The following is a 46,041-nucleotide window of genomic DNA, read 5'->3' on the forward strand; positions in this document are numbered from 1 at the left end:
TTCGACCAACTTGGCCTACCCCGACTCTCATGACCTCAACTTCTCGAACCGCCCGGTGCGGACCCGCATGCCGGGTGGTGTGGGAGGGGCTCGGTCAGGCATACTGACCGCCCCTATCCCTATGCCCGCCCGAACCGATGCAAGGGCGGGTGTCGGCGGCTGCTCTAGCGTCCCACCAACCGCCGGTACGCCTCGCGCGTTTGCGGCGACACCGCTTGCAGGACTTGGGCGTGGGTGGTGTGGTGGCGGGCGCGCAGGCGGGCGTTGGCCACGGTGCGCGAGCGGCAGAACCAGTGGCAGGTGTGTTGCAGCAGCAACATCTCGGCGCTGAGCATGTAGGCTTTGTCGCGCGCAGACCGCGCGGCCTGGTTGGTGACGACGGTGTCGATGCCGGCAGCGTGCAGGGCCAGGGCGCGGCGCAGGTCGAAGGTGGCGCGCGGAAACAGCTTGTGCGCGTGCGGCAGCGCGATGGGCAGGGTGCTGACCAGGGCATCGTCAGGCCATACCGACTCGACGTCGGCGGCGAGCTGGCGCACCTGGTCGCGCAGTTCGGTTTCGGCGCTGGCCAGCATGTTCCAGATTTGCTCGCGCCGGCTGGGGTCGTCCTCGTCCAAGGCGCGCAGGTAGCCGTCCAACAGGGTTTCCATCAGGCGTTCGATGCGGTACGGCTGCAGGTAGCGGCCCAGCAGTTGGATGCGCCGCTGCTGTTCACGAACTTTGGCGATTTGCAGGCCGGCGCCCAGCGCCAGCGCGAGAAAGAGCAGTTCCATGGTACCCAAGGTGGGGATGGCGGTCACGCCGGGTCATCGGGTAAGCGTTGGGGCTGCACGGCCTGCCCCCACAGCAGCGCGATCACGCGCTGGGTTTGTGCCAAGTCGCCGCTGGTCCAAAAGGCGACGTCACCCGGGGCGGGGCCCGGCGCCGCCAGGCCCGCCTGCGCGAGCCGGCGCGCCAGCTCGCGCGCGACGGCGGGGGCGGGATCGAGCACGATGACGCTGGGGCCGGCCACGCGTTCGATGACCGGGCGCAAAAACGGGTAGTGCGTGCAGCCCAGCACGAGCACGTCGGCCCCCACGGCCAACAGCGGTCGCACCTGCTGCGCGACGGCGGCTTCGGTCTCGGGGCCGTCGAGTTCACCGCGCTCGACGCGTTCCACCCAGCCCGGGCAGGCCTGCGGCAGCACGCGCACGCCGGCGGCGTGCGCTGCGATCAGGCGGGCCAATCCTGGGCTGGCCACCGTGTTGCGCGTGGCCAGCACGCCGACGATGCCGCTGCGGGTCAGGGCCACCGCGGGTTTGACGGCGGGCTCGATGGCGACGATGGGCCAATCCGGGTGGCGCTCGCGCAGGGCCTGGATCGACAGGCCGGTGACCGTGTTGCAGGCGACGACCACCGCCTTGCAGCCGGCGCGCCGCAACTGCGCCAGAATGTGCTCGGCGCGCGCCTGCACGTAGGCGGGCGGTTTGTCGCCGTAGGGGGCGTGGCCCGAATCGGCGACGTAAATAAGCCGCTCAGCGGGGAGCTGGCAGCGGATTTCGAGCAGCACCGACAGGCCGCCCACCCCGGAGTCGAACACGCCCACGGGGGCGCAGGCGGCCAGCGGTGGCACCAGGGCGGTCGTCATGCCGCGCGGGGGGCGGGGCTCAGGGGGCGATGGCGGCCTTAACCGCGGCAGACACCTGGGCCATGTCGGCGCGGCCGCTGAGCTCGGCCTTGGCCGCGGCCATGAGTTTGCCCATGTCGGCCGGCGTGGGCGCGCGTCCCCATTCGCTGGCCAGGCGGGCCACGATGGCCTGCACCGCTTCGTTGACCGCCTGCGCGTCGAGGCGGGCGGGCAGGTAGGCCTCGAGGACGGCGGCTTCGGCACGTTCCTTGTCGGCCAAGTCGGTGCGGCCGGCCTGCTCGTAGGCGGCGATGGCGTCGCGCCGTTGTTTGAGCAGTTTGTCCACCACCGCGATCACGCCCGCATCGTCCAGGGTGATGCGCTCGTCCACTTCGCGCTGTTTGATGGCGGCCAACAACAGCCGGATGGCCCCGAGGCGGGCGCTGTCCTTGGCGCGCATGGCGGCCTTCATGTCGTCGGTGATGCGGTCCTTGAGTGCCATGGGAACTTTCTGCGGTGAGAGGGTGGATCGAGAAACGACAAAGCCCGCCAGAGCGTCCTCGGGCGGGCTGTTGGTGTCACCGGCGCGCGGGCGGTAACGTCATCGGGGTGCGGGGCCCTGGGGCACCCCGATGCGCTGACGGCGCTCAGTACAGGCGCTGCGGCAACTGCTGCGAGCGCACCCGCTTGAGGTGGCGCTTGATGGCAGCAGCCTTCTTGCGCTTGCGCTCGGCGGTGGGTTTTTCGTAGAACTCGCGGGCACGCAGCTCGTTGAGCAGGCCCAGCTTTTCGATCGTGCGCTTGAAGCGGCGCAGGGCGACGTCGAACGGTTCGTTGTCTTTAACGCGGATGGTGGTCATTGGCCAATGGTTTCCGAAAATGCACCAGGTGCCGCACGCGGGGAAGATCAGACCCATCGCCGGCGCGCCTGGCAGGGGTTCCCCATCGTCAAGGTGATCACGGCAGACGGGGCTTTGCCAGCAAAGACCGCCATTATAAGCGTTTCACACGGCGTGCGTGTGTGTCATGATGCGGCCTGACCACGGCAGAGGAGGAGCCCTTATGTTTGCTTCGGCGGAAATCGGTCACCGCATCGACCGCGCCACCTACAAGGCGGAGGTGCCCGCGCTGCGCGCCGCGCTGCTGGAGGCGCAGTATGCGCTGCTCAAGAGCGCCGACCGCGCCATCGTGATCCTGATCAACGGCGTCGATGGCGCCGGGCGCAGCGAGACAGTCAACACGCTCAACGCCTGGATGGATCCGCGGCACATCCGCACCGAGGCGTTTGACGCCATGACCGACGAAGACCGGCGCCGGCCGGAGCTGTGGCGCTTTTGGCAGGTGCTGCCGCCCAAGGGGCATATCGGGATTTTGTTCGGGTCGTGGTACACCGACCCGATCCTGGCGCGCGTCGAGGGGCGCGACAGCCGCGACCATTTTGCACACCGCTTGGAGCGCATTCGGCAGTTCGAGCGCATGCTCACCGCCGAAGGGGTGGTGCTGGTCAAGTTCTGGTTTCACCTGTCCTACCGCGCGGCCAAGGCGCGCCTGAAGGCGCTGTCCAGCGACCCGCGCACGGCCTGGCGCATCGGCCCGCGCGAAAAGGCGCATCTGAAGCGCTACGATGATTTCATCGAGGCCAGCGACGAGGCGCTGCGCAAGACCAGCTTGGGCGAGGCGCCCTGGATCGTGATCGAAGGCAGCGATGAGGCCTACCGGAACCTGACGGCCGGACGGCATCTGCTGTCGGTGTTGCGGCACAGCAAGGCGAGCGTGCCACCGCCCAGCCCGGTGCCCGCCAGCGCCCTCCACACCGGTTTGGCCGATGACCTAACCGTGCTGCGCGCGCTCGACTACAGCCGGCAGCTGTCGCGCGAACGCTACGACCGGCTGCTGGAGCGCTGGCAGGGCCGGCTCAACCTGCTCAGCCGTGATCCGCGCATGCGCCAGCGCGCGCTGGTGGTGGTGTTCGAGGGGATGGACGCGGCAGGCAAGGGCAGCACCATCCGGCGCCTGACGGGGGCCTGGGACGCGCGCTACTACCGGGTGGTGCCGGTGGCCGCCCCCAACGAGAACGAGCGCGCGCAGCCGTATCTGTGGCGTTTTTGGCGCTACATCCCCCCGCATGGGCGCGCGGTGATCTTCGATCGCTCGTGGTACGGGCGGGTGCTGGTGGAACGCGTCGAGGGCTTTTGCACCGAGTCGGACTGGATGCGCGCTTACGGCGAGATCAATGCCTACGAGGAGGAGCTGGCCGAGGCGGGCGTGATCATCGTCAAGTTCTGGCTGGCCATCACGCCTGAGGAGCAGCTTCGGCGCTTTCGCGAGCGCGAGACGACACCGCACAAGCAGTTCAAGATCACCCCCGAGGATTGGCGCAACCGGGAAAAGTGGCCCGCCTACGAGCGCGCGGTGCAGGACATGGTGGATCGCACCTCGACCCGGGTGGCGCCATGGCACATCGTGGCGTCGGACGACAAGCTGTGGTCACGCATCGAGGTGCTGCGCACGCTGTGCCGACGCATCGAGCAGGTGCTGCGGCGGGGGTAGCGCGGCGGCCCGCTACAGCGGCGCCAAGCCGTGGCGGGCGCGGGCGCGCGCGCAGGCGTCGCTGCCGGCTTCGAACTCCCGGCACGGGGCCGGGCGCCACTCGTAGATGCCGCAGGCTACCTGGCGGCCGATGGCGCCGGTGAGCGCCGCGCAGCGTGGTGGCCAGTGGTCGGTGCCGCGCATGCGCACGGTTGCGCCCGCGACGTCCACCACCAGCCCATCGGGCACGGTGCCGCCGCAGGCTTGGGTTTCGTACACGGAAAAATCGACACGGAAGGCGGCGCAGCACGCGCCGCAGCGCTGGCACTCGTTCATCCTCGGGGTGTCAGCCCATACGGCCCAGCAGCAGGTATTCCATCAACGCTTTTTGCACATGCATGCGGTTTGGCCGCTGCGCTCGAAACCGCATGGGTCATAGTCTGCCCAGCAGCAGGTATTCCATCAACGCTTTTTGCACATGCATGCGGTTTGGCCGCTGCGCTCGAAACCGCATGGGTCATAGTCTGCCCAGCAGCAGGTATTCCATCAACGCTTTTTGCACATGCATGCGGTTTGGCCGCTGCGCTCGAAACCGCATGGGTCATAGTCTGCCCAGCAGCAGGTATTCCATCAACGCTTTTTGCACATGCATGCGGTTTGGCCGCTGCGCTCGAAACCGCATGGATCATAGTCTGCCCAGCAGCAGGTATTCCATCAACGCTTTTTGCACATGCATGCGGTTTTCGGCTTCGTCCCAGACGACGGACTGGGGGCCGTCGATGACCTCGGCGGTGACTTCCTCGCCGCGGTGCGCGGGCAAGCAGTGCATGAACAGGGCGTCGGGCTTGGCCTGGGCCATCATCGCGGGCGTCACGCACCAGGCGGCAAACGCCTGTTTGCGCGCTTCGTTTTCGGCTTCGTAGCCCATGCTGGTCCAGACGTCGGTGGTGACCAGGTCCGCGCCGCGGCAGGCATCCATCGGGTCGTCGAACACGCGCCAGAAGTCGGCGCGCGGCACACCGGCGACGGCGGGATCGACCTCGTAGCCGCGCGGGGTGCTGATGTGCAGGCGAAACCCCAGCAACTGCGCCGCCTGCAGCCAGGTGTTGGCCATGTTGTTGCCGTCGCCCACCCAGGCCACGGTGATGCCGCGCAGGGCACCGACGTCGAGCGTGCCGTCGGCACGCCGGCCGCGGTATTCCAGCCACGTAAACAGGTCGGCCAGGATCTGGCAGGGGTGAAATTCGTTGGTCAGACCGTTGATGACCGGCACGCGCGAGTGCGCGGCAAAACGCTCGATTTTGCTTTGCTCGAAGGTGCGGATCATCACCAGGTCCACCATGCGGCTGATGACGCGCGCGGTGTCTTCGATGGGCTCGCTGCGCCCGAGTTGGCTGTCGCCGGTGGTCAGGTGCACCACCGAGCCGCCCATCTGGTACATGCCGGCCTCGAAGCTGACGCGCGTGCGCGTGCTGGCCTTCTCGAAAATCATGGCCAGGGTGCGGTCGGGGTCGGCAAACGGCTGGTATTTTTCGACTGCCTTGAACTTGCGCTTGATGAAGTCGGCGCGCTGGAACAGGTAGGCGTATTCCTCGGCGCTGAGGTCCTTGAATTGCAGGTAGTGTTTCATGCGTGGGTCTCGTCCAGGAAGGCCCGCACCTGCGGCACCAGTTTGGCGATGATTTCGTCGGCTTCGGCGCGCGACAGGATCAGCGGCGGCACCAGTCGGATGACGCGCTCGGCCGTCACCGACAGCAACAAACCGGCCCGTGCGCAGCGCAGCACCAGGTCGCCGCAGGGGCGGTCGAGCTCGATGCCGATCATGAGGCCCTTGCCGCGCACCTCGCGCACGCCGGGCAGGCCATGCAGCTCGGCCCACAGCTGGGTCAGCAGGTGCTCGCCTTGGGTGGCGGCGTTGGCCAGCAGGCCCTCGTCTTCCATGATGCGGATGGTCTCCAGCCCGGCGCGCATGGCCAAGGGGTTGCCGCCAAAGGTGGTGCCGTGATTGCCCGGCTGGAACAGGCGCGCGGCGCGGGGGCCGGCCACGACCGCGCCCACGGGCACGCCCGAGCCCAGCCCTTTGGCCAGCGGCATGACGTCGGGGCGGATGTTGGCCCACTGGTGGGCAAACCACTTGCCGGTGCGGCCCATGCCGCACTGCACCTCGTCGATCATGAGCAGCCAGTCGTGCGCGTCGCACAGGGCGCGCACGCCGGCGATGTAGTCGGCATCCAGCGGGTGCACGCCGCCTTCGCCCTGGATGGCCTCGAAAAAGACCGCCACCACGTTGGGGTTGCCGGCGGTGGCGCGGCGCAGCGCCTCCAGGTCGTTGATGGGCACGCGGATGAAGCCGTCCACCAGAGGCTCAAAGCCTGCCTGCACCTTGGGGTTACCTGTCGCGGACAGGGTGGCGATGGAGCGGCCGTGGAAGGCGCGCTCGTAGACGACGATTTCCGGGCGGGCGATGCCCTTGTCGTGGCCGAACTTGCGTGCGAGCTTGAGGGCGGCCTCGTTGGCTTCTAGCCCGCTGGAGCAGAAAAAAACGTTGTCCAGTCCGCTGCGCTCGCACAGGGCCGCGGCCAAGGGCTCGGTCCAGGGGTGGTGGTAGTAGTTGCTGACGTGGATCAGGCGGCCCACCTGTTCCTGCAACGCTTTGACCAGGCGCGGGTGGGCGTGACCCAGCGTGTTGACCGCGATGCCCGCCAGCGCGTCGAGGTATTCGCGCCCATCGACGTCCCAGACACGGCAGCCGCGGCCGTGGGACAGCATGATCGGCACGCGCGCGTAGGTTGGCATCACGTGCGGCTCGGTGGGAGGGGTGGCGGATGGGTGGCTCATGGCGTTGCGTTCGTGGGTGCCCGGGCCGGGCGGCAATGGGTGGATTCTAGGGCCACGCCGGGCCGTGCTCGCGCGCGCGGTCAGGGGTGAAGTCTTATATAAGATATAATACTGCCGCGTGCGCTGGGCGATCCCCAGCGTCACCGTCGCCCCGTTTGCCGGGGTGGTTGCCCCCCATCACGCCGCCGTGCGCCCACCGGCCGCGGCCCATTCATTCGTGCGATGGTCACGCCCAACGCCCAAGAAATCTTCATTCAGGGAGTCACGCACAGTGGCCGCACGTTTCGTCCCAGCGACTGGGCGGAGCGGCTGGCGGGCGTGATGCGGCCTTTCCATCCCCAGGCGGCGCAAGGGCACGGCGCGCACCTGGGCTACTCCCCTTGGGTCATCCCGACCGTGGTCAACGGTATCAAGTGCGTCGTCGTCAACCGCGCGTTGCGCGACTACGACGAGCGGGCGTGGAACTTCGTGCTGGGGTTTGCGCGCGACAACGACCTCGTCGTCACCGAAGCCTGTTTGCTGCCCGATCCGCCGCGCTCGTGACCGCTCCCCGCGTGTGGGCGTCAACGCGCCGCTGCGGTGCAACGGCGTGGCCACCGGCTGGGTGGGTCCATGGCGGTGCCGCACGTAAAAACGCCGCCGGGGCGGGTGCCGCGGCGGCGTGGGGGTGGCTTTGCTGGCAGCGCACCCGTTCCAAGGCAGACGGTCGCTGGCTGGCGGCCAGCAACGTCCGGGCGGGGGAGGTGTCCGTCAGGCGGACGCGGCGGCCAGAGCCTTGACCTTGGCCGACAGGCGGCTCTTGTCGCGGGCCGCCTTGTTCTTGTGGAAGATGCCCTTGTCCGCGATCGAGTCGACGATCGACTGCATTTGGGCAAAGAGTTCGGTGGCCTTGGCCTTGTCGCCGGCGGCAACGGCCTTTTCCACTTTCTTGATGGCGGTGCGGTAGCGCGAGCGCAGCGAGCTGTTGTGCGCGTTGAGCTTGACGTCTTGGCGCGCGCGCTTGCGGCCAGAGGCCAGGCGCGGCGACTTCTTGGATTTGGTTGCCATGGTGTGTCGAATTCCTAAAAGCGGTTGGTGGATGTTGCCAGCAAAGCCGTGCATTATAAAACGGCCGCTGTCTGTGTGGTAGAGGCAACAGTGGCGGGGGCGTGGTGCGTTTCGTTTGATGGAACGCAAGCGGGCTTGGGCATGATCGGGCATACTCGCGCCGGTTTGGCTTCCGTTGTGCCTTTCTTGCGTGCCGTTATGTCTGTCACCGAAACCGTTTCCGCGCCCGAGGCGTCGCAACCCATCCCGCCGGGGCAGCCGCTGCCCCACCGCAAGGTCATCCGCAGCTGGATCACGCCGCTGGGTGAGCGGCGCACCGCCATCGCCATCGCCCTGCTGGTGCTCGATGGGGCCATTTTTGCCGCGCTGATCGCCGGCACCATCGCCTTCGAGGCGTGGTGGGCCAAGCTGCTGTGCGCCCTGGCGGCGGGCTTTACGATCGGGCGGCTGTTCATCATCGGTCACGACGCCTGCCACCAAAGCTACATGCCGCACCGGGGCCTGAACAAGGTGCTGGGCCGCATCGCGATGATCCCCTCGCTGACCCCCTACAGCTTGTGGGAGGTGGGGCACAACGTGGTGCACCACGGCTACACCAACCTCAAAGGGGTGGACTTCGTGTGGGCGCCGCTGACCAAGGCGGAGTTCGACGCGCTCCCGCCGGGGCGGCGCCTGCTCGAGCGCATCTACCGCAGCGGCTGGGGGCCGGCGCTGTACTACTTCATCGAGATGTGGTGGTTGCGCATGTTCTTCCCGCGCAAGACCTACATGGGCACGCGCCGGCCCGAGTTCTTCTGGGACGGCGTGTTTGTGCTGGCGGTGGGGCTGTTGTGGATCGGCGGCATGGTGGCGGCGGCGCTGGCCACCGGGCAGTCGGTGTGGCTGCAGGTGCTCATGGGCTTTGTCGTGCCGTTCGTGTTCTGGAACGCGATGATCGGCTTCGTGGTGTACGTGCACCACACCCACCCGGCCGTGCAGTGGCACGATGACAAGGTGGCTTGGGCCAAGGCCGCGCCGTTCGTCTCCACCACCGTGCATCTGGAGTTTCCGTTCAAGATCGGCGCGCTGATGCACCACATCATGGAGCACACCGCCCACCACGTGGACATGAGCGTGCCGCTGTACAAGCTCAAGCAGGCGCAAAAGAAGCTGGAGGACATGCTGCCCGGGCGCATCATCATCCAGCGCTTTAGCTGGCGCTGGTACTTCGACACCGCGCGCCGCTGCAAGCTCTACGATTTCACGCGTCGCTGTTGGACCGATTTCCAGGGCCGCCCGACCAGCGATCCGGCGCCGTCGTACGCCTGACGGCTGCGCTGCCGTGGCCTTGGTGCCGGGCGCACGAGGGGCGGATGCAGGGGCCGATGGGCCCCTGCGTCGTTTGTGGGTGGCGTCTTTCGTGCTGCGGTGCGACAATAGCGCCACATGAGTCAAGCTTTTTCCGAACTGAATCTGGCCGAACCGCTGGCCCGGGCCGTGGCCGAGATGGGCTACGAGACGATGACGCCCATCCAGGCGCAGGCCATCCCGGTCGTGCTGCAAGGGCGCGACGTGATGGGCGCGGCGCAGACCGGCACCGGCAAGACGGCGGCGTTTTCGCTGCCGTTGTTGCAGCGCCTGCTGCGCCACGCCAACACCTCCACGTCGCCCGCGCGCCACCCCGTGCGCGCGCTGGTGCTGCTGCCCACGCGCGAACTGGCCGACCAGGTCGCGCAGCAGATCAAGCTCTACGCCAAGTACACGCCGCTGCGCAGCGCGGTCGTCTTTGGCGGCATGGACATGAAGCCGCAGGTCGAAGAGCTGCGCAAGGGCGTCGAGGTCCTGGTGGCCACGCCCGGGCGCCTGCTGGACCACATCGAGGCCAAGACCGCGGTGCTCAACCAGGTCGAGTACGTGGTGCTCGACGAGGCGGACCGCATGCTCGACATCGGCTTTTTGCCCGACCTGCAGCGCATCCTGTCCTACCTGCCCAAGCAGCGCACGACGCTGCTGTTTTCCGCCACCTTTTCGCCCGAGATCAAGCGGCTGGCGGCCAGCTATTTGCAAGATCCCGTGGTCATCGAGGTGGCGCGGGCCAACACCACCGCGTCCACGGTGGAGCAGCGCTTCTTCCGCGTGGAGGAGGACGACAAGCGCCAGGCCCTCAAGCAGCTGGTGCGCGCGCACGGTGTGACGCAGGCCTTCGTGTTCGTCAACAGCAAACTGGGCTGCGCGCGGCTGGCCCGCGCGCTGGAGCGCGATGGCTTTCGCGTGGCGGCGCTGCATGGCGACAAAAGCCAGGATGAGCGCCTCAAGGCGCTCGACGCGTTCAAGCAGGGGCAGGTCGATTTGCTGGTCTGCACCGATGTGGCCGCGCGCGGGCTGGACATCAAGGACGTGCCGGCGGTGTTCAACGTGGACATTCCGTTCAACGCCGAGGACTACGTGCACCGCATCGGCCGCACCGGGCGGGCTGGCGCGTCCGGGCTGGCCATTTCCTTCGTCAGCGGGCGCGACGCGCGTTCCCTGGCGGAGATCGAAAAGCTGATCGGCCGCAAAGCCGAGGTCGAGCCGTTGGAGATCGAAGACGAGCGCGCACCGCGCGCGCGCCCCGGGCGCATCAACGATGGGCAGCGGCTGTGGCAAAGCGGTGCAGGCGCTGAGGCAGCGGCTGCACCGGCCGCGCCCGTTGCGCGCGCGCCACGGGCGCCACGCGGCAGCGGCGCGGACCGGCGCGCGGCAGACCCGCTCTACGACCGGCCGTACGAACCGGCGTTGCCGCCGGAGGCGACACCCGAGTGGGAAAAGGCTGCCAAGGCGCCCGCGCCCAAGGGCCTGTCCGCCTACATTCGCCCGCGGCGCAAGGTGGCGGCGTTGCTGCGCGCGCCACTGCCGGCGCTCAAAGCCCCCGAAGCGGCGCCCGAGCCTGCGGACACGGCAGCCGGATGACCTCCACGCGCCGGGCATCGGTCACGGGCGCATCGGGCAGGCACGCCGCGCTGAGCTGCCCGCCCCAGATGCAACCCGTGTCGAGCGCGAGCAGGTCGGCGCGGCGCAGCGGGCCCAGCGTCGACCAGTGACCAAAGGCCACTGGCGTGCCCGCCGTTTGACGCTGGGGCACGTCGAACCACGGCACGTAGCCCGGCGGGTCGTCGGCGGCGCTGTCTTTGGTGGCAAATTCCATCACCCCTTCCGGCGTGCAAAACCGCAGCCGCGTCAGCGCATTGACGATCACGCGCAGCCGCGCCGGCCCCTGCAGGTCCGCGCGCCAGGCGTTGGGGTCGTTGCCGTACATCTGCTGCAGCCAGGCGTGGCGCTGCGGGCTGCGCAGGACGTGCTGCACTTCGGCCGCCAGCGCCAGCGTCTGCTCCACGCTCCAGGCGGGCAGCACGCCAGCGTGCACGAGCAGCCAGCCGCGCTCGTGCAGCGCCAGCGGCCGCTGCGCCAGCCAATCGAGCAGCGCGTCGCGGTCGGGGGCGTTCAGGATCTCGTCGAGGGTGTCGCTGCGGTGCGGGGGGCGCACGCCGGCCGCCACGGCCAGCAGGTGCAGGTCGTGGTTGCCCAGCAGGGTGTCGCCCGCGCCGTCGAAGCGCATGACACGGCGCAGCGCCGCCAGCGACGCCGGCCCCCGGTTGACCAGGTCGCCCAGCACGATGAAGCGGTCGCGGCTGGGGGAAAACCCCAGCTCGGCCAACAGCCGTTGCAGGGCCTCGTCACACCCTTGCACATCGCCAATCAGGTACAGTGCCATTGCACAACATTATGGACGTGCTGCTCATCCTGCTGCTGACGCTGCTCAGCGGCCTGTTTTCGATGACCGAGATCGCCGTCGTCTCCAGCCGCCGCGTGCGCCTGGAGGCGATGGCCAGCGACGGCGACCACGGCGCGCGGGCCGCGCTGTGGCTGCAGGACAACCCGACGCTGTTTTTTTCCACCATCCAAATGGGCAACACCACGGTGGCCCTGCTCAACGGCATCGTGGGCGAGGGCGCCTTTGGTGACGGGTTGGCCGCTGCCCTGCAGGGCGTGGGGCTGCCCGCGGGGTGGGCGCACGCGTTAGCGACCACGGCGGTGGTCGTGGCGGTGACCTATGTCACGATCGTGATCGGCGAGCTGGTGGCCAAACGCATCGGCCAGACAGCCCCGGAGGCGATCGCGCGCTGGATGGCGCGGCCGCTGCTGGCGCTGGCCAAGGTGGCCAAGCCGGCGGTGGCGCTGCTGGCATTGTCCACCAACGCTTTGTTGCGCTTGCTGGGCATCCCGCCGCTGCCGCGGCACGAGGTGACGGTGGAGGAAATCCAGGCCCAGCTCGCCCACGGGGTGCGTTCGGGCGTGATCGAGCGCGGCGAACACCGCATGGTGGGCAACGTCTTGGCGCTGGACGACCGGCAGCTCGGCAGCCTGATGGTGCCGCGCGCCGAGATCGTCTGGCTCGATGCCGAACGCCCCTTGGGCGAGGTGTTGATCAACGCCCGGCACGGCGGGCATTCCTGGTACCCGGTCTGCCGCGGAGGGCTGGACGATGTGCTCGGGGTGATCCACCTGTCGCGCCTGATCGCGCTCGACGAAAAGGGGGGGCGGGAACACGATTGGGTGCGCGACGTGCAACCGGCGGTGTTCGTGCCCGAAACGCTGTCCGGGTTGGACCTGCTCGAGCAATTTCGTGCGCGCGCGATGCGCATGGTGTTCGTGGTCGACGAATACGGCGAGGTGCAGGGCTTGCTGACACCGCTGGACCTGCTGGAGGCGATCACGGGTGAGCTCTCGTCCGACGAGCCGCACGACGCCTGGGCCACGCCGCAGCCGGACGGATCGTGGCTGCTGGATGGCAGCATGCCGGCGCATGAACTCAAGAGCCGGCTCGACATCGGGGCCCTGCCCGACGAGGAGCGCGACCTGTATGGCACGCTGGCCGGGTTGATGCAGACGGTGGCCGGACGCCTGCTCAAGCCGGGGGATGCGGTGGCGGTGGAGGGGTGGCGCCTGACCGTGCTGTCGATGCAGGGGCGGCGGATCGACCGCGTGCGCGCCGAGCGGCTGCAGGCACCGGATGCGCCGCCGGTGCCACCGCCGGATCCCGATGCGCAAACAGCCAGTCTTTGAAGGCTGCCGCCGCCGGTGAGAGCCGCTTGCCGCGCGGGTAGACGATGTGCCACTGGCGCAACAGCGGAAAACCCTGCACGTCCAGTTGCACCAGCTCGCCCAGCGCCAGTTCCGCGCCCACCGTGTGCGCGGACAGCACCGCCAGGCCCAGCCCGCCCGCCACGGTCTGTTTGATGGCCTCGTTGCTGCCCACCTCGAGCCGGGCGCGCAGCGGCACGCCCAGGGCGTCGAAAAAACGCTGCATCGTGGCGCGGGTGCCGCTGCCCGGCTCGCGCAGGATGAAGGGTTCGCCCGCCAGGCGGCGCGGGTCGATGGCGCGCTCGCGTGCCAGGGGGTGGCCGGGCGGGGCCACCAGCACCAGCGGGTTGTCGGCAAACGGCTCGCACACCACGTCCCAGTCGTCGGGCGGCTGGCCCAGGATGTAGAGGTCGTCCTGATTGGCGGCCAGCCGCTGCAGCAGGGCGCCGCGGTTGCCCACCACCATGGCCACCTCGATGCCGGGGTGGGCGGCGGCAAAGCTGCCCAGCAGCTTGGGCACGACGTATTTCACCGTGGTCAGGATGGCCAGGCGCACGCTGCCTTTTTCGATCCCGCGCAGCGCAGCCACGTCTTCGGCCAGGCGCCGCAGCCGTTCATCGACGTCGGCGGCGGCCTGCGCCAGCGCCTGGCCGGCGGCGGTCAGGTAGATACGGCGGCCAATCTGCTCCACCAACGGCTGGCCCACGGTGTCGGCCAGTTGCTTGACCTGCAGCGACAAGGTGGGCGGTGCGAGGTGCAGCGCTTCGGCCGCGCGCGCGAAGCTGCCGTGCTGCGCCACGGCCAGAAAGATGCGCAGTTGGTGCAGGGTGAGGTGGCGCGGGTTCAAGAGTTTATTCCAATAAAACAAAACCGTTTGAATATTTTACTTTTCATAAATAGAGCGTCCGCCTACGATCCACCCCAGCCCCCAACCACGGGTTTGCAGTAACCGCCCCGAGACTTCCGAGGAGTGAGCATGGCCGTCAAAACCTACAACGCCGGCGTCAAAGAGTACCGCCAGACGTACTGGATGCCCGATTACACCCCGCTGGACACCGACCTGTTGGCGGTGTTCAAGATCGTGCCACAGCCTGGCGTGGATCGCGAAGAGGCGGCCGCCGCGGTGGCCGCCGAATCGTCCACCGGGACCTGGACCACGGTGTGGACCGACTTGTTGACCGACCTGGACTACTACAAAGGCCGCGCCTACCGCATCGAAGACGTGCCCGGCGACGACACGGCGTTTTATGCCTTCATCGCCTACCCGATCGATTTGTTCGAGGAAGGCTCGGTGGTCAACGTGTTCACCTCGCTGGTGGGCAACGTGTTTGGCTTCAAGGCCGTGCGCTCGCTGCGGCTGGAAGACGTGCGCTTCCCGATCGCCTACGTCAAAACCTGCGGCGGCCCGCCCAACGGCATTCAGGTCGAGCGCGATTTGATGAACAAATACGGCCGTCCGCTGCTGGGCTGCACCATCAAACCCAAGCTGGGCTTGTCGGCCAAGAACTATGGCCGCGCGGTGTACGAGGCGCTGCGCGGCGGGCTGGACTTCACCAAGGATGATGAAAACGTCAACAGCCAGCCCTTCATGCGCTGGAAGCAGCGTTTCGACTTTGTGATGGAGGCCATCCTCAAGGCCGAGGCCGAGACCGGCGAGCGCAAGGGGCACTACCTCAACGTCACCGCCCCCACGCCGGAGGAGATGTACAAGCGCGCCGAGTACGCCAAATCGATCGGCGCGCCCATCATCATGCACGACTACCTCACCGGTGGCTTTTGCGCCCACACCGGTCTGGCCAACTGGTGCCGCGAAAACGGCATGCTGCTGCACGTGCACCGCGCGATGCATGCGGTCATCGACCGCAACCCCTACCACGGCATCCACTTCCGCGTCCTGACCAAGGTGCTGCGCCTCATGGGCGGTGACCACCTGCACACCGGCACCGTGGTGGGCAAGCTCGAGGGCGATCGCCAGGCCACCCTGGGTTGGGTGGACCTGCTGCGCGAGTCGTTCGTGCCGGAGGACCGAAGCCGCGGCATCTTTTTCGACCAGGACTGGGGCTCGATGCCCGGCGCGTTTGCCGTGGCCTCGGGCGGCATCCACGTGTGGCACATGCCGGCGCTGCTGGCGATCTTTGGTGACGACGCCGTGTTTCAGTTCGGCGGCGGCACACTCGGCCACCCCTGGGGCAACGCCGCGGGCGCGCACGCCAACCGCGTGGCGCTGGAGGCCTGTGTGCAGGCGCGCAACGAAGGGCGCCAGGTCGAGAAGGAAGGCAAGGAAATCCTGACAGCGGCGGCGCAGCACTCGCCCGAACTCAAGATCGCGATGGAGACCTGGAAGGAAATCAAGTTCGAGTTCGACGTCGTCGACAAGCTCGACGTGCAGCACAAGTGACCGTCGCCCCGCGAACCGACCGCAGTCAGGAGATCCATCATGCAAGCCTACAAGCAGTCCCTCAAGCACGAAACCTTTTCCTACCTGCCGCAGATGACGCCGGAGCAGGTGCGCCGTCAAATCGCCTACGCCTTGGCGCAGGGCTGGAACCCGGCGGTGGAGCACACCGAACGTGGCACACCGGCCAAGCAGAGCTACTGGTACATGTGGAAGCTGCCGCTGTTTGGTGAGCAGTCGGTCGATACCGTGCTGGCCGAGATCGAGGCCTGCCACCGCGAATTTCCGAACCACATGGTGCGCTTCGTGGCTTACGACAACTACGCGCAAAGCCAGGGTTTGACGTTCGTCGTCTACCGCTGATGCGTTTGCGGGCGCGGGCTCTGCAAGGGGCCGCAGCCCATCCAGTGATCGACCGTTCGCTTCAGAAGGAGTCCCCCATGGACGGGACCGTGGTAAAGGCTGCCCTTTCGGGGCGTGAGTTGGCGCGGCAGCGGCGCCAAGCGCTGGCCCAACAGGGGCGTGGCGCACTGGCCAATCTGCGCAGTACGGTGGCGCGCGTGCGCAGCCCGCAGGCCGACGCTGCGCCTGCGGCGGCGACGGCGGGTTGCGGCTGCGGCTGCGGCTGCGGCGGCACCGGTGGTTGCCAGCGTCCACCGGCCGAAGACGGCGTGGCGCGCATGCTGGCGGCGGCACAGGCCGAGGCTGCCGCACCCGCCAGCGCGGCCGCGTTGGCCCGCAGCGGCGAGGCGCCACGTGTGGCCCCCCCCACCGGGCGCGCCTTGGCCCAGGCACGCCGTGCGGCCATGGCGCGCGACGGCAAAGGCGGGTTGGCGCGCGTGGCGCAGGCCGCGCGCTTGGCCACCACCATGCCCGACCGCGACTGGCGCGAGGCGTTGCAAAAGGGGGCTACCGGCCGTCAGCTGGCCATGCAGCGCCGCATGCTGTTGGCGCTCAGCGGTCGCGCTGCGCTGGCGGCTTCGACCCACCCGGCCAGCAGCGCGCGGCCTTCGGGCCGCGTGCGGCCCTCGGCTGCGCTGCGCGATGCCGCGCACACCGAGTCCGGGCACACCCTGTCGGGCCAGCGTGTCAGCGGCACCCAGGTAGAGCGCAGCGCCAAGGTCACAGGGATGGAGGCCGGCACCTGTCGTCAGGTGACGGGGACGGAATACATTGGTCAGGAGCAGTTTGAGGCCTGGTGCGCCGCCAAACCGCAGCCCGCACCACCCAAGGTCGTGGTCACGCACACCGAGCGTGGGCGCAGCGTCACCGGCAGCCACGCCGGGCTCAACAGCAAGGTCACCGGCAACGAAACCGGCGCCTGCCGCGGCATCACCGGCACGCGCTATTTGGCGGCGGAAGACGTGGCCCTGTGCGAGCAGGTGGCGCCACGCGCGCCGCACAAGGTGAGCGTGATGTCGTCGCGCGGCGACAACCCCGTCACCGGCACACCGGTGGCGCGCAGCCCCAAGGTTACGGGCAACGAAGCGGGCGCCCAGCGCCCGATTTCGGGCACGCAATATGCGTTGTCCAGCGGTGGAGAAGCCGGCTTGCGCGCCGGTACCGCCTCGCGCCGGGCCTGCGCCCCGGTGCACGCGGCGCAGGCCGAAGCGCCGAGCGCCGACGGCGCGGCGGTGGCGCTCGCGGCGCAGGCCAGCGCGGCACCGGCTGAGCGCATGCCCGCGGGTTTTGCCTTGGCCACCGTCAGCGGTGACAGCCCGGGCGCGGGTGGTGGCCGCATCACGGGTGACGAGCGCGGCGCGTGTGAGCCCGTGACCGGCACGCCCTACCTTGGGCCCGACAATTTGAGCGGCGGCTGCACGCTCAGCGGCCGTTGGCTCACGCGCTATCCGGAACTGGCCGCCACCGAGGCCCCGCCGGCGCCGCGCGACTTCAGCGTGCAGCCGCCCGCGCGCCAGGCGTGGGAGCGGCGCCAGCGCATCACCGGCAGTGCGGGCGCGGACGAGACGTCGCAGCGCGTGACCGGCCCGGGCATGAAAGCGCAGGGGTTGATCACCGGCACGCCCGAGTTTCGCCACGGGCCGGCTGCAACCGGCGTACCCTGGCTCGGGGCGGCCGCCAGCGCCCCGGCGCTGGCGCCGGCCGAGCGTGTAACCGGAGAGGGCGCGGCCCCGCGCTCGGTGCGCATCACCGGTGATGCCTGGGGCAGCGAGCGGCGCGTGACCGGTACCGAAGGCGCATCCGCCGCTGTGCGCAACCCAACGCAGCGGGGTATGCCGCGTCCGCTGGGGGCGCAGGCGCGCCACCTGCGTGCGCTGGAGCGTGACGAGGTGCCCCTGAGTCCCATCACCGGCAGCAGCGGCAATACGCCGCGCGGTGCGGTGGTGACCGTCTCGGGTGGGGCGCGCGGCTAAGGGTCGACCATGGACACGCGTAAACGGCAACTCGCCCTGCAGCGCGCCGCGCGCGCCACGCTGCCGCGCCACGGCCTGCACGCCCCCGCGGCGCGCGTGGTGCCGCAAGCGCAGGCGCCGCTGCCCAACCCGGCCTGTGTGCCGGGCGCCGGGCGCAGCTGCCGCCATGCGCTGACCGATGTGGCCCTCAACGCCGCGTTGCACGCTTACGAGCAGACGGTGCGTGGGCGGTTCGACGCCATCGAGGATGTGCTGCGCACCCTTTCGGCGTGGCAGCACGAGCGCGACTTTGTCGAGCGCGCGCAGGCGCTGGCGCAGCAGCGGCTGGATTTTGAATGGCCGCTGTCGGCCTTGGAAAACGCCTGGGTTGCCGGGGTGGACATGGCGGCGCTGCACGCGCACGCGATGTTCGAAACCATCCGCCGCTGCGTGGCCCTGGCGGAGCAGGACGGCGCGCCCTGGCGCAGCCGGCTGCCGGTGCAGCCGCAGGTTCTGCGCGCGTGTGGCGTGCACACGCTCGATGTCAGCCCCTGCGCCGACGGACGCCTGCAGGGGGTGCTGCCGTTCGTGCTGCGCACCGTGCCCGCCGAGGCGGTGGTCGTCAAGGCCTACGCAGGCGCGCTGTTCGACGTCGAGCTGGACGTGCAGGACTGGACCCAGCGCGAGCTGGAGCGCCTCAGCGGCCTGATGGACGAGGGGCAGACGCTGGACTACCTCAAGGTGGCCATCTACCACTTTTGCTCGTCGCAGCCCCGGCACGAGGGGTGTGCCGCGCACGGCAGCGACGATGCGCGTGCGGTGGCGGGCGCCATCGAGCGGCTGCAGGCGCTGCGCGTCGCGGTGGACAACACCTTTGGGGACGGGGCAGCGCCGCTGGTCATGCTCATCGGCGTGGACACCGACCTCGACGCGATCCGCATTCACCTGCCCGATGCGCGCGGGCAGCTGCATGCCGACCGTTTTTTGGACGCCGCCACCCTGTACCGGGAGACGCTGGGGATGGCCGCGGCGGACGCGCGCCGGCACCTGCACGAAGCCGTGGCCGCGCACGTGCGCGAGCTTGGCGGGGTGCTGGGCCGCATGCCCGGCGACGACGGGTTGGCGCGGCTGGCGCAGATCTGGCTGGAGGCCAACCTGTCGCAAATCGAGTTCGTCATCGAGCACCACGGCGGGCGCTACGCCGTCGTGGGCCACGATGAGCACTTTGTCTGCGTGGGCGATGCGCTGCCGCCGCTGCAACTGCGCAACCAGTACTACCACGCCCATCTCGATACGGTGGAAGAGGGCACGGCCGATCTGGATGTCGGCGTCAAGATCTTTACCGGCTTGAATCTGCGGCGCGGACTGGCATTGCCGGTGCTGGTGCACTTTACCTATTCGTCGCGGGTGCCGGGGGCGCGCGAGCGTGCGGTGGCGCGTGGACAGCGTGTGTTGGCGGCGATCCGGGCCCGCTATCGCCACTGGGACGAGCGCGGCTTGTTGCATGGGCGCGTGGCGGTCAGCGACCGCCACGGCCGCGAGACGGTGGCGCTCATCGACGCGCCGGCCGCGGTGGCGGGGCACTGAGCGGGCATGAGGCGAGGCAACCGACCATGAAGATCATGCGCGTGGAAAAAACCCTGGTCTCGACCAACCGCATCGAGGCCTTTGGCCACCGGCCGTTGCTGGTGGTGCAGGAAAAGGTCGGCGGCGCGCGCAGCGTGGCCGTCGACGCGGTGGGCTGCGTGCCGGGTGACTGGGTTATTTGCGTGGGGTCGTCGGCGGCGCGGGAGGCTGCCGGGGCCAAAGACTTCCCGTCCGACCTGACCATCGTCGGCATCATCGACCACTGGAACCCGGAAAGCTGAGGCGGACATGGACATCGTACGGGTGATGGACGACTTGGTGTGCACGCGCCGCGTGCCGGGGCTGGGCAGCGCTTCGCTGCGCGTGGTGCGCAGCGCCCAGGGGGTGGTGTCGGTGGCCACCGACCCGGTGGGTGCGCCGGTGGGGCGCTGGGTGTTTGCCACCACCGGCAGCGCGGCGCGCCTGGCCATGCCGGATCCCACGTGCATGACCGATTTGACCATCTGCGGAATCATCGACCAGTGGGATGAGGAAGTCCCGCCGGTTGCCACAGCGCATCGAGCCACGGACACGGGGTCCGGGGCGAGCAAGGGGTGAGCCGATCGGCTCAGGTGTTTGAGAGTAACTGTGACCACGAGGAGTAAAGCAATGGCGAACACAACGGGTATTGCCCTGGGCATGATCGAGACGCGCGGCCTGGTGCCGGCCATCGAGGCCGCCGACGCGATGACCAAAGCGGCCGAGGTGCGGCTGATTGGCCGCCAGTTTGTGGGCGGCGGCTATGTGACGGTGCTGGTGCGTGGCGAGACCGGGGCGGTCAATGCCGCGGTGCGCGCGGGGGCCGACGCGTGCGAGCGGGTGGGCGATGGCCTGGTGGCTGCGCACATCATTGCGCGCGTGCACAGCGAGGTCGAGGGCATCCTGCCCACGGCGCCCACGGTTTGATGCCCCCACCATGCAAGGCGCCGCCCGCCGCGGCGGCGTTGCATCAACGATGACAGGAGTGTGATCATGGCAACGATGACAGGCATTGCCCTGGGCATGATCGAGACGCGCGGCCTGGTGCCGGCCATCGAGGCCGCCGACGCGATGACCAAAGCGGCCGAGGTGCGGCTGATTGGCCGTCAGTTTGTCGGCGGCGGCTATGTGACGGTGCTGGTGCGTGGCGAGACCGGGGCGGTCAATGCTGCGGTGCGCGCGGGGGCCGACGCGTGCGAGCGGGTGGGCGATGGCCTGGTGGCTGCGCACATCATTGCGCGCGTGCACAGCGAGGTCGAAGGCATTTTGCCGACGCGCCCCGACGCCGACGGCGGTGGCCGCGACGCCGAGGTCACCTCCACGCGCAGCTGACGCGGGGCCGTTGTCGAGGTCGAGGGGGCGAACATGGCGGCCGATGCACGGGTCCTGGGTTGGCTGACACGCGCGCTGCAGCACGAGATGACCGCCGTGCAGCAGTACCTGGCGCAGTCGGTGCTGGCGCGCCTGACCGGACACGGTGAGCTGGCGCAGCGCCTGCACGAGGAGGCGATGGAGGAGCTGGCGCATGCCGAGCGGCTCATGCAGCGCCTCATCGAGCTGGGTGTGGCGCCTGCTGCGGGCACGGTGCCGCCGGCGCGCCTGGGCCGCGGGGTGGCCGACTTTGCCACCCTCAACCGCCAGTTGGAGCAAACCGCCGTGGTGCTGTACCAGGACGCGGCCGACCACGCGCGCCGGGTGCGCGACGCTGCCAGCGAGGCGCTGTTTCGTGAACTCGCCGCCGAGGAAGCTGCGCACGTTGGCGCGTGGAGCCGGGCAGGCTAAGCCGCCGCCCACGGCGGCACAACCAACAACAGGAGAGGCCGATGAGCGACACCACCGTCGAAGGCTGGACCGAGCAGGCGCGTCCGCCGACCTTGTTCCGGCGCTTTTCGTTCGAGCGCTACGCCGACACGCGCGCCTTTTTGGACCGCGTGGCCGCGGTGCAGGAAACGCTTGGCGTGGCGCCGCACAACATCAGCTTTGGCACCACCTACGTCAATGTCACGATTGGCGCGGGTGACGCGGGCTTGGGTGAAATCGAGCGCGAGCTGGCGCGGCGCATCGCGGCGGCCGCCACGGGCGCAACGCCATGACGGCCAAGGGCGCGCCGCGGCGTTTGACGGTGCTCAACGCCAAGGGCGGCACCGGCAAGACCACCCTGGCCGTGCAATTGGCGGCCGGGTTGGCGCGCCGCGGCAGCGCGGTGCTGGGCGATCTCGACCCGCAGGGGTCGGCCACGCAGTGGCTGCGCAGCGCGGCCTTGCCGGTGCACGTGGGTGAGGACGCCTGGCGCGCGCAGGCCGACCACGTGGTGTGGGATTGCCCGCCCAGTGTGGAACACCCCGCCGCCCAGCGCGCCTTGCGCAACACCGACGCCGTGCTGGTGCCGGTGTTGCCGTCACCCCTGGATTTGTGGGCCAGTTGGCGGCTGGTCGAGGCGATCCGCGCCGAACAGGCGCGTCGCCCCGCGCTGCGCGCCTGGCTGGTCATCAACCAGCTCGAGCCCGACAGCGCCCTCTCGACCGCAATGCACGAGGCGTTGCGGGAATTTGAGCTGCCGGCGCTGCGTGCCGTGGTGCGCCGGCGCGCGATCTACCGCACCGCCGCGCTGCAAGGGGTCAGCGTGTACGACCTGGGACCGCGCGCGCAGGCGGCGGTGGCCGACATCGAAGCCGTGATCGAGGAGATGCAACCATGAACAGCACCACCGCCCGGCGCCTGGCCGCCAGTGTGCGCAGCGCACGCAGCGCTGCCGATGCCGCGCCGGCGACGCCTGCCGCTGCCCCGCAGCCGCCTGCGGCCCCACGGGCGCGCCGCAGCCGCGCTTCCAGCGTGCCCGCTGCCCAGGCGGCGCCGGCGCCGCTGCCGCCGCGTGCTGCGGCCCCCGCCCCGGCGCCCCGCCTGCCGGATACCCCCGCGCCCAGCGCGCAGGACTTGTTCCCGCGGCGCATTTGGCCCGACTGATGTGGCCCGCCGACTGACCCCCGAACGGTTTTTCGCGAACATGAACACCCTTACGCGCCGACTCTACGCCGCCCGGGCCCAACAGGGCACGGTGGCGGCGCCCCCCCGTGACGTGCGCCCAGCCAGCACGGCCGCCCTGGGCGAGACGGGCCGTGCGCCGGTGCGCCCGGCGGTGGCCGTGGATCCCGGGGCTGCCGATGCGCTGGCCGCGTATCGCATCCCGCGCGAGCCGTACTGGCGTCCGGTGGGCGACGAGGTCGCGCTGTACGAGGCCGCCTATGCCGTACGCATGCCGATGATGCTCAAGGGGCCCACCGGCTGCGGCAAGACGCGCTTCGTCGAGTACATGGCGTGGAAGCTGGGCAAACCCCTCATCACCGTGGCCTGTCACGAGGATATGACCGCCTCGGACCTGGTGGGCCGGTTTTTGCTCGACGCCAGCGGCACGCGCTGGCAGGACGGGCCGCTGGCCCTGGCGGCGCGCTATGGCGCGATCTGCTACCTCGACGAGGTCGTCGAGGCGCGCCAGGACACCACGGTCGTCATCCACCCGTTGACCGACAAGCGGCGCATGCTGCCGCTGGAAAAGAAGGGCGAGGTCATCGAGGCCCATCCGGACTTTCAGCTCGTCGTGTCCTTCAACCCCGGCTACCAGAGCCTGATGAAGGATCTCAAGCAGTCCACCAAACAGCGCTTCGGCGCGCTGGACTTCGACTACCCGGAGCACGAGGTGGAGGCGGAAATCGTCGCGCACGAATCCGGCGTCGACCGTGAGACGGCCGGCAAGCTGGTGCACATTGCCGAGCGAGCGCGCAACCTCAAGGGCCACGGCCTGGATGAAGGCATTTCCACGCGTATGCTCATCCACGCGGGCAGCCTGATCGCGCAGGGCGTGCCGGCCTTGTCTGCGTGCCGCATGGCGCTGGTGCGGCCGATCACCGATGACGCCGACATGCGCGATGCGCTCGACGCCGCCGTGACCACCTATTTCTGACGCCCCGCACGCCGCGCCACGATGGCCATCCACCTGGACGACTACGGCGAGTTGCTGGTCGAGCTGCCGCACCAGGCGCAGGACGTGCTGCGCGGGGCCTGGCAGGAAGCGGCGCGGGCGCTGTCCGCGCGCGCCCTGGACAACTACCTCAAGGGCGCTCTGGCGCTGCACCACTTGGGCCGCGGCGAGGAAGTCGTCATCAGCTTCATCCAGCACGCGCCGGCGGTGGCCCGCGCCATCGGTGAGGACGTGGTCCCCGACGTCGTCAATTTTTTGCTGTCGATGGCGTCGAAAACCTCGGGTCAGGTGCTGACGCTGATCGCGCAGACCGCCCCGGCCGCGGCGTTGCGCTTGGGCGACCCGGAGCTGTTTCGGCAGTATCTGAGCGTGTTGGCCATCGTGTTGGCGCAAGCGCCGCAGGGCCTGCGGCCGATGTTGGAAAACCTGCCGCGCCTGTTGGCGTCGCTGACACTCGGGGGGCTGCGCCGCTGGGTGCAGTGGGGGGCGCAGGCCTACCGCGGGGACGCCGAGGGTCAGCGCCGCTATTTTGGCTTGCAAAGCGCGGACGCGCTGGCCGTGCTGCAGCAGGAGCGCCGCGGCACGCTGTTTGTCGACATCCAGCGCCGGCTCAACCTGTACTTGCGCGCGTTGTGGGGGCGCGACTTCTTTTTGCGACCCACGGCGGGCGACTTCGAATCGCGCGAAGGCCTGCGGCCCTACATCGAGCACTTTGTCATCCACATCGCCGACGCCTACGACGACGTGCACCCGCACGGCGACGCGGGCCCGCCGGTGGCGGCGCTGGACATCTACCGCGCTGCCGCCAACCACGCCGCGGCGCACCTGGTGTTTGCGCGCCAGCCCCTGCCCGGCGACGGTTTGGATGCGCTCACCAAAGCCATCGTCGAGCTGGTGGAAGACGCCCGTGTGGAGGCGGCGGCGGTGCGGCGCTTCCCCAGGCTGCGGCAGCAATGGCGCGCGTTGCAGCCGCCGCCTGTCGATCCGCCCACGCGCGCGGGGGATCTGATCAACCGGCTGGCGCTGGCCTGGTTGGATGAACAGGCCGCGCAGCGCGATGCCGACCCCTGGGTGCAGCAGGGCGTGCAGGGTATGGCCGCCTGGCCCGACCTCGACGACCCGCAGCGCAGCTGGGACTTGGGCCGCGCCCTGGCCGATGCGCTGCGCGAGCGCATCCGTGCCGAAGGCTGGCCGGCGTTTTCCGCCCGGCTCGATGGCCAGCGGGCGATTTACCGCGACGACAACCGCGCCATCTGGGACAGCGGTGCCTACGACGAACGTGTGGCGCTGGCCGCCACCTGGGCGCGCCAGCAGCAGGTGCGGCGCCAGGTCAATGTGATGGAGATGGTCAACGAGGTTGACGTCGAGTTTGCCGGCGACGACGCGCAGGAGGTTTGGGTCCTGCCCACGGAGTTCTGGCTCGACCAGGAAGGCGTGACCATCAACTCGCTGCTGGGCCGTCCGCCCGTGGCCGATCCGGTGCACTACGCGGAGTGGGACTACCAGATCCAGCTCGAGCGCCCCGACTGGGTCACGGTGTTGGAGCGTCATCCCACTGCGGGGGATGCCGCGCGCATCGACGCGTTGTTGGTCGAGCAAAAACCGGTGGTGCAGCGGCTGCGCCACCTGATCGAGGCCATGGCCCCGCAAGGGTTGCAGCGCATCCGCAAGGTCGAGGACGGCGACGAGCTCGACCTGGAGGCGGCGGTGCGCGCCTGGGTGGACCTGCGCATGGGGCAACAACCCGACCCGCGCATCATGATGCAGCACCGGCTGCACACGCGCGATGTGGCCGTGCTGCTGTTGCTGGATCTGTCGGCCTCGGCCAACGATGCGGTGCGCGGCAGCGACCAAACCGTGCTCGACCTCGCGCGCGCGGCGGCAGCGTTGCTGGCCGAGGCCCTGACGCGCATCGGCGACCGGTTTGCCATCCATGGCTTTCGCTCCGATGGGCGCCACGACGTGCACTACCTGCGCATCAAAGATTTTCATCAGGCCTGGGGCGAGCCGGCCAAAGCGCGCCTGGCGGGGCTGGAGGGCGCGTTTTCCACGCGGCTGGGGGCGGCGCTGCGCCACGCGGGCCAGCAGCTCAAGCGCCAGCCGCAGCGCAAGAAAATCGTCTTCGTGCTCACCGACGGCGAGCCGGCCGACATCGACGTGCGCGACCCGCAGTACCTGCGCCACGACGCGCAGCGGGCGGTGCACGAACTGCAGCGCGACGGCATCGTGAGCTATTGCCTGACGCTCGATCCACACGCCGACGCTTACGTCGAGCGCATTTTTGGCGCGCGCCACTACACCGTGGTGGAGCGCGTGCAGCGCCTGCCCGAGGTGCTGCCCACGCTCTACCTGGGGCTGACGCGATGAGCATGCTGGCCGCCGATCGCGCCCGCGTGCAGTTGCGCACGTTCGTCTTCATCGATGCGCTGCAGCCGCAGCTGGCCTCCTACCTGGGCACCTCGTCGCAGGGGTTTTTGCCCGTGCCGGGCGATGCCTGCATGTGGATTGAGGTGGCGCCGGGCATGGCGGTGCACCGGCTCAGCGACATCGCGCTCAAAGCCACCAACGTGCGCATGGGCGAGCAGGTGGTGGAGCGCGCCTTTGGATCGATGGAAATCCACTACCGCAACCAAAGCGAGGTGCTGGCCGCGGGCGACATCATTCTCGAGCAGCTTGGCGCCACATTGGAGGACCGGCTGCCCTGCCGCATCGCGTGGGCGGAAAACATCCGCGCGGTCACGCCCGACCACGCGACGCTGATCAACCGCCAGCTGCGCCGCGGCTCGATGCTGCTGCCGGGCAAGACGCTGTTCATCTTCGAGTGCGAGCCGGCGGGCTACGTCGTTTATGCGGCCAACGAAGCCGAAAAGGCCGCCAACGTCACGCTGGTGGACGTCAAGCCCTTTGGCAATTTTGGCCGCCTGATGATGATGGGCAGCGAGGCCGAGGCGGCCGAAGCGCTGGCCGCTGCCGAACGCGCGGTGATGCAGATCAACCGCCGCGCGCGCACCGCAACGCTGGATTGACCCCGACGCTGGAGCCTTGCCGTGACCGCTGTGCCCACCCCCTTCGACGTTGACACACCGGCCAAGCGGCTGCTGTTCCACACGGTGCGGGTGGAGACACAAATGACCGATGGCGGCAGCGGCACCGGCACCGCGTTCATCGTCGAGCATGTGCATGCGCGCGGGCGCACCGCGTTCGTCGTCACCAACCGCCATCTGGTGGATGAGGTGGTCAGTGGCGCGCTGGTCTTCCCCGTGGCGCGCGAGGGGCAGCCCTTGCTGGGCAGCCGCTTCGAGGTGCGCATCGACGAGTTTGGCGAAGCCTGGCACCGCCACCCGGACCCCGACATCGACTTGGCCGTGCTGCCCCTGCAACCGTTGCTGCAGGCTGCGGCGGCCCAGGGGGCGTCGCTGTACGTGCAGCCCATCGGCAGCGACCGCTTGGCCGGCGCGCCCGAGCTGGCGCGGCTCGATGCGCTGGAGGAGGTGTGGTTTGTGGGCTACCCCAGCGGCGTGTGGGACCAGGTCAACGCGCTGCCGATCCTGCGTCGCGGCACCACCGCGACGCCGCCGGCGGTGGACTTCGAGGGCCGCCCCCAGTTTTTGGTCGATGCTGCGGTCTATCCCGGCTCCAGCGGGTCACCGGTTTTCGTGCGCGCGGCCGATGGCAGTGGGTTGTGGCTGGCCGGTGTGGTGGCGGCGGTGTTTTTTCGGGAAGAATCGCTGCGCCTGACGCCGCAACCCGTGCCCGCGAGCACGGCGCTGCAGGCGCTGGGCACCGAAATGATCGACCTGGGGCTCGTGATCAAGGCGCACGCGGTGCGCGAGCTGGTGCAAGACTACCTGCGCCACTGGCAAGGCTGATGCGCGGGGGTATCGCGGCCCGGAACAACGACAGAAAGTGACGCAGCATGGTGTTCGATCCCATCGTCTTGTTTTTCCTGCTCGGATTGCTGGCGGGGCTGAGCAAATCCGACCTCAAGATCCCCGCGGCCATTTACGAGGCGCTGTCGATCTATTTGCTGCTGGCCATCGGGCTCAAGGGCGGGGTGGAGCTGTCCAAATACCCACTGTCACAGCTGTTGACCAGCAGCGCCGTCGTGCTGGCGGCGGGCATGCTGATTCCGGTGATCGGCTATCCGGTGCTGCGCTTCGTCGGGCGGCTTGGCCACTACGATGCGGCCTCGATTGCCGCGCACTACGGCTCGGTCAGCGTGGTGACCTACTCGGTGGCGGTGGCGACCTTGATCGAGCGCCAATGGACGCACGACGGCTACATGGTGGTGTACCTGGCGCTGCTCGAAATGCCCGCGCTGATCCTGGGCGTGGTGTTGGCGCGCGTGGGCGAGCAGCGCGAGGGGCAGCCGGGTGGATGGTCGGCCTTGGCACGCATCCAGTGGGGGCGGCTGGCGCACGAGGTGTTCTTTGGCAAGAGCATTCTGTTGCTCATCGGCGGGCTGCTCATCGGGTATGTCGCCGGGGTCAAGGGGTACGAGCCCATCGCGCCCGTGTTCAAAGATGCCTTCAAGGGGCTGTTGGCGCTGTTTTTGCTCGAAATGGGGCTGGTGGCCGCATCGCGCATTGCGGCGTTTCGCTCCTACGGCGCATTTTTGGTGGGCTTTGCCATCGTCATGCCGCTGGTGTCGGCGGTCATTGGCATCGTCACCGCGCGTTACCTGGGTTTTTCGCAGGGCAACGCCGCGCTGCTGGCCACGCTCTACGCCAGCGCGTCGTACATCGCTGCGCCCGCGGCCATGCGCATCGCCGTGCCACAAGCCAATCCTGCCTTGTCCATCGGGGCGTCGCTTGGGGTAACATTCCCCTTCAATCTGTTCATTGGCATCCCGGTCTATATGGGGATGGCCAAAACGCTCATACCCGGGTAAACGCCCATGGCCAAGGCTTTCAAGCTGGTGACGATATTTTGCGAGGCGGTGCTCGAGCCGCTCGTGATCCGAGAGTTCGACAAGCTCGGCATCGTGGGCTACACCGTGAGCGACTGCCGCGGTCGCGGCACCCATGGCGTGCGCAGCGGCAACTGGCGCATGAGCGCCAACGTGCGCATCGAGGTGATGTGCGACTTGCCCACCAGCGACCGGCTGATGGAAGGGCTCACCCCCTTTGACCGCGATTACGGCCTGCTGGTCGTGCGCAGCGACGTCGAAGTGCTCAACTGAGCCACCGCCTGCAACGTCCTGCATGGTGGCGTGGGGCCACCGGTGCGCCGGGCGCGCCGCGCGTCAGAGATCGTCGATGCGTTCGAGCCAGGTTTGCGCCTGGGCGCGCAGCGCGTGCAGGTCGGCCGCCGGCATGCGCTCGAGCTGCCGCACCACCAGCGCCATGCGCGGGTTGGCGGCCAGCCGTTGCCGGTGGCGGGCCAGAAAGTCCCAGTACAGCGCGTTGAAGGGGCAGGCGCGCGCGCCCGTGCGTTGCCGGGGGTCGTAGGCGCAACCTTGGCAGTGGTCGCCCATGCGCTGCAGGTAGGCCGCGCTGGACACGTAGGGTTTGGTCGCCATCAGGCCGCCGTCGGCCCACTGGCTCATGCCCAGGGTGTTGGGCGCTTCCACCCACTCGAAGGCGTCGATGTACACGCCCAGGTACCAGTGGTGCACCGCGGCCGGGTCGCATCCCGCCAGCAGGGCAAAGTTGCCGGTGACCATCAGCCGCTGGATGTGGTGGGCGTAGGCGCTGTCGAGCGTTTGGCGCAGCGCGGCGCGCAGGCAGGCCATGCGGGTCTCACCGCTCCAGTACCAGGCCGGCAACGGGCGGGTGTGGCCCAGCGCGTTGCTGCGGGTGTAGCCGGGCATGTGCGCCCAGTACACGCCGCGCACGTATTCGCGCCAGCCCAGGATTTGGCGGATGAAGCCTTCGACGGCGGCCAGCGGCGCCTGCCCGCTGCACCAGGCGGCTTCGGCGCGTGCCACCACCTCGTGCGGCCGCAGCATCTTGACGTTGAGCGCCAACGACAGCTGCGAGTGGAACAGCCGCTGGTGGTGTGACGACAGCGCGTCCTGAAAGCGCCCAAAGTGCGGCAGGGCATGTTGCACGAAGGCGTCGAGCTGGGCCAGGGCCTCGCCGCGGTCGATCGGCCAGCGACAGCTGCCGGCCTGCGCGTCGCCGACGGTGCGCACCCCCGCCGCCACGATGGTGGCCCACAGGGCGCGGTGGTCATGGCAGGGGCGCGGGTCGGGCGGTTCGGGCGGGTTGCCGCGCCAGGGCTGGCGGTTGTCGGCATCGAAATTCCAGCGGCCGCCCGCGGGCTGGTCGCCCTCCATCAGCACCCGGTGCTGCCGGCGTTGGCGGCGGTAGAAGTGCTCCATCACCCATTGGCGGTGGCCGGCGAGCGCCCGCGCGACGGCATCGCGCGGTCCATAAAAGTGCGCGCTGTCCACCATGCGCACCGGCACGCCGGTCTGCGCCGCCCATTGGCGCAGCTCGGTGTCCAGGCGCCACTCGTCGGGGGCCTGGTACTCCACCGCCGTCGCCTGGTAGCGGGCGATGAGGGCGTCCAGGTTGGCCGTGAGCCGCTGGCGGTTGCTGGGGTCGTCGATGGCGACGTAGCGCACGCGATGACCAGCGGTTTTGAGCTGGCGCGCGAACGCGCGCATGGCGGCAAAGAGGGCCAGCACCTTTTGCGCGTGGTGGAGCGCGTAGTCGGTCTCCTGCCGGATCTCCATCAGCACGTACACCACGTCGGCACGCGCTTGGGCAAACCACGGGTGCAGCGGGTCGAGCTGATCGCCCAGGATCAGCCGCAGCAGGGGGCCCGGGCGGGGAGGCGAGGCGTCCGTCATCGGCGGTGCGTACGCGGTGTGGCGCCGGGGGCCGGGGTGGCCCGTGGCGCGACGCCCGGCGCGGGGTCGGTCGCACCGCGCTGGCGCCGGCAGCGCTCGGAGCAGTAGCGCACCTGCTCCCAGTCGCGCGCCCATTTGCGGCGCCAGGCGAAGGGCAGGCCGCAGACGGCGCAGATTTTGCTGGGCAGGTGGGCTTTGCGGCGCATGGTCACCAAAGGCTAAGTTGGTTGGGGGGCGGGGCGCTGCGGCGCCGTGCGGCCGGCTCACGCCCCAGCGCGTCGCGCCCGGCGGGCATGCCGCGGCGCGAGCCGTGGCGGCGCACAACCTCGTCGGCCTGGGCGCGCACGGCGGGCTCGGCACGCCGGGCGTGCACACGCGCCTTGGCCGCGCGCAACGCCTGGTCCAAATCCACCACCGGCGCGGGGATGTCCACGCCGACGGTCACGCCGCAGCACCGCTGCAGCGCCGGCGGCATGCGCCACGGCTCGAACAGCCACGCGTCGGGCACCTGCCGCAGCGCTGGCAGCCAGCGCCGCACGAAGACGCCGTGCGGATCGTGGTCGTAGGCCTGTTTGATCGGGTTGTACACGCGCGTGGCGTTGATGCCCGTGGTGCCGGATTGCATCTGCATCTGCGGCCAGTGGATGCCCGGCTCGTAGTCGAGAAACTGCCGTGCCAGCCACAGGCCCACCTCGCGCCAGTGCAGCCACAGCGGGTAGGCCGCCACCGAGACCAACATGGCGCGCATGCGAAAGTTGAGCCAGCCCGTTTCGCGCAACATGGCCACGCAGGCATCCACCAGCGGCCAGCCGGTGCGCCCGTGTCGCAGGGCATCGAAGTGCGCGGGTTGCCACGCCCGCTCACGCAAGCCGTCGTAGCCGCGGTGCAGGTTGCGCCACTCCAGTTCGGGTTCGCTTTCCAGTTTCTGCATGAAGTGGCAGTGCCAATACAGCCGGCTTTCGAAGGCGCGCAGACCGGTGGCCAGCCGGCGCGCCAGGGTGCCGCCATCATCGGCCGGGGTGGCGGCTGCCGCGGCGCGCCGTGCCCGTGTCGCCTGCACCACCTCGCGCAGGCTCAGCACCCCATAGGCCAGATAGGGCGACAGGCGGGAGCAGGCGTCGGGCGCGGTCAGCGGTGAGGAGATGCCACCGCGGTAGTGCGCCGCGCGCTCGTGCAAAAAGCCGGTCAACGTCGCTTGCGCGAGCGTACGCCCGCCGCGTTGGTGTTGCGGGGGCTCCCACGGGTCGAGACCGAGCATGGCTGCGTCGGGCCACGGCCCGGGGGCCAGGCAGGCACCGTCGCGCACATACCACGCCACGGGCGCGCGGGAGGGTGGCTCTTGGGCGGTGGGGGCATGGTGCGGCCCAGGGGCGAAGACCAGGGTGCGCAGCGGCCAGGACACCAGCGGCGCACTCATGAGCCGTTCGCGCGCGGTCAGCCAGGCGTCGCGCTGGCGCAGACCGCGCACCACGCCAAAGGCGGGGGTTTCGTGCACCGGGATGCCGTGTTGCCGTGCCCAGCGCCGCACCGCGCGGTCGCGCGCGAAGGTGTGCGCGTTGCCGGTTTCCTGGTGCGCATAGAGGGCGGCGATGCCCCAGTGGCGGTGCAGCGCGTCGAAGGCGGGCAGGGCCTCGCCCACCAGGACGTGCAGCCCTGCGTGGGGGCGGCCCGTGGCGCGCAGCGCGGCGTCGAGTTCGGCCAGGCTCTCGCGGATGAAGCCCCAGTGCTGGGCGGCGCTGTCGGGCTGGCGCCACAGGCTGGGCTCGACGATGTAGACGGCCAGCACCGGGCCCGCGGCGGCCGCCGCCACCAGCGGGGCATGGTCCTGCACCCGCAGGTCGCGCTTGAACCAAACGACGTGGACAGGCATGGCGTGCGGCGCTCACACATCAGGGGCGGCGGCGCGGCGTTGCAACCAGCGCATGAGTGCCCCCAACACCGGCAGTTGGGCGTACAACTCGGCCGCCGCGTCCCAGTAATCGCGGTGCTCGCGCACGCGCCCGTCGGGCGCAAAGCGCAGGTGGGTGCTGCCGTGGATGCGGCGCTCACGCACCTCGCCACGAAAGCGAAAGACGAAATCCCAGATCACGAACGCCTGCTGCGCGTCGCCCACGCACTCCCGCACGACAAAGCGCGGCGCTTCCAGCCGCTCGTACATATGGTCGAAGACGCGACGGATGGCCGGCAGCCCCTGCACGGTGTGGAAGGGGTCCTGAAAGCGCGCATCCTCGGTGTAGATGCCGGCCAACGCGTCCAGCGCGGCCGGGTGGAGCGCTTCAAAAAACCGCACCACCCGCGCTGCCGGTGTGGCGGGGGTGTTGGGCGCCGCGGGCGCGGTGCACGGGGGTGGCGGCGGGGCATCCATGGGCATTCAGAGTCCGGTGGCGCGGTGAATGAGGGCGAAGTACCAGCGGTCGGGCAGCCAACGCAGCGCGCGCAGCCACAGCGTAAAGCGGCGCGGAAAGTGGATCTCGAAGGCACCGCGCGCCCAACCGCGCAGGATGGCGGCGGCCGCCTGCTCCGGCGTGATGAGGGCCGGCATGGGAAAGCTGTTTTGGGCCGTCAGCGGGGTGGCGACGAAGCCGGGGCTGATCAGGCTGACACCGAGGCCGTGCGGGCGCAGGTCCAGGTAGAGCACCTCGGCCAAGTTGGCCATGGCCGCTTTGGTGGGGCCGTAGGCCAGCGCCTGTGGCAGGCCGCGGTAGCCGGCCACGCTGCCGACCAGGCTCAGGTGCCCGCTGCCCTGCGTGAGCAGCCGTGGCACGCAAGCACCCACCACGTGCAGCGTGCCCTCGACATTGATGCGTTGGTGGCGCAGCAGCTCATCGGTGTCGATGGCGGTGGCGCGCTGTGGCCGGTAGTGCCCGGCGCAACAGACCACGAGGTCCAGCGCACCACCGGCAAAGGCGGCCTGGGTGGCCTGTTCCACCGCCGCCCGGTCGGTCACGTCCAGGGGCAGGGCCTGGCGCTGGGGGGCTGCGCCCGCCCAGGCCTGCAAGGCATCGGCGCGCCGCGCCGACGCCACGACGTACGCTCCGCGCGCGTGCAACGCCTCGGCCACCGCCAGGCCGATGCCGGAGGAGGCGCCGACGATCCACACGCGCCGGCCGGTCCAGTCGCGCAAGGGTGGGTTCAGGTTCATGGGCTCAGCTTGGTAAAGGCCAGCGTCACCTCGCCCAGCCGGATGCCCCATTTGCGCATCTCGGCCCGGTTGAGCATCACGCGCTCGTCGATCAGGTACATCCAGTCGTCCAGCTCCACCTCGTACACCGTGCCATCGACCGGCAGGCGCAGCGTGTAGCGCCAGTGAAAGGCGTTGCCGCTGACCTGGCCACGGGCCTCGCCGACCACATCGTCGGCCGTGCCGCGGTAGCGGCCGTTGCCTTCGTCCACCAGGCGCCAGACGCGCCGCTCGGTCTTGCCGTCGCTGTGGGTGAAGCGCTCGTCGAGCACACCCTGGTGGCCGTCCCAGGTCCCCGTCATCTCGACCACGAAGCGGCGCACCACCTGGCCGCTGCGGTCCTGAAACATGCCGTGCGCGAGCAGCCGACCGTTGAAGTAGGTTTTGAGGTCGAGCGCGGGCCGTTGCGCGGCGTAGCCGTCGATGCGCTGGGAAGCGCAGCCGCTCAGCAGCCACGCGGCGCCCACGGCGAGCAGCCACCGCCGGGTGGCCGTGGGGGAGGGGGACCAAGTGGACATGGCAGGCTCCAGTCAAACGCGGGTGTTCAAGTCGGGGGTGTAGCGCCTGGGGTGGGCACCGGCGCTGGCGGTGTGGGGCGGTGCTGGCGCACAAAGCCCTGCCACAGCAACCCAGCGGCCAGCGCCTTGAGCAGGCAGGGCAGCAGCGCATAGGCGATGGTGAGCGCCTGCAGCGCGGCCGGATCGCGGCTGCCCGGTGTGTAGCCGAGCAGGCCCAACAGCGGCAGCGCCAGCCCGGCGGCCAACGCCAGGTTGCCTTTGGCCGCCAGGTTCCACCAGCCAAAGTACGCGCCCTCGTGTCGGCCACGGTCGCCAGCGTCGGCCATGACGCCTGCCAGCAGGGCGGCGGGCAGCGCCAGGTCGGCCCCCAGTGCCAGCCCGGAGAGCACGCACACCACCGCAAAGGCGGCCACATCGCCGGGGCCGAGCAGTGCCGCCCAGACAAACACCGCTATCGCCAGGGCCATGCCGGTGAGCCAGCCACGCGCCAGCCCCACGCGGCGCACCCAGGCCAGCCACAGCGGCAGGCTGGCTGCCGCGGCAACGAAATACGCGGCCAGCAGCGGCCCCTGCGCTGCGGGCGCCTGCAGCCGGTCGGAGACAAAGAACAGCACCAGCGTGGCAGGCATGGCGCTGGCCATGCCATTGCACACGAACACCGCCAGCAAGCGCCGAAACGGGCGGTACCGCCACGGCAGGCGAAGATCGGTTTGATCGGCTGGCACGCCCGCGGGCGCGCCGGGCACCGCCGGCGGCTGTGGCCCCTGGCCCCAGGTGTGCAAGGCCACCAGCAGCGCCAGCGCCAGCAGCGCCAGCGTGGCACCCCATCCCCACCACGACGGCAGCACCGACGCCAAAACCACGCCGACGAGCGTGGCACCTTCGCGCCAGGCGGCTATCCGGGCCTGCCGCACCGCGTCGCCCCCCAGCCGCGCGCCCCAGCTCTGGTGCGCGATGGCCAGTGCGCTGTAGGCCAGCGTGGTGGCCATGGCCAACAGCAGCGCCCAGGCGGCCAAATGCCCGTGCACCCAGGCGGGGGGAAACCACAGTCCCCACATCCCCAGCCACAGCGCCAGCGCCAGCGGCCAGGCACGCCGCAGCACGGCGGGCGCGCCGCCGGCAAAAACCCCATCCAGCCAGCGGCCAAGCAGGGGGTCGGTCACCGCGTCGAAGGCACGCGCCAGCAGCAGCACCGCGCCCAGTGTCGCCAGCGGCACGCCCAGCGTGGCGTAGTGGTGGGGCAGGTGCACATAAAGGGGCAGCGCCACGAAGGCCAGCGGCAGCCCCGGCAAGCCGTAGCGCCAACCGTCGCGCGGGGGTAGGGCGGAGGCGGTCATGGGGCTGCGGTCGTCGCCGTGGGGCCCAGCAGGGCTTGGCGCAGGGTCGGCTCCGAGGTGGTGGGGGCCAACCAGATGCCAAAAAAGCGTTCGGCAAAGCGCGTGTCGGCGATGTCGCCCAGGATGCGCTGGCGGCCATCGGCGTCGGTGAGCACGAAGCGTGCCCCAACGCCGGGTTGCCGCAGGCCGGCGATGCGGTCGCCCGCGCGCACGTCCGGAAACACCCGCTGCATCGCGGCCAGCCAGGCGGCCTCGTCGGCGGGGTCGATGGGGCCGGCGCGGCGCATCTCCTCCAGCGAGCGGCGCGCAATGTCGGCACCGCGAAACCCGCGCTGGTAGCGCAGGGTCAGCACCAGCGGCTGGCGGCCCAGATCGCTGGCGCGCCAGCCGGGCGCGGCCAGCAAGGTGGCGTCGTACACCGCAAAGCCCCAATAGCGCAACGTGCCCTGGCCCACCACCGTCGCGCCAGGCAGCAGGCGTGCGCTCGGATCGTCCGGCGTGGGCGGCGCCGGCGCCACGGCGGCAGGGGTGTCCGTCGTCGTGGCCGTGGCGATGGCAGGCACCCCGCACGCCGCGATGGTCAGCGCGACCTGCGCTGCCGCGGCCAGCCGGCGCGGGCCGTCAGGGGCGCACCAGGGTGCACTGCACCACATCGATGTCCCCGGCGTCGAAGCCGGCCTCGCAATACGCCAGGTAAAACGACCACAGGCGCACAAAGCGCTCGTCGAAGCCCAACGCCAGCACCTCGTCGCGGCGCGCGCCAAAATCGTGCCGCCAGCGCCGGCAGGTTTCGGCATAGTCGCGGCCAAAGGCCAGCATGTCCACCACCTGCAGCCCGGCACGGCGGGCCTGGTCGTGCAGGGCGCCGGGGCTGAGCAGGCAGCCGCCGGGGAAGATGTACTGCTGAATGAAATCGGTGGAGCGCAGGTAGCGCTCGAACAGCGCGTCGCGGATGACGATGGCCTGGATGCACGCGCGCCCGCCCGGACGCAGCAGGCGCTGCAAGGCGCCAAAATAGGTCGGCCAGTAGGCGCGTCCGACGGCCTCGATCATTTCGATGGACACGATGGCGTCGTAGGGCCCGTCGTCGATGTCGCGGTAGTCCTGCAAGCGCAGCGTGACCTGGCCATCGAGCCGGGCCTCGGCCATGCGCTGCTGGCCGTGCGCCAGCTGCTCGGTGGACAGCGTCACGCCGATGACCCGCGCGCCAAAGTCGCGCGCGGCCATTTCGGCCAGCGCGCCCCAGCCGCAGCCGATCTCCAACAGCCTGGTGCCCGGCGCCACCCCCGCCATGCGCAGCGCACGGGCGATCTTGGCGCGCTGGGCGCTGGCCAGATCGCGCCCGGGGTCGCCTTCGAACCAGGCGGCCGAATAGGTCATCGTCTCGTCGAGCCAGAGCCGGTAGAAGGCGTTGCCCAGGTCGTAGTGGGCGTGGATGTTGCGCCGGCTGCCGCGGCGCGTGTTGCGGTGCAGCCAGTGGCGCACGCGGTAGAGCAGCCGCCCCGTCCACGAGCCGTGGATGATGTCTTCCAGCGTCTGGCGGTTGGCCAGCATGAGGCGCAGCAGCGTGCTGAGGTCGGGCGTGGACCAGGCGCCGTCCAGGTAGGTCTCGGCAAAGCCGATGTCGCCGCTGCGCAGCGCCGCCGATGCCACGGACCAGTCGCGCAGCTCCAGGCGCGCCCGCAGCCCGCTGCCTGGCTCGCCGAACACCAGCGTCTGACCGTCCGGGGTCTTGAGCTCCAGGGTGCCGTGGCGCATGCGTTGCAACAGGCGCAGCACGGGGCGCACGGGCGCCGGTGCGCCGACGAGCGCGGCCGGATCGGGACGGTGCGGGGGCGCCGGGGGCGCGAGCATCGTGCTCATGGCGTCGGGTTCTCCAAGCGTGGGGGGGCGGTGACGGCCTGGCCGGTCACGGTGTTGGTCGGTGGGGCGGGGTGGTCGTGCACGGGCACACCCCGGCGCCACAGCCGCAGTGCGTGCAGGTGGATGCGCGCGATCACCAACGCACTGTGCCAACCATAGCGCCACAGCAGGCGTGGCCAGCGGCGCGGCGTGGCGGGGGAGAGCGTGCCGCTGACGCTGGTCAGCAGCAGCGCGCCATCGGCATCGCCATACTCGATACGCGCCACGCAACGGCGCTGACCTCCGCTGTCGCTGTGCAAAAAGCGAAAGCGGTATTCGCCCGCCACGCGGCAAAACGGCGAGACATGAAACCGTTTGTGCGCCTGCAACGTGCGCCCCCAGGCGGGGGCGTCGAGCAGGTAGCAGTGGCGTTCGCCAAACGTGTTGTTGACCTCCGCGACGATGGCGCGCAACGCCCCATCCGAGCGGTGGCAATACCAAAAGCTGACCGGCTTGAAGGCATAGCCGAACACGCGGGCATAGGTGTGCAGCCACAGCGGGCCATCGGCGTCACCGATGCCGTGGTGCTGCAGCAGTTCGTGCAGCCATGCGCGGGCGCCGCCGGTCTGCGGGCCGCGTCCGTCGCCATGGTCGGCGTCGTAAAAGGCGATCCAACCCGGGCGGTTGAGCGCCAGGCCCGCTTCAGCCGCCGCGGCGTCGAGGCGGTGCATCGGCAGCCACAAAAACCAGGTGGGATGCTCGAACGCGTGTCCGTGTGGGCGCAGGCGGCGGTGGCGCACCACCCCTTCGCCGATCCAGACCGGGTCGGCCGCCGAGGGGGGGACGTGCGTCGCCATGGCGGGGTGGTGGTGTTGCTCAAGCGGCCGCACGCCGGCCCTCCAGGCGTGCACGCAAGGCGCTGGCCACGGCCTGGCCCGCACGCAACCCGTCTTCGTGAAAGCCATAACCGGCCCACGCCCCACAGTACCACGTGTGCTGCAACCCCTGCAAGCCCGGCAGGGCGCGCTGGGCCTGGATGGCCGCCATGTCGAAGACCGGGTGCGCATACTCGAATTCGGCCAGGATGCGCTCGGGCGCGATCGGCCGCACCGGGTTGAGCGACTCGATGAGCGGCTGGGCAAACGGCAGCGGCTGCAGCACATTGAGCCAGTAGTGCAGGCACACGCGCGCCGACTCGTGCTGGTCGTCCGCGGCGCGTTCGTAATTCCACGCCGACCACACGGCGCGGCGACGCGGCAGCACCGCGGTGTCGGTGTGCAGCACGGCGCGGTTGGGCTGGTAGCGGATGGCGCCCAGCACCGCACGCTCCTGCGGCGTCGGATGCGCCAGCAGGCGCAGCGCTTGGTCGGTATGGGTGGCGATGACCACCTCGTCAAAGCGCTGCGCACCCGCGTCGGTCAGGACGGTGACCCCGGCGTCGTCACGCTCGACGCGGCGCACCGGCGTGCGGCGCCGCGCATCCGGCAAGCCGGCGACGATGCGCTGCACATACTGGCGCGCACCACCCGCTACGGTGTACCACTGCGGGCGGTCGTGGATCTGCAGCAGCCCGTGGTTGTGGCAAAAGCGAATCATCGTCGCCACGGGAAAGCGCAGCATCTGGTCGGTGGGGCAGCTCCAGATGCACCCGATCATCGGCAAAAAATACCAGTCCCGAAACGCCGTGCCAAACCCGTGCGCGCGCAGGAAGTCCCCCAGCGGCTGCTGCAACTGGGCCTCGCGGCCCTGTTGGGCCAGCTGCGTGCACAGGCGGTTGAAGCGCAGCAGGTCGGCCAACATGCCACAAAAGCGTGGCCGCACCAGGTTGCGCCGCTGGGCAAACACGCTGGCCAGCGATGCGCCACCCCACTCCAGCGCCGGGCGCGAGGCGCCACCCGGCACCTGCACCGAAAACGACATGTCCGACGGCGCCGTGGGCACCCGCAGTTCGGCCAGCAGCGCGATCAGGCCGGGGTAGGTGCGTTCGTTGAACACCAAAAAACCGGTGTCCACGCCATGCGTGACCGGCCGCCCCGTGGCATCGGGCAAGGTCACGTCCACGGTGTGGGTGTGACCGCCAAAGTCCTCCTGCGCCTCGAACAGCGTGACCTGGGCGTGGTGGCGCAGGCGGTGCGCGGCGCTCAGGCCGGCGATACCCGATCCGATGATGGCGACCTTCATGCGCGTGCTCCTGTGCCGACCCAGCCGTGCAAGGCCGTTTTTGTCCTAGACAAAAACCATTGTATGCTGCACAGACCTTTTGTGCACGCCCAGGTTCCCGACATGTCCTCTGCCTCTGCCGACCACCCACGTCCTGCACCCGTGGCGCGCTGGGCGATCGCGGACGTGGAGCGCGAGACCGGCATCGGCAAGGACACGCTGCGTGTCTGGGAGCGCCGCTACGGCTTTCCGGTGCCACGGCGCGACGAGCGTGGCGACCGCCTGTACGACGCCGAGCAGATGGCCCGCCTGCGCTTGATCCGGCGCCTGCTCGATGCCGGGCACCGGCCAGGCCGTGTGGTCGGCCTGGGCGCGCAGGCGCTGGAGGACTTGGTGGCCGCGCTGGAGCCGGCCACAGGTGCCCCGGATGGGTGCCGCGGCGCCGCGACCGACTGGGCCACCTGGATGGCCTGGCTGCGCACGGACCAGACGCTGCGCCTGCGCGACGCGCTGCGCGAAGCGGTGCGCACACAGGGCCTGGCGCAGGCGGTGGAGGGGGTCATCGCCCCGTTGTGCGTCGAGGTGGGGCAGGCCTGGCTGCGCGGTGACATCGGTGTCTATCAGGAGCACCTGTTTACCGAGGCGGTCCAGATGGTGCTGCGCGAAGCCATCGTGCGCCTCGATGAGGCGCAGCCGACGCGGGCACCGCGCGTGCTGCTGACCACGACGCCGGGCGAGCAGCACCAGCTCGGGTTGCTCATGGCCGAGTGTTTTTTGGCCCTGCAGGGGTGCGAACGGTTGTCGCTGGGGGTGAGCACGCCGCTGCAGGACATCCTAGAGGCCATGCGCCGCACCGATGCCGACGTGCTGGCCTTGAGCTACAGCGAGCGCGCCAGCCGCCGCGATGTGTTGGACACCGTGGCGCCGCTGCGCGCGCAACTGCCCGCCCGCGTGGCGCTGTGGCTGGGCGGAGCGGCGGCCTGGCGCTACCGGCGCGGTCTGCCCGCCGGGGTGCTGGTGTTGCGGCGCGCGGCCGACCTCAGCGCGCAGGTGGAGGACTGGCGCCGCCAGCACGATCCCGTCGCGGCACGCGGCACCTGAACGCTCCAGCGCGCCACGCCAGGCGCCTCAGCCGCCCGCGCACGGGGTGGGTGGCCGTGGCCACCAGCGCAGCGGGCGGTCTTCGAACTCCGTGTTGAGCACCACGGTGCTGGTGGTGCGCGCCACACCGGGAATGGCCTTGATCTGGTAGAGCACATCCTCCAGCGCACGGGCATGGGTGGTGCGTATCTTGGCGATGAAGTCGTATTCCCCGGCCACGCTGTGCAGCTCGAGCACCTCGGGCATTTCGCGCAGGCGGGGGGCCACGTCGCGGCAGTGGATCCCGCCGTCGTTGCGGATCGCCACGAAAGCCGTGAAGTGCAACCCGAGCCGCTGCGGGTCGATGCGCAGCGAAAAGCGCTCGATGACGCCGCGCTCGACCATCTTGCGCACCCGCTCGTGCACGGCGGCGGTGGACAGGCCCACCTCGCTGGCCACATCGGCATAAGAACGACGGCTGTCAGCGCTCAAGGCCGTAAGAATTCCGATGTCGATATCGTCGAGCTGAATATTTGCTTGCATGGCGGCGTTTTGTCGGCCAAAATACGGCCTGATGGCTGATGGCCGTAAATTATCCGTCCACGAAATCAATCATGCAAACGTTTTTCAGTTCTTTAGAGGGACGCTGGCGCCTCGTCGGGGCCTTGGCCATCGTCTACATCGTCTGGGGCACGACGTACTACGCGCTGGGCGTTGCCATGCGCTCGCTGCCGCCCGTGCTCATGAACGGGGTGCGCTTCCTGGCCGCAGGGGCGGTGATGCTGACGCTTGCGCAGTGGCGCGGGCAGGCCTGGCCCAGCCCGCGCCAGTGGGCCGGCTGTGCGTGGATCGGCGCGCTCATGGCCTTTGCCGCCATGGCGCTGGTGGTGCTGGCGCAGCACCAGGGGATTGGCTCCGGCTTGATGGCGACCGTGGTCACGACCATGCCGATGTGGCTGGCGCTGTGGACCCGCCTGGGCGGCGAGCGTGTGCCGGGCACGAGCTGGGTCGGACTGGCGCTGGGGGCGCTGGGCGCTGGGCTGTTGGCGCTGGAGGGCGACTTTGGCGCCACACCGCTGGGGGCGTTGTTGGCCTTTGCAGCGCCGCTGTGTTGGAGCGTGGGATCCTATGCATCGCGCCGTCTGACACTGCCCGCCCCCGCGATGGCGGCCGGTGCGCAGTGGATCATCGGCGGCGCCATCGGCGTGCTCGTGGCCTGGGTGGCCGAACCCGGCGCCCGCAGCGTGGACTGGGCGGCGGTCACACCGGCGTCGTGGCTGGCCTGGGCCTATTTGGTGGTCATGGGGACATTGGTCACACTCAACTGCTACCTCTGGCTGCTGCAGCGCACGACGGTAGCGCTGGCGGGCAGCTATTCGTTTGTGAATCCGCTCGTGGCCCTGGCCGTGGGGGTGTGGCTGGGTGGCGAGCGCCTGACGGGCTGGGTGTTCGTGGCCATGCCGCTGATCCTAGCGGGGCTGGCCCTGATCATGTACGGGCCGGCGCTGGTGGGCGTGCACCACGGTCTGCGCCGCTGGCGTCAGCGGTTTCGCGGGCGGCCTCAGCCAGCGGGTGCCAGCGGCAGCAGCGCGCCGTAGCGCTCGGCCAAAAACGCTTCGCCCCGTTCCAGCACGAAGTAGCGAAACGCTTCGGCCGCGGGCGACAGCAGCTTGGACAGGGTATGCACCACGTGCCACGCGCGCACCAGCGGCGTGCCTTCCACGTCCAGTCGCGCGATCAGGCCATGTTGCAGCTCCAGTTTCAGCGCGTGCAGCGACACGAAGCCCAGCCCCAGTCCGGCCATGACCGCCTGCTTGATCGCCTCGTTGTCGGGCAGCTCCATGGCGATGCGCAGTTCCACCCCCTGGCGTTGGGCAAACTGCTCCAGCAGCGCTCGCGTGCCCGAACCCCGTTCGCGCGCGATGAAGGGGTAGGGCGCCAGGGCCTCCAGGCGCGGATGGCCCACACGCAGCAGCGGGTGGTGCAGCGGCGCGATGAACACATGCGGGTGGGCGGCAAACGGCTCTGCGCGCACCGCAAGCCCCGTGGGCGGGCGCCCCATGATGGCCACGTCGAGCTCGTTGGCCTGCAGCAGCCGCAGCAAATGCTCGCGGTTGCCGGTGGCCAGCCGCACGTCCACGCCCCGGTGTTCCTGCTGAAACGCCGTCAGCAGCGCCGGCAAAAAGTACTGCGCCGAGCCGACCATGCCGATGGTCAGTTGCCCGACCTCCAGCCGCTTGAGCCGCGCCGCGGTGTCCTCGGCATCCTTGAGCGTGGCCAGCACCTTGCGCGCATAGACCAGCATGTACTCGCCGGCGGTGGTCAGGGTCACGCGCCGGCCCTGGCGCTCGAACAGCGGCAGGCCGACGTGTCCCTCCAGCTCCTTGATCTGCATCGTCACGGCCGGTGGTGTCAGGTGCAGCGCCTCGGCCGCGCGGGCAAAGCTCAGGTGCCGCGCCACTTCGACGAAGACGCGCAGCTGGCGAAAGGTGGCGTTGCGCATGATTTAGTGAAAACTGAATCGGTGATAAAGAAATTGTGAATTTACCTTATGTAATCGAATGCTTATAGTGGGCCATCCCGCAACCGGAGGCCCACCATGCTGCAAGCCCTGATCTTCGACGTCGACGGCACGTTGGCCGACACCGAGCGCGCGCACCTGGCGGCGTTCAACGCCGCCTTCGCGGCCGAGGGGCTGGACTGGCACTGGGACGAGGCACGCTACACCCAGCTGCTCGAAGTCTCGGGCGGCAAGGAGCGCATCGCGCACTACTGGGCGCAGGTCAACGCCAGCCGGGCCGACATCGACGGCACCGAGTTGCGCGCGCTCATCGACCGGTTGCACGAGGTCAAGACCGCGTTTTACGAGGAAGCGGTGCGACAGGGCGCGGTCCAGCTGCGCCCCGGCGTGCTCGAACTGATCGACGACGCACGGCGCAGCGGTCTGCGGCTGGCGATCGCCACCACCACCTCGCCGGTCAACATCGCGGCTTTGCTGCGCGGCGCGATGGGGCCGGATTGGCAACTGGCCTTCGAGGTCATCGAGGACGCGTCCACCGCACCGCGCAAAAAACCGCACCCGCAGGTGTACCAGCAAACGCTGGCGCGGCTGCAACTGCCCGCGACGGCGTGTCTGGCGTTCGAGGATTCGGCCAATGGCTTGCAGGCGGCACGCGGGGCCGGGCTGGCCACCATCGTCACCCCCAACGCCTTTACGGCGCACCACCGCTTCGACGGGGCGCTGCGCGTGCTCGACAGTCTGCAAGGCGTCGATGTGCCGACGTTGCGCCGCTGGCACGGCGAGGTGGCCCAACCCGCCGCCACGGCACCGTGACCCGCACCGCCCCCAACGCATTCGACAAAACCCGAGGAGAACCCCATGCCTTTGTCGCAACGCACCACGCTGACGCAGTTTCTCATCGAACAGCGGCGCCGCTACCCCAGCGCCAGCGGCGACTTCAACGCGCTGGTGCTGGATGTGGCGCTGGCGTGCAAGGCCATTGCGCGCAGCGTCGCCTTCGGCGCCCTGGGGGGCGTCTTGGGCGCGCAGTCCGGCGCCATCAACGTGCAGGGGGAGGAGCAAAAAAAGCTCGACGTCATCAGCAACGAGCTGTTCGTGCGCGCCAACGAGTGGGGCGGCCATCTGGCCGGCATGGCGTCGGAGGAGATGGACGAGCCCTACAACATCCCCAGCGCCTACCCGCGCGGCAAGTATTTGTTGGTGTTCGATCCGCTGGACGGCTCGAGCAACATCGACGTCAACGTGTCGGTGGGCAGCATCTTTTCGATCCTGCGCGCGCCGCAGGACGTCATTGACAGCGGCCGTGACGTCACGGCGGCCGACTTTTTGCAGCCGGGCTGCCAGCAGCTCGCCGCCGGCTACGCCCTCTACGGGCCCTCGACCATGCTGGTGCTCTCGGTGGGCACGGGCGTGCACGGCTTTACGCTCGACCCCAACCTGGGCGAATTCTTCCTGTCCCACCCCGATATCCGGGTGCCGGAAGACACGCAGGAATTTGCCATCAACGCCTCCAACAGCCGTTTTTGGGAACCGCCGGTCAAGCGCTACGTGGACGAGTGCCTGGCCGGCAAAACCGGGCCGCGCGGCAAAGATTTCAACATGCGCTGGATCGCGAGCATGGTGGCCGAAGCGCACCGCATCCTGATGCGCGGCGGGGTCTTCATGTACCCGCGCGACACCAAGGACCCGACCAAGCCCGGCCGCCTGCGCCTGCTCTACGAGGCCAACCCGGTGGGGTTTTTGATGGAGCAGGCCGGCGGGCGCGCCAGCACCGGGCGCGAGCCGATCCTGGCGGTGCAGCCGACCGCGCTGCACCAGCGCATCGGCCTCGTCTTTGGCAGCAAGCACGAGGTCGAGCGCATCGAGCGCTACCACCGCGAGCCCACGCCCTACCAAGACGACAACCCGCTGTTTGCCGAGCGTTCGCTGTTTCGCGCCTGACCACGAGCGCCACCCGCCCCCATCGATCGAAGACCCCCCTGGAGCATCGCGACATGTCTGAGAAGCACCCCATCATCGCCATCACCGGCTCGTCGGGCGCCGGCACCTCCACCGTCACGCGCACGTTTCAAAACATTTTCCGGCGCGAGGGGGTCAAGGCGGCCATCATCGAGGGCGACAGCTTCCACCGCTACGACCGCAAGGCCATGCGCGAGCGCATGGCCGAGGAGGAGGCGCGCGGCAACCACCACTTCAGCCACTTCGGGCCAGAAGCCAATCTGTTCGAGGAGCTGGAAAACCTCTTTCGCACCTACGCCGAGACCGGGCGCGGGCGCTGCCGCAAGTACCTGCACAACGAGGAGGAGGCCGCACCCTACGGCCAGGAGCCGGGCACCTTCACCCCCTGGGAGGACCTGCCGGAGGACACCGACATGCTCTTCTACGAAGGGCTGCACGGCGCCGTGGTGACCGACACCGTCAACGTCGCGCAGTACCCGGATCTGCTCATTGGCGTGGCGCCCTCGATCAACCTGGAGTGGATCCAAAAGCTCATCCGCGACAAGACGCAGCGCCGCTACAGCCAGGAGGCGGTGGTGGACACGATTTTGCGCCGCATGCCCGACTACGTGAACTACATCTGTCCGCAGTTTGCGGTCACCCACGTCAACTTCCAGCGCGTGCCGGTGGTGGACACCTCCAACCCCTTCATCGCGCGCGACATCCCCACCGCCGACGAAAGCGTGTGCGTGATCCGTTTTGCCAAGCCCAAGGGCATTGACTTTCCCTACCTGTTGTCGATGATCGACGGGTCCTGGATGAGCCGGGCCAACACCATCGTCGTGCCCGGTGGCAAGATGGAGCTGGCGATGCAGCTCATCTTCACGCCCTTCATCTGGCGCATGATGGAGCGCCGCAAGCGCGCGCTGGGCCTGGCCTGAGGCGGCCCAGCGCACCCCCTGACCGAGCGAGCCCGACACGACATGAATCTGAGCGATCTCCCCACCCGCGCCGCCCCGACGCCTGAACTGGCGCGCCGCATGGCCAACGCCATCCGCATGCTGGCCGTGGACGCCGTGGAACAGGCCAAGAGCGGCCACCCCGGCGCCCCCATGGGCATGGCCGAAATGGCCGTGGCGCTGTGGAGCCGCCACCTCAAGCACAACCCGGCCAACCCCGCCTGGGCCGACCGTGACCGCTTCGTGCTCTCCAACGGCC

At 69.5% G+C, this 46,041-nt stretch carries 50 protein-coding genes and 2 pseudogenes; 29 read left to right on the plus strand and 23 right to left on the minus strand.

What is annotated here, in order from left to right; genetic code table 11:
• Positions 1–164: 164 nt before the first annotated feature.
• The 4 genes from Tther_RS06005 to rpsU form a co-directional block, all read right to left on the minus strand.
• Positions 165–770 carry a hypothetical protein gene (locus tag Tther_RS06005; protein ID WP_143901931.1) on the minus strand — a complete coding sequence of 202 codons (606 nt, stop codon included), beginning with the start codon at positions 768–770 and terminating at the stop codon, positions 165–167.
• Between the two features lie 23 nt (positions 771–793).
• Positions 794–1,624, minus strand: a complete 831-nt coding sequence (gene murI, locus Tther_RS06010) for a glutamate racemase (protein WP_246098935.1) — start codon at positions 1,622–1,624, stop codon at positions 794–796.
• 19 nt (positions 1,625–1,643) lie between these two features.
• Complete coding sequence (locus Tther_RS06015; protein WP_143901933.1) at positions 1,644–2,105, minus strand: GatB/YqeY domain-containing protein; 462 nt, start codon at positions 2,103–2,105, stop codon at positions 1,644–1,646.
• Positions 2,106–2,250: 145 nt separating this feature from the next.
• Positions 2,251–2,463, minus strand: coding sequence for a 30S ribosomal protein S21 (rpsU, locus tag Tther_RS06020; RefSeq protein ID WP_143901936.1), 213 nt, complete (start codon positions 2,461–2,463; stop codon positions 2,251–2,253).
• 202 nt (positions 2,464–2,665) lie between these two features.
• On the opposite strand from rpsU, the gene pap reads away from it, so the two are divergent.
• On the plus strand, positions 2,666–4,153 hold the full coding sequence (gene pap, locus Tther_RS06025; protein ID WP_143901938.1) for a polyphosphate:AMP phosphotransferase: 1,488 nt from the start codon (positions 2,666–2,668) through the stop codon (positions 4,151–4,153).
• A gap of 12 nt (positions 4,154–4,165) precedes the next feature.
• On the opposite strand, the gene Tther_RS06030 is transcribed toward pap, so the two are convergent.
• The 3 genes from Tther_RS06030 to Tther_RS06040 form a co-directional block, all read right to left on the minus strand.
• Positions 4,166–4,468 (minus strand): YkgJ family cysteine cluster protein, encoded by a 303-nt coding sequence (locus tag Tther_RS06030; RefSeq protein ID WP_143901940.1) that lies wholly within the window; start codon positions 4,466–4,468, stop codon positions 4,166–4,168.
• Positions 4,469–4,817: 349 nt separating this feature from the next.
• A complete protein-coding gene (argF, locus tag Tther_RS06035) occupies positions 4,818–5,762 on the minus strand; it encodes an ornithine carbamoyltransferase (RefSeq protein ID WP_143901942.1) in 945 nt (314 codons plus the stop codon).
• Complete coding sequence (locus Tther_RS06040) at positions 5,759–6,970, minus strand: aspartate aminotransferase family protein (protein ID WP_143901944.1); 1,212 nt, start codon at positions 6,968–6,970, stop codon at positions 5,759–5,761. Before Tther_RS06040 ends, argF begins: the two co-directional genes overlap by 4 nt.
• A 222-nt stretch (positions 6,971–7,192) precedes the next feature.
• Here Tther_RS06040 and Tther_RS06045 point away from each other — a divergent pair, with 222 nt between their 5' ends.
• On the plus strand, positions 7,193–7,513 hold the full coding sequence (locus tag Tther_RS06045) for a DUF3579 domain-containing protein (protein WP_143901946.1): 321 nt from the start codon (positions 7,193–7,195) through the stop codon (positions 7,511–7,513).
• A gap of 207 nt (positions 7,514–7,720) precedes the next feature.
• Here Tther_RS06045 and rpsT read toward each other — a convergent pair whose 3' ends face one another.
• The gene (gene rpsT / locus Tther_RS06050) at positions 7,721–8,017 is read right to left on the minus strand and encodes a 30S ribosomal protein S20 (RefSeq protein ID WP_143901948.1); all 297 of its coding nucleotides are present in this window, start codon (positions 8,015–8,017) and stop codon (positions 7,721–7,723) included.
• Between the two features lie 198 nt (positions 8,018–8,215).
• Between rpsT and Tther_RS06055 the strand changes: the two genes are divergently transcribed.
• A complete protein-coding gene (locus Tther_RS06055) occupies positions 8,216–9,325 on the plus strand; it encodes a fatty acid desaturase (RefSeq protein WP_143901950.1) in 1,110 nt (369 codons plus the stop codon).
• Between the two features lie 117 nt (positions 9,326–9,442).
• Positions 9,443–10,945, plus strand: coding sequence for a DEAD/DEAH box helicase (locus Tther_RS06060; RefSeq protein WP_143901952.1), 1,503 nt, complete (start codon positions 9,443–9,445; stop codon positions 10,943–10,945).
• Here the strand turns inward: Tther_RS06060 and Tther_RS06065 are convergent.
• On the minus strand, positions 10,896–11,747 hold the full coding sequence (locus Tther_RS06065) for a symmetrical bis(5'-nucleosyl)-tetraphosphatase (RefSeq protein WP_143901954.1): 852 nt from the start codon (positions 11,745–11,747) through the stop codon (positions 10,896–10,898). The two genes, Tther_RS06060 and Tther_RS06065, sit on opposite strands and share 50 nt — an antisense overlap.
• A gap of 11 nt (positions 11,748–11,758) precedes the next feature.
• Between Tther_RS06065 and Tther_RS06070 the strand changes: the two genes are divergently transcribed.
• A complete protein-coding gene (locus Tther_RS06070) occupies positions 11,759–13,099 on the plus strand; it encodes a hemolysin family protein (RefSeq protein ID WP_143901956.1) in 1,341 nt (446 codons plus the stop codon).
• 40 nt (positions 13,100–13,139) lie between these two features.
• Here Tther_RS06070 and Tther_RS13470 read toward each other — a convergent pair.
• A pseudogene (locus Tther_RS13470) lies at positions 13,140–13,985 on the minus strand (LysR family transcriptional regulator); the annotation flags it as partial.
• A 108-nt stretch (positions 13,986–14,093) separates the two neighbouring features.
• Between Tther_RS13470 and Tther_RS06080 the strand changes: the two are divergent.
• From Tther_RS06080 to Tther_RS06165, 18 genes are all read left to right on the plus strand, one after another.
• Complete coding sequence (locus Tther_RS06080; protein WP_143901960.1) at positions 14,094–15,515, plus strand: form I ribulose bisphosphate carboxylase large subunit; 1,422 nt, start codon at positions 14,094–14,096, stop codon at positions 15,513–15,515.
• A gap of 39 nt (positions 15,516–15,554) precedes the next feature.
• Entirely contained in the window at positions 15,555–15,875 is a 321-nt protein-coding gene (locus Tther_RS06085) for a ribulose bisphosphate carboxylase small subunit (protein ID WP_143901961.1), read from the plus strand.
• Positions 15,876–15,952: 77 nt separating this feature from the next.
• Positions 15,953–17,887, plus strand: coding sequence for an alpha-carboxysome scaffolding protein CsoS2 (locus Tther_RS06090; protein WP_185975017.1), 1,935 nt, complete (start codon positions 15,953–15,955; stop codon positions 17,885–17,887).
• Positions 17,888–17,896: 9 nt separating this feature from the next.
• Complete coding sequence (locus Tther_RS06095) at positions 17,897–19,453, plus strand: carboxysome shell carbonic anhydrase (protein ID WP_143901965.1); 1,557 nt, start codon at positions 17,897–17,899, stop codon at positions 19,451–19,453.
• Between the two features lie 26 nt (positions 19,454–19,479).
• Positions 19,480–19,734, plus strand: a complete 255-nt coding sequence (gene csoS4, locus Tther_RS06100) for an alpha-carboxysome shell vertex protein CsoS4 (RefSeq protein WP_143901967.1) — start codon at positions 19,480–19,482, stop codon at positions 19,732–19,734.
• A gap of 7 nt (positions 19,735–19,741) precedes the next feature.
• Positions 19,742–20,050 (plus strand): carboxysome peptide B, encoded by a 309-nt coding sequence (locus tag Tther_RS06105; RefSeq protein ID WP_143901969.1) that lies wholly within the window; start codon positions 19,742–19,744, stop codon positions 20,048–20,050.
• 51 nt (positions 20,051–20,101) lie between these two features.
• Positions 20,102–20,398 carry an alpha-carboxysome major shell protein CsoS1 gene (csoS1, locus tag Tther_RS06110; RefSeq protein ID WP_143901971.1) on the plus strand — a complete coding sequence of 99 codons (297 nt, stop codon included), beginning with the start codon at positions 20,102–20,104 and terminating at the stop codon, positions 20,396–20,398.
• A gap of 66 nt (positions 20,399–20,464) precedes the next feature.
• On the plus strand, positions 20,465–20,803 hold the full coding sequence (gene csoS1 / locus Tther_RS06115; RefSeq protein ID WP_143901974.1) for an alpha-carboxysome major shell protein CsoS1: 339 nt from the start codon (positions 20,465–20,467) through the stop codon (positions 20,801–20,803).
• Between the two features lie 33 nt (positions 20,804–20,836).
• Complete coding sequence (locus Tther_RS06120) at positions 20,837–21,253, plus strand: ferritin-like domain-containing protein (RefSeq protein WP_143901976.1); 417 nt, start codon at positions 20,837–20,839, stop codon at positions 21,251–21,253.
• Between the two features lie 41 nt (positions 21,254–21,294).
• A complete protein-coding gene (locus Tther_RS06125) occupies positions 21,295–21,564 on the plus strand; it encodes a 4a-hydroxytetrahydrobiopterin dehydratase (protein WP_143901978.1) in 270 nt (89 codons plus the stop codon).
• Positions 21,561–22,169, plus strand: coding sequence for a ParA family protein (locus tag Tther_RS06130; protein WP_143901980.1), 609 nt, complete (start codon positions 21,561–21,563; stop codon positions 22,167–22,169). Before Tther_RS06125 ends, Tther_RS06130 begins: the two co-directional genes overlap by 4 nt.
• Positions 22,166–22,435 carry a hypothetical protein gene (locus Tther_RS06135; RefSeq protein ID WP_143901982.1) on the plus strand — a complete coding sequence of 90 codons (270 nt, stop codon included), beginning with the start codon at positions 22,166–22,168 and terminating at the stop codon, positions 22,433–22,435. Before Tther_RS06130 ends, Tther_RS06135 begins: the two co-directional genes overlap by 4 nt.
• Positions 22,436–22,475: 40 nt before the next feature.
• A complete protein-coding gene (locus Tther_RS06140; RefSeq protein WP_246098936.1) occupies positions 22,476–23,429 on the plus strand; it encodes a CbbQ/NirQ/NorQ/GpvN family protein in 954 nt (317 codons plus the stop codon).
• Between the two features lie 21 nt (positions 23,430–23,450).
• Positions 23,451–25,814: a nitric oxide reductase activation protein NorD gene (locus Tther_RS06145; protein WP_143901984.1), complete on the plus strand. Its 2,364-nt coding sequence runs from the start codon at positions 23,451–23,453 to the stop codon at positions 25,812–25,814.
• The gene (locus tag Tther_RS06150; RefSeq protein ID WP_246098937.1) at positions 25,811–26,473 is read left to right on the plus strand and encodes a BMC domain-containing protein; all 663 of its coding nucleotides are present in this window, start codon (positions 25,811–25,813) and stop codon (positions 26,471–26,473) included. The genes Tther_RS06145 and Tther_RS06150 overlap by 4 nt, the downstream gene beginning before the upstream one ends.
• Positions 26,474–26,494: 21 nt before the next feature.
• Positions 26,495–27,316 carry a S1 family peptidase gene (locus tag Tther_RS06155; RefSeq protein ID WP_246098938.1) on the plus strand — a complete coding sequence of 274 codons (822 nt, stop codon included), beginning with the start codon at positions 26,495–26,497 and terminating at the stop codon, positions 27,314–27,316.
• A gap of 47 nt (positions 27,317–27,363) precedes the next feature.
• Positions 27,364–28,338, plus strand: coding sequence for a sodium-dependent bicarbonate transport family permease (locus Tther_RS06160; RefSeq protein WP_143901985.1), 975 nt, complete (start codon positions 27,364–27,366; stop codon positions 28,336–28,338).
• A gap of 6 nt (positions 28,339–28,344) precedes the next feature.
• Positions 28,345–28,629 carry a P-II family nitrogen regulator gene (locus Tther_RS06165; protein WP_143901986.1) on the plus strand — a complete coding sequence of 95 codons (285 nt, stop codon included), beginning with the start codon at positions 28,345–28,347 and terminating at the stop codon, positions 28,627–28,629.
• 63 nt (positions 28,630–28,692) lie between these two features.
• Here the strand turns inward: Tther_RS06165 and Tther_RS06170 are convergent, their stop codons facing one another.
• From Tther_RS06170 to Tther_RS06220, 11 genes are read right to left on the minus strand one after another with little or no spacing between them, the layout of a single operon-like run.
• Positions 28,693–30,246, minus strand: coding sequence for a cryptochrome/photolyase family protein (locus Tther_RS06170; protein WP_143901988.1), 1,554 nt, complete (start codon positions 30,244–30,246; stop codon positions 28,693–28,695).
• Positions 30,243–30,452, minus strand: coding sequence for a DUF2256 domain-containing protein (locus Tther_RS13350; protein WP_143901990.1), 210 nt, complete (start codon positions 30,450–30,452; stop codon positions 30,243–30,245). Before Tther_RS13350 ends, Tther_RS06170 begins: the two co-directional genes overlap by 4 nt.
• 2 nt (positions 30,453–30,454) lie before the next feature.
• Positions 30,455–32,116, minus strand: a complete 1,662-nt coding sequence (locus Tther_RS06180) for a cryptochrome/deoxyribodipyrimidine photo-lyase family protein (RefSeq protein ID WP_143901992.1) — start codon at positions 32,114–32,116, stop codon at positions 30,455–30,457.
• Positions 32,117–32,128: 12 nt separating this feature from the next.
• Positions 32,129–32,611 carry a nuclear transport factor 2 family protein gene (locus tag Tther_RS06185; protein WP_143901994.1) on the minus strand — a complete coding sequence of 161 codons (483 nt, stop codon included), beginning with the start codon at positions 32,609–32,611 and terminating at the stop codon, positions 32,129–32,131.
• A 6-nt stretch (positions 32,612–32,617) separates the two neighbouring features.
• A complete protein-coding gene (locus Tther_RS06190) occupies positions 32,618–33,388 on the minus strand; it encodes an SDR family NAD(P)-dependent oxidoreductase (protein ID WP_143901996.1) in 771 nt (256 codons plus the stop codon).
• A complete protein-coding gene (locus tag Tther_RS06195) occupies positions 33,385–33,945 on the minus strand; it encodes a DUF3833 domain-containing protein (protein ID WP_143901998.1) in 561 nt (186 codons plus the stop codon). Before Tther_RS06195 ends, Tther_RS06190 begins: the two co-directional genes overlap by 4 nt.
• A 26-nt stretch (positions 33,946–33,971) precedes the next feature.
• Positions 33,972–35,282, minus strand: coding sequence for an MFS transporter (locus tag Tther_RS06200; protein ID WP_143902000.1), 1,311 nt, complete (start codon positions 35,280–35,282; stop codon positions 33,972–33,974).
• Complete coding sequence (locus Tther_RS06205) at positions 35,279–35,935, minus strand: chalcone isomerase family protein (protein ID WP_143902002.1); 657 nt, start codon at positions 35,933–35,935, stop codon at positions 35,279–35,281. The genes Tther_RS06200 and Tther_RS06205 overlap by 4 nt, the downstream gene beginning before the upstream one ends.
• Positions 35,904–37,145 carry an SAM-dependent methyltransferase gene (locus tag Tther_RS06210; protein WP_425472810.1) on the minus strand — a complete coding sequence of 414 codons (1,242 nt, stop codon included), beginning with the start codon at positions 37,143–37,145 and terminating at the stop codon, positions 35,904–35,906. The genes Tther_RS06205 and Tther_RS06210 overlap by 32 nt, the downstream gene beginning before the upstream one ends.
• Positions 37,142–37,981: a DUF1365 domain-containing protein gene (locus Tther_RS06215; RefSeq protein ID WP_143902004.1), complete on the minus strand. Its 840-nt coding sequence runs from the start codon at positions 37,979–37,981 to the stop codon at positions 37,142–37,144. Before Tther_RS06215 ends, Tther_RS06210 begins: the two co-directional genes overlap by 4 nt.
• Positions 37,982–38,000: 19 nt before the next feature.
• Positions 38,001–39,305 (minus strand): NAD(P)/FAD-dependent oxidoreductase, encoded by a 1,305-nt coding sequence (locus tag Tther_RS06220; RefSeq protein WP_143902006.1) that lies wholly within the window; start codon positions 39,303–39,305, stop codon positions 38,001–38,003.
• 102 nt (positions 39,306–39,407) lie between these two features.
• On the opposite strand from Tther_RS06220, the gene Tther_RS06225 reads away from it, so the two are divergent.
• Positions 39,408–40,385 carry a MerR family transcriptional regulator gene (locus Tther_RS06225; protein ID WP_185975019.1) on the plus strand — a complete coding sequence of 326 codons (978 nt, stop codon included), beginning with the start codon at positions 39,408–39,410 and terminating at the stop codon, positions 40,383–40,385.
• A gap of 27 nt (positions 40,386–40,412) precedes the next feature.
• Here the strand turns inward: Tther_RS06225 and Tther_RS06230 are convergent, their stop codons facing one another.
• Entirely contained in the window at positions 40,413–40,907 is a 495-nt protein-coding gene (locus Tther_RS06230) for an Lrp/AsnC family transcriptional regulator (protein ID WP_185975020.1), read from the minus strand.
• Positions 40,908–40,978: 71 nt separating this feature from the next.
• Between Tther_RS06230 and Tther_RS06235 the strand changes: the two genes are divergently transcribed.
• A complete protein-coding gene (locus Tther_RS06235; protein ID WP_143902009.1) occupies positions 40,979–41,962 on the plus strand; it encodes an EamA family transporter in 984 nt (327 codons plus the stop codon).
• Here Tther_RS06235 and Tther_RS06240 read toward each other — a convergent pair.
• Positions 41,926–42,867: a LysR family transcriptional regulator gene (locus Tther_RS06240; protein WP_143902011.1), complete on the minus strand. Its 942-nt coding sequence runs from the start codon at positions 42,865–42,867 to the stop codon at positions 41,926–41,928. The two genes, Tther_RS06235 and Tther_RS06240, sit on opposite strands and share 37 nt — an antisense overlap.
• Positions 42,868–42,963: 96 nt before the next feature.
• Here Tther_RS06240 and Tther_RS06245 point away from each other — a divergent pair, with 96 nt between their 5' ends.
• The 4 genes and pseudogenes from Tther_RS06245 to Tther_RS06260 all read left to right on the plus strand — a co-directional run.
• Positions 42,964–43,698, plus strand: coding sequence for an HAD-IA family hydrolase (locus tag Tther_RS06245; RefSeq protein WP_143902013.1), 735 nt, complete (start codon positions 42,964–42,966; stop codon positions 43,696–43,698).
• 45 nt (positions 43,699–43,743) lie between these two features.
• Complete coding sequence (locus Tther_RS06250) at positions 43,744–44,826, plus strand: class 1 fructose-bisphosphatase (protein WP_143902015.1); 1,083 nt, start codon at positions 43,744–43,746, stop codon at positions 44,824–44,826.
• Between the two features lie 53 nt (positions 44,827–44,879).
• On the plus strand, positions 44,880–45,764 hold the full coding sequence (locus Tther_RS06255) for a phosphoribulokinase (RefSeq protein WP_143902017.1): 885 nt from the start codon (positions 44,880–44,882) through the stop codon (positions 45,762–45,764).
• A 42-nt stretch (positions 45,765–45,806) separates the two neighbouring features.
• Positions 45,807–46,041: pseudogene (locus tag Tther_RS06260) on the plus strand (transketolase); the annotation flags it as partial.

The organism is Tepidimonas thermarum (genome assembly GCF_007556705.1).
GTDB lineage: Bacteria > Pseudomonadota > Gammaproteobacteria > Burkholderiales > Burkholderiaceae_C > Tepidimonas > Tepidimonas thermarum.

Excerpts from the sequence above, each read along its gene's own strand:
- Tther_RS06030 (WP_143901940.1), bottom strand. The coding sequence starts at position 4,468 with ATGAACGAGTGCCAGCGCTGCGGCGCGTGCTGCGCCGCCTTCCGTGTC.
- Tther_RS06135 (WP_143901982.1), top strand. The coding sequence starts at position 22,166 with ATGAACAGCACCACCGCCCGGCGCCTGGCCGCCAGTGTGCGCAGCGCA.
- Tther_RS06195 (WP_143901998.1), bottom strand. The coding sequence starts at position 33,945 with ATGTCCACTTGGTCCCCCTCCCCCACGGCCACCCGGCGGTGGCTGCTC.
- Tther_RS06005 (WP_143901931.1), bottom strand. The coding sequence starts at position 770 with ATGGAACTGCTCTTTCTCGCGCTGGCGCTGGGCGCCGGCCTGCAAATC.
- Tther_RS06085 (WP_143901961.1), top strand. The coding sequence starts at position 15,555 with ATGCAAGCCTACAAGCAGTCCCTCAAGCACGAAACCTTTTCCTACCTG.
- Tther_RS06140 (WP_246098936.1), top strand. The coding sequence starts at position 22,476 with ATGAACACCCTTACGCGCCGACTCTACGCCGCCCGGGCCCAACAGGGC.
- Tther_RS13350 (WP_143901990.1), bottom strand. The coding sequence starts at position 30,452 with ATGCGCCGCAAAGCCCACCTGCCCAGCAAAATCTGCGCCGTCTGCGGC.
- csoS1 (WP_143901971.1), top strand. The coding sequence starts at position 20,102 with ATGGCGAACACAACGGGTATTGCCCTGGGCATGATCGAGACGCGCGGC.
- Tther_RS06095 (WP_143901965.1), top strand. The coding sequence starts at position 17,897 with ATGGACACGCGTAAACGGCAACTCGCCCTGCAGCGCGCCGCGCGCGCC.
- Tther_RS06065 (WP_143901954.1), bottom strand. The coding sequence starts at position 11,747 with ATGGCACTGTACCTGATTGGCGATGTGCAAGGGTGTGACGAGGCCCTG.
- Tther_RS06125 (WP_143901978.1), top strand. The coding sequence starts at position 21,295 with ATGAGCGACACCACCGTCGAAGGCTGGACCGAGCAGGCGCGTCCGCCG.
- Tther_RS06060 (WP_143901952.1), top strand. The coding sequence starts at position 9,443 with ATGAGTCAAGCTTTTTCCGAACTGAATCTGGCCGAACCGCTGGCCCGG.
- Tther_RS06040 (WP_143901944.1), bottom strand. The coding sequence starts at position 6,970 with ATGAGCCACCCATCCGCCACCCCTCCCACCGAGCCGCACGTGATGCCA.
- Tther_RS06200 (WP_143902000.1), bottom strand. The coding sequence starts at position 35,282 with ATGACCGCCTCCGCCCTACCCCCGCGCGACGGTTGGCGCTACGGCTTG.
- Tther_RS06090 (WP_185975017.1), top strand. The coding sequence starts at position 15,953 with ATGGACGGGACCGTGGTAAAGGCTGCCCTTTCGGGGCGTGAGTTGGCG.
- Tther_RS06245 (WP_143902013.1), top strand. The coding sequence starts at position 42,964 with ATGCTGCAAGCCCTGATCTTCGACGTCGACGGCACGTTGGCCGACACC.
- Tther_RS06225 (WP_185975019.1), top strand. The coding sequence starts at position 39,408 with ATGTCCTCTGCCTCTGCCGACCACCCACGTCCTGCACCCGTGGCGCGC.
- Tther_RS06145 (WP_143901984.1), top strand. The coding sequence starts at position 23,451 with ATGGCCATCCACCTGGACGACTACGGCGAGTTGCTGGTCGAGCTGCCG.
- rpsT (WP_143901948.1), bottom strand. The coding sequence starts at position 8,017 with ATGGCAACCAAATCCAAGAAGTCGCCGCGCCTGGCCTCTGGCCGCAAG.
- murI (WP_246098935.1), bottom strand. The coding sequence starts at position 1,624 with ATGACGACCGCCCTGGTGCCACCGCTGGCCGCCTGCGCCCCCGTGGGC.
- Tther_RS06150 (WP_246098937.1), top strand. The coding sequence starts at position 25,811 with ATGAGCATGCTGGCCGCCGATCGCGCCCGCGTGCAGTTGCGCACGTTC.
- csoS4 (WP_143901967.1), top strand. The coding sequence starts at position 19,480 with ATGAAGATCATGCGCGTGGAAAAAACCCTGGTCTCGACCAACCGCATC.
- rpsU (WP_143901936.1), bottom strand. The coding sequence starts at position 2,463 with ATGACCACCATCCGCGTTAAAGACAACGAACCGTTCGACGTCGCCCTG.
- Tther_RS06015 (WP_143901933.1), bottom strand. The coding sequence starts at position 2,105 with ATGGCACTCAAGGACCGCATCACCGACGACATGAAGGCCGCCATGCGC.
- Tther_RS06180 (WP_143901992.1), bottom strand. The coding sequence starts at position 32,116 with ATGCCTGTCCACGTCGTTTGGTTCAAGCGCGACCTGCGGGTGCAGGAC.
- Tther_RS06235 (WP_143902009.1), top strand. The coding sequence starts at position 40,979 with ATGCAAACGTTTTTCAGTTCTTTAGAGGGACGCTGGCGCCTCGTCGGG.
- Tther_RS06170 (WP_143901988.1), bottom strand. The coding sequence starts at position 30,246 with ATGACGGACGCCTCGCCTCCCCGCCCGGGCCCCCTGCTGCGGCTGATC.
- Tther_RS06250 (WP_143902015.1), top strand. The coding sequence starts at position 43,744 with ATGCCTTTGTCGCAACGCACCACGCTGACGCAGTTTCTCATCGAACAG.
- Tther_RS06080 (WP_143901960.1), top strand. The coding sequence starts at position 14,094 with ATGGCCGTCAAAACCTACAACGCCGGCGTCAAAGAGTACCGCCAGACG.
- argF (WP_143901942.1), bottom strand. The coding sequence starts at position 5,762 with ATGAAACACTACCTGCAATTCAAGGACCTCAGCGCCGAGGAATACGCC.
- Tther_RS06185 (WP_143901994.1), bottom strand. The coding sequence starts at position 32,611 with ATGGATGCCCCGCCGCCACCCCCGTGCACCGCGCCCGCGGCGCCCAAC.
- Tther_RS06205 (WP_143902002.1), bottom strand. The coding sequence starts at position 35,935 with ATGTGGTGCAGTGCACCCTGGTGCGCCCCTGACGGCCCGCGCCGGCTG.
- Tther_RS06165 (WP_143901986.1), top strand. The coding sequence starts at position 28,345 with ATGGCCAAGGCTTTCAAGCTGGTGACGATATTTTGCGAGGCGGTGCTC.
- Tther_RS06255 (WP_143902017.1), top strand. The coding sequence starts at position 44,880 with ATGTCTGAGAAGCACCCCATCATCGCCATCACCGGCTCGTCGGGCGCC.
- Tther_RS06105 (WP_143901969.1), top strand. The coding sequence starts at position 19,742 with ATGGACATCGTACGGGTGATGGACGACTTGGTGTGCACGCGCCGCGTG.
- Tther_RS06190 (WP_143901996.1), bottom strand. The coding sequence starts at position 33,388 with ATGAACCTGAACCCACCCTTGCGCGACTGGACCGGCCGGCGCGTGTGG.
- Tther_RS06045 (WP_143901946.1), top strand. The coding sequence starts at position 7,193 with ATGGTCACGCCCAACGCCCAAGAAATCTTCATTCAGGGAGTCACGCAC.
- Tther_RS06130 (WP_143901980.1), top strand. The coding sequence starts at position 21,561 with ATGACGGCCAAGGGCGCGCCGCGGCGTTTGACGGTGCTCAACGCCAAG.
- Tther_RS06055 (WP_143901950.1), top strand. The coding sequence starts at position 8,216 with ATGTCTGTCACCGAAACCGTTTCCGCGCCCGAGGCGTCGCAACCCATC.
- csoS1 (WP_143901974.1), top strand. The coding sequence starts at position 20,465 with ATGGCAACGATGACAGGCATTGCCCTGGGCATGATCGAGACGCGCGGC.
- Tther_RS06220 (WP_143902006.1), bottom strand. The coding sequence starts at position 39,305 with ATGAAGGTCGCCATCATCGGATCGGGTATCGCCGGCCTGAGCGCCGCG.
- Tther_RS06230 (WP_185975020.1), bottom strand. The coding sequence starts at position 40,907 with ATGCAAGCAAATATTCAGCTCGACGATATCGACATCGGAATTCTTACG.
- Tther_RS06215 (WP_143902004.1), bottom strand. The coding sequence starts at position 37,981 with ATGGCGACGCACGTCCCCCCCTCGGCGGCCGACCCGGTCTGGATCGGC.
- Tther_RS06210 (WP_425472810.1), bottom strand. The coding sequence starts at position 37,145 with ATGAGCACGATGCTCGCGCCCCCGGCGCCCCCGCACCGTCCCGATCCG.
- Tther_RS06160 (WP_143901985.1), top strand. The coding sequence starts at position 27,364 with ATGGTGTTCGATCCCATCGTCTTGTTTTTCCTGCTCGGATTGCTGGCG.
- Tther_RS06120 (WP_143901976.1), top strand. The coding sequence starts at position 20,837 with ATGGCGGCCGATGCACGGGTCCTGGGTTGGCTGACACGCGCGCTGCAG.
- Tther_RS06070 (WP_143901956.1), top strand. The coding sequence starts at position 11,759 with ATGGACGTGCTGCTCATCCTGCTGCTGACGCTGCTCAGCGGCCTGTTT.
- Tther_RS06240 (WP_143902011.1), bottom strand. The coding sequence starts at position 42,867 with ATGCGCAACGCCACCTTTCGCCAGCTGCGCGTCTTCGTCGAAGTGGCG.
- pap (WP_143901938.1), top strand. The coding sequence starts at position 2,666 with ATGTTTGCTTCGGCGGAAATCGGTCACCGCATCGACCGCGCCACCTAC.